Origin of the sequence: Desulfotomaculum sp. OF05-3 (assembly GCF_003435535.1) — a bacterium.
Lineage (GTDB): Bacteria > Bacillota > Clostridia > Lachnospirales > Lachnospiraceae > Pilosibacter > Pilosibacter fragilis.
In genome coordinates, this window is record NZ_QWGO01000005.1 from 1 (window position 1) to 55,647 (window position 55,647).

At 46.4% G+C, this 55,647-nt stretch carries 48 protein-coding genes; 33 read left to right on the forward strand and 15 right to left on the reverse strand.

Going from position 1 to position 55,647, the window contains the following annotated elements; genetic code table 11:
• Nucleotides 1–478: 478 nt before the first annotated feature.
• From DXA87_RS04035 to DXA87_RS04085, 11 genes are all read left to right on the forward strand, one after another.
• Entirely contained in the window at nucleotides 479–1,810 is a 1,332-nt protein-coding gene (locus DXA87_RS04035; protein WP_117503367.1) for a sodium-dependent transporter, read from the forward strand.
• A 77-nt stretch (nucleotides 1,811–1,887) separates the two neighbouring features.
• Nucleotides 1,888–3,081 carry a Zn-dependent hydrolase gene (locus DXA87_RS04040; RefSeq protein ID WP_117503368.1) on the forward strand — a complete coding sequence of 398 codons (1,194 nt, stop codon included), beginning with the start codon at nucleotides 1,888–1,890 and terminating at the stop codon, nucleotides 3,079–3,081.
• Nucleotides 3,082–3,683: 602 nt separating this feature from the next.
• Nucleotides 3,684–5,159, forward strand: coding sequence for an amino acid carrier protein (locus tag DXA87_RS04045; RefSeq protein ID WP_117503369.1), 1,476 nt, complete (start codon nucleotides 3,684–3,686; stop codon nucleotides 5,157–5,159).
• A 203-nt stretch (nucleotides 5,160–5,362) separates the two neighbouring features.
• Complete coding sequence (locus DXA87_RS04050) at nucleotides 5,363–5,773, forward strand: VOC family protein (protein WP_158553016.1); 411 nt, start codon at nucleotides 5,363–5,365, stop codon at nucleotides 5,771–5,773.
• A gap of 269 nt (nucleotides 5,774–6,042) precedes the next feature.
• Nucleotides 6,043–7,326 (forward strand): aminotransferase class I/II-fold pyridoxal phosphate-dependent enzyme, encoded by a 1,284-nt coding sequence (locus tag DXA87_RS04055; RefSeq protein ID WP_117503371.1) that lies wholly within the window; start codon nucleotides 6,043–6,045, stop codon nucleotides 7,324–7,326.
• Nucleotides 7,326–8,003 carry an aspartate/glutamate racemase family protein gene (locus DXA87_RS04060; protein ID WP_117503372.1) on the forward strand — a complete coding sequence of 226 codons (678 nt, stop codon included), beginning with the start codon at nucleotides 7,326–7,328 and terminating at the stop codon, nucleotides 8,001–8,003. Before DXA87_RS04055 ends, DXA87_RS04060 begins: the two co-directional genes overlap by 1 nt.
• Before the next feature lie 120 nt (nucleotides 8,004–8,123).
• Nucleotides 8,124–9,089 (forward strand): D-2-hydroxyacid dehydrogenase, encoded by a 966-nt coding sequence (locus DXA87_RS04065; RefSeq protein WP_117503373.1) that lies wholly within the window; start codon nucleotides 8,124–8,126, stop codon nucleotides 9,087–9,089.
• A 44-nt stretch (nucleotides 9,090–9,133) separates the two neighbouring features.
• Entirely contained in the window at nucleotides 9,134–10,573 is a 1,440-nt protein-coding gene (locus DXA87_RS04070; RefSeq protein ID WP_242998009.1) for an amidohydrolase family protein, read from the forward strand.
• An 18-nt stretch (nucleotides 10,574–10,591) separates the two neighbouring features.
• Nucleotides 10,592–11,779 (forward strand): M20 family metallo-hydrolase, encoded by a 1,188-nt coding sequence (locus DXA87_RS04075; RefSeq protein WP_117503432.1) that lies wholly within the window; start codon nucleotides 10,592–10,594, stop codon nucleotides 11,777–11,779.
• Nucleotides 11,780–11,859: 80 nt separating this feature from the next.
• Nucleotides 11,860–12,630 (forward strand): IclR family transcriptional regulator, encoded by a 771-nt coding sequence (locus DXA87_RS04080; RefSeq protein WP_117503374.1) that lies wholly within the window; start codon nucleotides 11,860–11,862, stop codon nucleotides 12,628–12,630.
• Nucleotides 12,631–12,663: 33 nt separating this feature from the next.
• Entirely contained in the window at nucleotides 12,664–13,092 is a 429-nt protein-coding gene (locus DXA87_RS04085) for a RidA family protein (protein ID WP_117503375.1), read from the forward strand.
• A gap of 72 nt (nucleotides 13,093–13,164) precedes the next feature.
• On the opposite strand, the gene DXA87_RS04090 is transcribed toward DXA87_RS04085, so the two are convergent.
• On the reverse strand, nucleotides 13,165–14,052 hold the full coding sequence (locus DXA87_RS04090; RefSeq protein WP_117503376.1) for a LysR family transcriptional regulator: 888 nt from the start codon (nucleotides 14,050–14,052) through the stop codon (nucleotides 13,165–13,167).
• A gap of 178 nt (nucleotides 14,053–14,230) precedes the next feature.
• On the opposite strand from DXA87_RS04090, the gene DXA87_RS04095 reads away from it, so the two are divergent.
• The gene (locus DXA87_RS04095) at nucleotides 14,231–15,451 is read left to right on the forward strand and encodes a pyridoxal phosphate-dependent aminotransferase (RefSeq protein WP_117503377.1); all 1,221 of its coding nucleotides are present in this window, start codon (nucleotides 14,231–14,233) and stop codon (nucleotides 15,449–15,451) included.
• 131 nt (nucleotides 15,452–15,582) lie between these two features.
• Here DXA87_RS04095 and DXA87_RS04100 read toward each other — a convergent pair whose 3' ends face one another.
• Nucleotides 15,583–16,560 carry a LysR family transcriptional regulator gene (locus DXA87_RS04100; protein WP_117503378.1) on the reverse strand — a complete coding sequence of 326 codons (978 nt, stop codon included), beginning with the start codon at nucleotides 16,558–16,560 and terminating at the stop codon, nucleotides 15,583–15,585.
• Nucleotides 16,561–16,926: 366 nt separating this feature from the next.
• On the opposite strand from DXA87_RS04100, the gene DXA87_RS04105 reads away from it, so the two are divergent.
• The 13 genes from DXA87_RS04105 to DXA87_RS04165 all read left to right on the forward strand — a co-directional run bounded on the left by DXA87_RS04105 (nucleotide 16,927) and on the right by DXA87_RS04165 (nucleotide 32,062).
• Nucleotides 16,927–17,697 carry a sulfite exporter TauE/SafE family protein gene (locus DXA87_RS04105; RefSeq protein ID WP_117470116.1) on the forward strand — a complete coding sequence of 257 codons (771 nt, stop codon included), beginning with the start codon at nucleotides 16,927–16,929 and terminating at the stop codon, nucleotides 17,695–17,697.
• Nucleotides 17,698–17,992: 295 nt separating this feature from the next.
• On the forward strand, nucleotides 17,993–18,496 hold the full coding sequence (gene greA, locus DXA87_RS04110) for a transcription elongation factor GreA (RefSeq protein WP_117503379.1): 504 nt from the start codon (nucleotides 17,993–17,995) through the stop codon (nucleotides 18,494–18,496).
• Nucleotides 18,497–18,544: 48 nt separating this feature from the next.
• Complete coding sequence (locus DXA87_RS04115; protein WP_117503380.1) at nucleotides 18,545–19,807, forward strand: 2-hydroxycarboxylate transporter family protein; 1,263 nt, start codon at nucleotides 18,545–18,547, stop codon at nucleotides 19,805–19,807.
• A gap of 134 nt (nucleotides 19,808–19,941) precedes the next feature.
• The gene (locus tag DXA87_RS04120) at nucleotides 19,942–20,817 is read left to right on the forward strand and encodes a LysR family transcriptional regulator (protein ID WP_117503381.1); all 876 of its coding nucleotides are present in this window, start codon (nucleotides 19,942–19,944) and stop codon (nucleotides 20,815–20,817) included.
• A 232-nt stretch (nucleotides 20,818–21,049) separates the two neighbouring features.
• A complete protein-coding gene (locus DXA87_RS04125) occupies nucleotides 21,050–22,669 on the forward strand; it encodes an ABC transporter substrate-binding protein (protein WP_117503382.1) in 1,620 nt (539 codons plus the stop codon).
• An 83-nt stretch (nucleotides 22,670–22,752) separates the two neighbouring features.
• The gene (locus DXA87_RS04130) at nucleotides 22,753–23,706 is read left to right on the forward strand and encodes an ABC transporter permease (RefSeq protein ID WP_117470108.1); all 954 of its coding nucleotides are present in this window, start codon (nucleotides 22,753–22,755) and stop codon (nucleotides 23,704–23,706) included.
• Nucleotides 23,699–24,580 carry an ABC transporter permease gene (locus tag DXA87_RS04135; RefSeq protein WP_117470107.1) on the forward strand — a complete coding sequence of 294 codons (882 nt, stop codon included), beginning with the start codon at nucleotides 23,699–23,701 and terminating at the stop codon, nucleotides 24,578–24,580. The genes DXA87_RS04130 and DXA87_RS04135 overlap by 8 nt, the downstream gene beginning before the upstream one ends.
• 10 nt (nucleotides 24,581–24,590) lie before the next feature.
• The gene (locus tag DXA87_RS04140; protein ID WP_117470106.1) at nucleotides 24,591–25,592 is read left to right on the forward strand and encodes an ABC transporter ATP-binding protein; all 1,002 of its coding nucleotides are present in this window, start codon (nucleotides 24,591–24,593) and stop codon (nucleotides 25,590–25,592) included.
• Nucleotides 25,585–26,553: an ABC transporter ATP-binding protein gene (locus DXA87_RS04145; RefSeq protein WP_117470105.1), complete on the forward strand. Its 969-nt coding sequence runs from the start codon at nucleotides 25,585–25,587 to the stop codon at nucleotides 26,551–26,553. The genes DXA87_RS04140 and DXA87_RS04145 overlap by 8 nt, the downstream gene beginning before the upstream one ends.
• 18 nt (nucleotides 26,554–26,571) lie before the next feature.
• Entirely contained in the window at nucleotides 26,572–27,837 is a 1,266-nt protein-coding gene (locus tag DXA87_RS04150) for a M20/M25/M40 family metallo-hydrolase (RefSeq protein WP_117503383.1), read from the forward strand.
• A 3-nt stretch (nucleotides 27,838–27,840) separates the two neighbouring features.
• Nucleotides 27,841–29,136, forward strand: a complete 1,296-nt coding sequence (locus DXA87_RS04155; protein ID WP_117503384.1) for a CapA family protein — start codon at nucleotides 27,841–27,843, stop codon at nucleotides 29,134–29,136.
• A gap of 22 nt (nucleotides 29,137–29,158) precedes the next feature.
• Entirely contained in the window at nucleotides 29,159–30,361 is a 1,203-nt protein-coding gene (locus tag DXA87_RS04160; RefSeq protein ID WP_117503385.1) for a M20 family metallopeptidase, read from the forward strand.
• A gap of 285 nt (nucleotides 30,362–30,646) precedes the next feature.
• A complete protein-coding gene (locus tag DXA87_RS04165) occupies nucleotides 30,647–32,062 on the forward strand; it encodes a serine hydrolase domain-containing protein (RefSeq protein WP_117472211.1) in 1,416 nt (471 codons plus the stop codon).
• A 186-nt stretch (nucleotides 32,063–32,248) separates the two neighbouring features.
• Here the strand turns inward: DXA87_RS04165 and bilS are convergent, their stop codons facing one another.
• Both bilS and DXA87_RS04175 read right to left on the reverse strand, forming a co-directional pair.
• A complete protein-coding gene (gene bilS / locus DXA87_RS04170) occupies nucleotides 32,249–32,755 on the reverse strand; it encodes a flavodoxin family protein BilS (protein ID WP_158553017.1) in 507 nt (168 codons plus the stop codon).
• Between the two features lie 15 nt (nucleotides 32,756–32,770).
• The gene (locus DXA87_RS04175; RefSeq protein WP_117470099.1) at nucleotides 32,771–33,973 is read right to left on the reverse strand and encodes an FprA family A-type flavoprotein; all 1,203 of its coding nucleotides are present in this window, start codon (nucleotides 33,971–33,973) and stop codon (nucleotides 32,771–32,773) included.
• Nucleotides 33,974–34,355: 382 nt separating this feature from the next.
• Between DXA87_RS04175 and DXA87_RS04180 the strand changes: the two genes are divergently transcribed.
• The 5 genes from DXA87_RS04180 to DXA87_RS04200 all read left to right on the forward strand — a co-directional run bounded on the left by DXA87_RS04180 (nucleotide 34,356) and on the right by DXA87_RS04200 (nucleotide 38,514).
• Nucleotides 34,356–34,532 (forward strand): FeoB-associated Cys-rich membrane protein, encoded by a 177-nt coding sequence (locus DXA87_RS04180; RefSeq protein ID WP_015552721.1) that lies wholly within the window; start codon nucleotides 34,356–34,358, stop codon nucleotides 34,530–34,532.
• Nucleotides 34,533–34,560: 28 nt separating this feature from the next.
• The gene (locus tag DXA87_RS04185; RefSeq protein WP_117470097.1) at nucleotides 34,561–34,776 is read left to right on the forward strand and encodes a FeoA family protein; all 216 of its coding nucleotides are present in this window, start codon (nucleotides 34,561–34,563) and stop codon (nucleotides 34,774–34,776) included.
• Between the two features lie 248 nt (nucleotides 34,777–35,024).
• On the forward strand, nucleotides 35,025–35,249 hold the full coding sequence (locus DXA87_RS04190) for a ferrous iron transport protein A (RefSeq protein ID WP_015552719.1): 225 nt from the start codon (nucleotides 35,025–35,027) through the stop codon (nucleotides 35,247–35,249).
• Nucleotides 35,250–35,364: 115 nt separating this feature from the next.
• Entirely contained in the window at nucleotides 35,365–37,548 is a 2,184-nt protein-coding gene (gene feoB, locus DXA87_RS04195; protein WP_117503387.1) for a ferrous iron transport protein B, read from the forward strand.
• Nucleotides 37,549–37,725: 177 nt separating this feature from the next.
• On the forward strand, nucleotides 37,726–38,514 hold the full coding sequence (locus tag DXA87_RS04200) for a ZIP family metal transporter (RefSeq protein WP_117503388.1): 789 nt from the start codon (nucleotides 37,726–37,728) through the stop codon (nucleotides 38,512–38,514).
• Nucleotides 38,515–38,741: 227 nt separating this feature from the next.
• Here the strand turns inward: DXA87_RS04200 and DXA87_RS04205 are convergent, their stop codons facing one another.
• From DXA87_RS04205 to DXA87_RS04215, 3 genes are read right to left on the reverse strand one after another with little or no spacing between them, the layout of a single operon-like run.
• A complete protein-coding gene (locus DXA87_RS04205; protein WP_117485118.1) occupies nucleotides 38,742–40,184 on the reverse strand; it encodes a TrkH family potassium uptake protein in 1,443 nt (480 codons plus the stop codon).
• Nucleotides 40,185–40,196: 12 nt separating this feature from the next.
• Nucleotides 40,197–41,555 (reverse strand): Trk system potassium transporter TrkA, encoded by a 1,359-nt coding sequence (trkA, locus tag DXA87_RS04210; RefSeq protein WP_117472217.1) that lies wholly within the window; start codon nucleotides 41,553–41,555, stop codon nucleotides 40,197–40,199.
• Nucleotides 41,556–41,579: 24 nt separating this feature from the next.
• On the reverse strand, nucleotides 41,580–42,440 hold the full coding sequence (locus DXA87_RS04215) for a class I SAM-dependent methyltransferase (RefSeq protein WP_015552713.1): 861 nt from the start codon (nucleotides 42,438–42,440) through the stop codon (nucleotides 41,580–41,582).
• Nucleotides 42,441–42,829: 389 nt separating this feature from the next.
• Here DXA87_RS04215 and DXA87_RS04220 point away from each other — a divergent pair, with 389 nt between their 5' ends.
• Nucleotides 42,830–44,242: a cell wall-binding protein gene (locus DXA87_RS04220; RefSeq protein WP_117484726.1), complete on the forward strand. Its 1,413-nt coding sequence runs from the start codon at nucleotides 42,830–42,832 to the stop codon at nucleotides 44,240–44,242.
• Nucleotides 44,243–44,444: 202 nt separating this feature from the next.
• Here DXA87_RS04220 and DXA87_RS04225 read toward each other — a convergent pair whose 3' ends face one another.
• Together DXA87_RS04225 and DXA87_RS04230 are read right to left on the reverse strand one after the other, a co-directional pair.
• Nucleotides 44,445–45,584 (reverse strand): amidohydrolase, encoded by a 1,140-nt coding sequence (locus DXA87_RS04225; RefSeq protein WP_199537902.1) that lies wholly within the window; start codon nucleotides 45,582–45,584, stop codon nucleotides 44,445–44,447.
• Nucleotides 45,585–45,758: 174 nt separating this feature from the next.
• Entirely contained in the window at nucleotides 45,759–46,709 is a 951-nt protein-coding gene (locus tag DXA87_RS04230) for an NAD(P)-dependent oxidoreductase (RefSeq protein ID WP_015552710.1), read from the reverse strand.
• 577 nt (nucleotides 46,710–47,286) lie between these two features.
• On the opposite strand from DXA87_RS04230, the gene DXA87_RS04235 reads away from it, so the two are divergent.
• Both DXA87_RS04235 and DXA87_RS04240 read left to right on the forward strand, forming a co-directional pair.
• Nucleotides 47,287–48,156 (forward strand): isocitrate lyase/phosphoenolpyruvate mutase family protein, encoded by an 870-nt coding sequence (locus tag DXA87_RS04235; protein WP_117503389.1) that lies wholly within the window; start codon nucleotides 47,287–47,289, stop codon nucleotides 48,154–48,156.
• Between the two features lie 398 nt (nucleotides 48,157–48,554).
• Complete coding sequence (locus tag DXA87_RS04240) at nucleotides 48,555–49,184, forward strand: transposase (protein WP_015552708.1); 630 nt, start codon at nucleotides 48,555–48,557, stop codon at nucleotides 49,182–49,184.
• A 977-nt stretch (nucleotides 49,185–50,161) separates the two neighbouring features.
• On the opposite strand, the gene DXA87_RS04250 is transcribed toward DXA87_RS04240, so the two are convergent.
• The 6 genes from DXA87_RS04250 to DXA87_RS04275 all read right to left on the reverse strand — a co-directional run bounded on the left by DXA87_RS04250 (nucleotide 50,162) and on the right by DXA87_RS04275 (nucleotide 55,317).
• Nucleotides 50,162–50,836 carry a hypothetical protein gene (locus DXA87_RS04250; protein ID WP_117470088.1) on the reverse strand — a complete coding sequence of 225 codons (675 nt, stop codon included), beginning with the start codon at nucleotides 50,834–50,836 and terminating at the stop codon, nucleotides 50,162–50,164.
• Nucleotides 50,833–51,054 (reverse strand): hypothetical protein, encoded by a 222-nt coding sequence (locus tag DXA87_RS04255; RefSeq protein ID WP_117470087.1) that lies wholly within the window; start codon nucleotides 51,052–51,054, stop codon nucleotides 50,833–50,835. The genes DXA87_RS04250 and DXA87_RS04255 overlap by 4 nt, the downstream gene beginning before the upstream one ends.
• Nucleotides 51,055–51,696: 642 nt before the next feature.
• Complete coding sequence (gene tnpB / locus DXA87_RS04260; protein WP_147324196.1) at nucleotides 51,697–52,056, reverse strand: IS66 family insertion sequence element accessory protein TnpB; 360 nt, start codon at nucleotides 52,054–52,056, stop codon at nucleotides 51,697–51,699.
• The gene (locus DXA87_RS17790) at nucleotides 52,050–52,436 is read right to left on the reverse strand and encodes an IS66 family insertion sequence element accessory protein TnpB (protein WP_147324197.1); all 387 of its coding nucleotides are present in this window, start codon (nucleotides 52,434–52,436) and stop codon (nucleotides 52,050–52,052) included. Before DXA87_RS17790 ends, tnpB begins: the two co-directional genes overlap by 7 nt.
• Before the next feature lie 723 nt (nucleotides 52,437–53,159).
• On the reverse strand, nucleotides 53,160–53,966 hold the full coding sequence (locus tag DXA87_RS04270; RefSeq protein ID WP_021905215.1) for an enoyl-CoA hydratase-related protein: 807 nt from the start codon (nucleotides 53,964–53,966) through the stop codon (nucleotides 53,160–53,162).
• Between the two features lie 241 nt (nucleotides 53,967–54,207).
• Nucleotides 54,208–55,317 carry an SLC13 family permease gene (locus DXA87_RS04275; RefSeq protein WP_117503390.1) on the reverse strand — a complete coding sequence of 370 codons (1,110 nt, stop codon included), beginning with the start codon at nucleotides 55,315–55,317 and terminating at the stop codon, nucleotides 54,208–54,210.
• Nucleotides 55,318–55,647 lie beyond the last annotated feature (330 nt).

The window sequence follows — 55,647 nt, forward strand, 5'->3', positions numbered from 1 at the left end:
GGGTCGCGGGTTCGAATCCCGTCTCGTGCTCTCAATGATACAAAAAAGGAGATATCCGTTGGATACCTCCTTTTTTGTATGTTCGAGCCCTGCCGGGTTCGAACGGTTCGAATGTCTATGTTCCACTCCGGTCGTCGCAGGCGAACGTCCCCCGGACGTTCTGCGACGTCTCGTGCTCTCAATGATACAAAAAAGAGACATCCGATGGATGGCTCTTTTTTTGTATGTTCAAGCCCTGCCGGGTTCGAACGGTTCGAATGTCTACGCTCCGCTGCGGTCGTCGCAACAATTTCAAATGCTTGTAAAACGTAGGATTGCATGGTATGATAAAATATGTTCGGAAATGCTGGCTGAATGTATCAGCAGAAATTGCCGACAGCACACGATAGAGTTCATGCATGAGGGTCACACGCTCAAGAAAGTTTAAACATGAATTATGAGAAAGGGGACATAGCTGTTCTAAGGCAGTTATAAGTGTATGGGAAAACATAGAGATGGCTTTAAGAGCCGGACAGGATTTGTGCTGGCCTGCATTGGGTCGGCTGTTGGTATGGGGAATATCTGGAGATTCCCATATATGGTTTCAGAATGGGGTGGAATGACGTTCCTGCTTCCATATGTTCTGTTTGTCATTTTGATCGCTTCTACCGGAGTGATCGAGGAAATGGCGCTTGGTCGCGCGGCAAAGAGCGGACCGATCAAAGCATTCGGTAAATGTACGGAGATCCGCACCGGAAATAAGCGGACAGGAGAGGTGATCGGTGTGATTCCGGTTATCGGATCCCTGGCATTGGCGATCGGATATAGCGTGGTCGTAGGATGGATCTTTAAATATACATTTTTTGCACTTTCCGGTGGTCTCTTCCACTTAGGGCAGGATGTAGCCGCGATCGAAGGCTTGTTTGGAGGTACAGCCGCCGCATTTGGAAATAATGTGTGGCAGGTGATCGCAATGCTTGTAACCGCGGTGATCATGGCATATGGAATTTCCGGCGGAATTGAGAAAGCGAATAAGATCATGATGCCGATGCTTTTTATCCTGTTTGTTGGGCTCGGCATATATATTTTTACACTTCCAGGTTCGGAACATGGATATCGTTATATTTTTACACTGGATCCCAAAGGGCTTTTTGATCCAAGACTCTGGATCTACGCGTTCGGCCAGGCATTCTTTTCGCTTTCCATCGCAGGAAATGGAACAGTCATTTACGGTTCTTATTTGAGCGAGGAAGAGGATGTGGTCAGATCAGCAAGAAATGTAGCATTTTTTGATACATTAGCGGCGCTTCTTGCGGCACTCGTCATTATACCGGGCATGGCAGTGGGAGGCGCAGAATTATCGTCAGGCGGACCGGGGCTGATGTTTATTTATCTGCTGAATGTGTTTAATGGCATGCCGGGCGGATGGTGTGTAGAGATAGTCTTTTATGTCTGTGTTTTGTTTGCAGGCTTAAGCTCTCTGGTAAATCTTTATGAGGCACCGGTAGAGATGATGCAGGAGCGGTTTGGGTTCAGGCGGAAAATTGCGGTTGCAGTGATCGCGCTGCTTGGCGGTATCATTTCCCTGATGATCCAGGGAATCGTTTCCGGATGGATGGATGCGGTCTCCATTTATATCTGTCCGCTTGGCGCGATGCTTGCCGCTATCATGTTTTTCTGGGTAGCCGGAAAGGATTTTGCGCTTACAGCAGTTAACAAAGGAACGAAAAAAACGATCGGCAGCTGGTTTATGCCGCTTGGAAAATATGTATTGGTTCCGGCTGCGCTTCTCGCACTTGTGGCGGGGGCGCTGCTTGGGGGAATTGGCTGATAAGAGATACTTTCATGTTTCGTTAGGAGAAATCTGAGGACGGCATGTGGAAAACTTAATGGAGGAGATGACTAAAAATGAGCAGATTAAACGAATTGCTCCAACAGGCGGGCAATATTGGACGGAACGAAGATGGTTCGATCACAAGACTGGGATTTTCAGAAAAATATTTTCAGGCGCTTGAGTTTTTAAAAGGACGCATGCAGGAGCTGGGAATGCAGGTGGAGACTGACCCGGTCGGAAATCTTCATGGCGTATTGCAGGGGAGTGACCCGGCAGCAAAATCCATCGTGCTCGGTTCTCACATGGATACAGTTATGCAGGGCGGTGTTTATGATGGAATGCTGGGTGTGACCGGTGCCCTGGAAGTTGCAGCCCGCTTAAAGGATGAAGGACGTACCCTGCGCCATCCATTGGAGATCTGGGGCTTTAATATGGAAGAGTCCAGTATTCTTGGCGGTACATTTGGAAGCAGATGCGTGACAGGGATGCTCGATCCGGATATTCCCGGATATGCGGAAAAATTAGCAAAGTTTGGCTGCAGTCCGGAAAAAGCAAAAGCAGCCAAGAGAGATATCAGCAAGTATGAGTGCTACCTGGAATATCATATCGAACAGGGCGATAAACTCGATCATACGGGAATAGATGTGGGAGTTGTCAGCGGAATCGTCAGCATCATCGACTATAAGGTAACGGCAAAAGGCATGAGCAACCATGCGGGCACAACGATGATGGCTAACAGAAAAGATGCGCTTGTCGGAATGGCAAAGCTGATCGTGGCAGCAGAAGAGCGGGTAAAAGAACTGAATGACACACTTGTATTCACGGTCGGAAAGATCTCTGTATCACCCGGACAGGAAAATGTAATTCCTGGACAGGCTGTGGCGAACTTTGAGATGCGCCATATGGACAAAGCTGTAACAGATCAGTTCTATGCAGATATTCAGGCACTTGCAAAAGAGATTCCGAACTGTGAGTTTGAATTTGTGAATACCGGTGCCAAATATTCCACACCGTGTGATCCGAGATTGATCAAACTGATCGACGATGTCTGCACGGAAAAGGGAATCAGCCATATCATCATGCCAAGTGGTGCAGGTCATGACGCGAATTCGATGGCCCACGAAGGTGTCCCGATCGGTATGATCTTTGTTCCGAGTGTCAAGGGCATCAGCCATCAGGGAGACGAATATACGAAACCGGAACATATCGATTTGGGGGCGGATGTTCTGTATCAGACGGTGTTAAAACTGGATGAAAATGGGGTTTAAGTTTTACAGATGAAAGAAAAATGAAAGGTGGCTATTCAGTAAAAAAGGAGACAGGAATTATAAAAGAACAGATGCGGCTACAATAACCAGAAAATAGAAGCAATAAAAACAAGTTTTTCCAATATGGATTGATAGACAGTGATTCATAGAAGGAAGAACTTGTTTTTTTTGCAATAGAAAATTCTGATGGGTTTTCGATTCTATAAAAGGCATTAACGTGCCGACAATATGCATTTGTGCGAATCTGTAGATTTCTGCAAACGACCGCGTGGAACATCCGGGCATGCCAGGACACGATCATTTTCGTAATCGTAAGAGACATCAGGTCAGGGAAGTGAAACGTGTGATTTGTGAAAAAAAGAGAATATTTATGTCAGATTACACATAGACGGAGAGGATTAATATTATTAATTGTGAAAAATAGCCATAAATACACCTCTTAAATCTACATATTAAAGTCAAACTTCTTATTGACAATAAATCCCTCTCTCGTTATACTGAAGACATAAGTTCATAATAAATGAAGACGTTCATATATTATGAATACGAGCTGCAGCGAGCAAAAAGGAAAAGGATGTTACAAGAGTTGAAAGGAGATTGGTATGGCTTTTTTAGAAGGGATCGTATCGTCAATCATTGAACTGTCAAATGTGATCGGAGGTTTGTTGTGGGGATGGTATACGCAGGCATTTCTGATTCTTGTGGGAGTTTATATGCTTGTGGGTACGAAGTTCTATGTATTCCGTAAATTTGGGTATATTATGAAAAATACTCTGGGAAAGATGTTCGAAAAGACAGAAAATAATACGGCCGGACTTACTTCTGTACAAGCAGTATTAGGTGCTTTGGCAGGAACAATCGGCATGGGAAATATCGCAGGAACCGCCTCTGCAATCTCGATTGGCGGACCTGGCGCTGTTTTCTGGATGTGGTTGTTTGCGTTTCTCGGAATGAGTGTTAAGACAGCGGAAGTAACACTTGCGGTGCATTATCGTGAGGTTGCGCCAGATGGTTCTTCTATTTATGGTGGACCGATGTACTATATGCGGAAGGCAATGAATGCAAAGGCATTATCTGTGGTTTTCACAATCGGTCTTATCTTAAACTGTGTATTTATGGCATCTACTATGCAGACACATACGATCATTGAGTCCGTAAACCGTGCGTACAATATCAACCCATATCTGATTGCAGCAGTATGTGTTGTTTTAGCTGCTTTAGCGGTTCTCGGCGGATTAAAATCAATCGGTAAAGTCTGTGAGATCATGGTTCCTGTCATGACAGTTGTTTGGTTTGCTATTGCAATCATTGTAATCGGTGGAAATATTGCAGATGTTCCACATGCTCTGGCATCCATCTTTATCAATGCGTTTACACCTACAAGCGCAGTCGGCGGTTTTGTTGGTGCTTCCATCGCGACAGCGATCCAGCAGGGAGCAGCACGAGGAACCGGTTCCAACGACGCAGGTGTCGGTGTGGCTCCGTGTATCCATGCAACAGCAGATGTAGAGCATCCGTTTAAGCAGGGCTTATGGGGAACTGCAGAGGTATTCATCGATACGATCGTTGTTTGTACAATGACAGCACTGATCATTTTAACACCTGAAGATGTATGGTGCAGCGGAGAATCCGGAGTGGCATTAACAATGGCTGCGGTAGAAACTGTAATTCCTGCATCGATCAGCAATGTTCTTGTAACGCTTTGTATTTTTGGTTTCTGTTTCTCAACAGTACTTTCTTTCTACATTTATTATGAGACAGCATGCGTGAGTCTATTTGGTGAAAAGGCTTTTAAAGTCCTCAAATGGTTATATTTCATATTCCCGCTTGTATTTGCAGGATATGCAAACGTAAATGCTTTATATGGCGGATTCGCAAATATCGGTTCCGGACTGTGTCTGCTTCCGAACCTGATCGCTCTTGTTGTTCTCGCAAAACCATTCTTTGGACTTGTAAAAGACTGGGAGAGTGGGGAACGTAAATATGATACGGCGATCACAGATAAAAATCATCATTATATTAAAATGTGCAAGAGCTATGAAGAAGAACTTGCAAGACAGGAACAGAGTGGAAAATAGTAGCTACTGTAAAAGAGACAGGAAAAAGTACAGAAGCTTGTCTGCCTGTCGGAAATAAATGGCAGAATAGCTAAGATGTAATTTCAAGCGGCGATTTTAGTGGCCAGAAGATTCCGGCTACCCGGAATTGCCGCTTTTTGTTTACAGTACCGTAATCGGGAAAATGAAAAAAGTATGTTCAGACGAGAAATATGGAGGTACATATGGCAATAGAGAATTGTGTAACATTTTTACCATGCAGCGATATAAAAAAAACAACTCATTTTTACCGTGATATTGTTGGGCTTCCGGTAGTTCAGGAACAGGCGGGGGGAATGTTGAAGATATTCGATACAGGGTACGGTTACTGGGGATTTTGTCAGTATGGTGACGGGCGATCGATTCCGTCCGGTGATGTGGGGGTATGTCTCTCTCTGAATTGCCATGATGAGGCAGATGTGGATCGTCAGTATGCACGGATGACAGAAAAGGGCTGTGTGATCAAGGAACCACCGAAACGGCAGGAAAAGTTTCCGGTCTATGCTTTTTTTACGAGAGACCCGGATGACTATAAAGTGGAATTCCAGAGAATCCAGCTGGAAGATCAGCAGCTTATGGGCGGGCGAAAAGAATAGAAAACAACAGTGCTTTTTTACATATCAGATAGAGAGAACATGTCTGAACAATTTGCATAAAGCTGAATAGAAAAAATGATTCTTTTTGTTGACATGCACTAATAAGTGTGCTATTGTATGAATATAAAATCATAATAATTGAATACATTCATATATAATGAATCAAAAAAGACAATAATGAATATATACAAAAAAGAATCCGCCAGTCGCGAATGGCGGTGTGGGTGAGACACAAAGAAACCGTGGGATAGAAAGAGGAGGAAAATCACATGAAAGCGAAAGACCTTACCATTAAACAGATCGAAGAAAAACTTGCAGAATTGAATAAGACCTATGATTCCTATAAGAGCCTGGGGCTGGATCTCAATATCAGCCGTGGACTTCCGGCCGATGAACAGCTGGATCTGAATCGTGAGATGTTCCATATTCTCGACAATTCCGACCATATCTCTGAAGAAGGAGCGGATATCAGAAACTATGGTGTCATGTACGGACTTGTGGAGTGCAGGAGATTATTTGCAAATCTTCTGGATCTTCCAATCGATAATGTGGTGATTGGTGGAAATTCCAGTTTTAACTTGATTTATGACGCATTTGCAAGAATTTATTGTTTCGGACTTCTCGGTGAGAAACCGTGGTCTCAGCAGACTGGCTTAAAGTGGTTATGTCCGGTTCCCGGATATGACTGCCACTTTAAGATTACAGAGGCCTTTGGATTTGAAATGATCCCGATCCCGATGGATGAAAATGGTCTGGATATGGATTTAGTGGAGAAACTTGCAGGTGAAGATCCTTCGATTAAAGGTATCTGGTGCGTTCCGCTTTACTCTAACCCGACCGGAGCAATCTATAGCGATGAGTGTGTAACCCGCCTTGCAAAGATGAAGACTGCAGCAAAGGATTTCCAGATCTTCTGGGATAACGCTTACTGTGTACACCATTTATATAAGAAACATACGCTCTTAAATATCTACAGAGAAGCCGAGAAGTATGGAACAACAGACCGTATCCTTTATTTCGCTTCCACAGCCAAAATTACATATCCGGGTTCTGCGGTATCCATCATTGCTTCCGGTGATAAAAATATCGCTGAGATCAAGGAGCGCCTGAAACTCCAGATCTTCAGCCATGATAAGATCAATCAGATGCGTCATGTGAAATACTTAAAATCTCCGCAGCATATTGCAGAGCACATGGAAGATGTTGCTGCGCTGATTCGTCCGAAATTTGACTATGTGGACGATACATTGAGAAATGATATTCCGTATGAGGATCTTCTTACCTGGTTCAAACCGGACGGTGGTTACTTTATTACCGTTGATACATATAAAGGATGCGCGGCGAGAGTCTTAAAACTCATGAACGATGTTGGCGTTATGGTAGCGCTTCCAGGTGCAACGTACCCGTATCATAAGGATCCGAATGATACAAATATCCGTCTTGCTCCGACACGTCCGTCTATGGAAGACTTAAAACAGACCATCCCGATGTTCTGTGTATGTGTACAGATCGCAGGACTCGAAAAAATCCTTGAAGAAAAGAGGAACGCTTAGTGAAAATCGTAGTGATCAATCCTAACAGCAGCGCGGCGATGACAGCAGACATCGCCGCTGCCGCGAAGAAATATGCGGGAGATCGGTTTGAGACAGTGACTGTACTGACACCGGGGGCACCGGAGTTCATCGATACATTTGAAGATGCTGCCAGAGCTCAGTCAGGAATGATGGAACTTGTAAGACAATACGAGGATGCCGATGCATTTATTGTGGCATGTGCCTGTGATCCGAATCTGAAGTTACTTCGTGAACTTACAGAAAAACCGGTGATCGGTGTCGGGGAGGCATCGATGATAACAGCAGCTATGCTCGGAAATTCTTTCTCGATTCTCCAGACAGACGCTTACTCTGTCCCGAACAAAAAGCACCTCGTAGAAGAATACCATATGGAACATGCGCTCGCCTCCATCCGTGTGGCAGAGGAGGACAGTGACCGTTACAGTCAGTATCTGAAAGCAGCCCAAAAGGCAATTAAAGAGGATCAGGCGGAAGTGATCATTCTTGGATGCGCAGGTCTTTGCGACCTGGCAGAAAAACTTTCCGGGGAACTCGGAGTGCCGGTATTAGACGGTGTTGTCTGCGGTCTGGCGATGGCGGAAGGAATCGTGAGAAACCATTACAAAACGAGCAAAGTGCGGTATTATAGTGGTGGAAAAGTTCCGGTACAGGGTTAGAAATTTTTTGAACTGTAACGAGAAACGTGCAGATTCAGAACGCGAATAAAAAATATATAAATAGGGAAAGGAAGTAACACCCCGTAGATAAGAGGGGACGGTTACCAGGGAATATAGATTATGGGTTACAAGTATGTCTGCAACGAATTATACGAATATCTGATCTCAGATGATATCAAAAAAGACATTCTGTTTTTAACGGATGATCAGTTCCGCGATGAGTCCATTGATCTCTCCGATGTGGAAGCAATGGTAGGACAGCCGTTTTTGATGCAGAAGAGTTTGTTAGACCGCATGCCAAAGTTAAAATGGCTTCAGGGAACCGGTGCAGGATATGATGCAGCTGACTGTGAAGAGATCAAGCGCAGAGGAATCACATTGACAAACAGCCGTGGCGTTATGAGCATGTCTATTGCTGAAGATGTGATCTTTAAGATGCTTTTTTATGCAAGAAAAGGCCGTGAGATCGAGATGGATAAAAAGAATCATCATTGGAATATGTTCGGACAGGATCAGTGGATGTGCATCTGCTATCAGGATCTCTACGGAAAGACGCTCGGTATTCTGGGCTTCGGTTCCATCGGACAGGAAATTGCGAAGAGAGCAAAGGCATTCGGTATGCGAATCGTAGCTTACGATGTAGCGGATCTTCCGGAGAGTGCCCTTTCTCTTCTTGATCATTATTATAAAGGCGGAGATGGTATTAATTCCGTACTTGAAGAGAGTGATTTTGTTTCCATCAACCTTCCGCTTCTCCCGGAAACCCGCCATATCATTAATGATGACGCATTTGCTCATATGAAACCGACTGCAATGCTTATGAATCTCGCGAGAGGCCCGATCGTGGATGAAGAGGCCCTTTACCGCGCATTAAAAGAAAAGAAGATCGCATGGGCAGCTTGCGATGTGTTTGAAAAAGAACCGCTTCCGAAAGAAAGCCCGCTCTGGGATCTTGATAATATGTTCATCACGGCGCATAAATCCGGAATGGGTGAGAGTTGGACGCTTCTGATCGGAAAACTGATCGTGCGTAACTTAAAGCACTTTATGGCAGGCGAGCAGCTCGAAAATGTGATCCGCCTTTAACATTGGGGAACAGTGAACCAAAATAGCGGAAAAGGAGACAGAATATGATGTTAGATCTTGCGGTTGTAAATGGACTTGTATTTCTGGAAGGCGGTTTCCGTCTTTCAGATGTTGGAATTAAAGATGGAAAATTTGCGATGATCACGGAGCCTGGATTTCTCCCGGAGGCAGCACGGACGATCGACGCGTCCGGAAAACATGTGATTCCAGGCGGCATTGATACTCATGTACATTATCGTGATCCGGGGCACTGGGAGAGAGAGACATTTGAAGTTGGAACCCGTGCAGCGGCAGCAGGCGGATGTACCACATTCTTTGAGCATCCGATTTCCATTCCGCCGCAGTGGAACGGAAAGATCTTAAAAGACAGGATCAGCATCTGCAAGGGTGAGGACAGCTCGGCAAACGACCGACACGAAAAAGGAAGCTGTGTGGACTTCTGTTTCTTCGGAGCAGCAGGCGGACAACATCCGGAGGCGATCGAGCCGTTGGCAGATGAGGGGATCGTTGCATATAAGACATTTTTGCATGACGCACCGGAGGGGCGAGACGCTGAGTTTGAAGGCTTGACAAGTGCCAATAATGACCAGTTATATCGCGTGCTCGAGGAAGTAAAGAAAACAGGACTTACGATTGCGGCACATGCGGAAGATAATGAACTTGTAACCGGTTTTATCAAACGTCTCCGTGAGCAGGGACGCCAGAACGAGAACATCGCACACTGCGAATCCAGACCTCCGATCGTTGAGATCGAGGCGATTTCCAAGATGTTAAAGTTTGGTAAAGATGTAGGATGCCCGATCGAGCTCGTTCATGTATCAACCTGGCAGGCCATGGAACTTGCAAAGCAGGCAAAGGCAGAGGGGCAGCCGGTTTATGTAGAAACCTGTCCGCACTATCTTCTTCTCGACGAGAGCTATGTAGAGAAATACGGTGCTTACGCGAAGTGTAATCCGGCTCTCAGAAAGAAAGAAGATGTAGAGAGACTCTGGGATTATGTTAAGGATGGCACCGTGGATTTCATCGGAAGTGACCACAGCCCGTTCCTGGTATCTGAGAAAGAAAAACTCGATAAAAATGGAAATAAGGATATTTTCCTGTCTCCGTCCGGATTTCCGGGAATCGACCTTCGTCTTCCGTTAATGGTGACAGAGGGCATGAAGCGTGGTGTCAGCCTTGAAAAGATCATCGAGCTCTTAAGTGTAAATCCGGCGAAGTGTTTCAATATCTTCCCACAGAAGGGAACGATCACTTCCGGTGCGGACGGCGATCTTGTTATCATTGATTTAAATAAAGAAGTTACATGCAGGGCAGAGGACAGCTATTCTCAGGCGAAGGGCATCATGAAAGTCTATGAGGACTGGAAGCTTGGCTGCAGCGTGGACTGCACGGTTGTCCGCGGACGTGTTGTTATGGAAAATGGTGTTGTTGATGAGAGTGCGTCCGGATGGGGAGAATTTGTACGTCCTGTCAGAAATCACTAAGAGACCGAGGTGGCAGATATGAATCAGGTAAATGAAATTCTCAGAGATATCGCAAGTTTTGGAAAAAATGAGGATGGATCCTACACAAGAACATGTTACAGTCCGGAATATTTTGAAGCTGCAACGGCGGTGGAAAAACAGATGAAGTCTCTCGGAATGAAAACAGAGTGGGATGCCGCCGGAAATATTCATGGAATTTTACCGGGAACACGGTCAGGTGCAAAAAGCATCCTGATCGGTTCCCACATGGATACCGTGCCACACGGAGGACTCTTTGACGGAGCTTACGGTGTTGCGTCTGGTCTTGCAGTAGTAAAACGCCTTGTGGATGAGGGAAAAAAGCTGGAACATCCGATTGAAATCTATGGCTTTAACGCAGAGGAATCCAATCCGATTGGAGGTACGTTTGGAAGCAGAGCAGTTACAGGTCTGGTGGATCCAAAACAGCTGGGACTTGGAGACGCACTGGCTGTTTACGGGCATACGGTGGACGAAATTATGGGATGCCAGAGGGAATTTTCTGATGTGAAGTGCTATCTGGAGGCCCATATTGAACAGGGAGACTATCTGGACAATGAGGGACTCGATATCGGTGTTGTAAGTGGTATCGTGAGTGTGATCCGTTATGTTGTGACAGCGAGTGGTCAGAGCAACCATGCTGGAACGACCATGATGAAAAAGAGAAGAGATGCCATGGTTGCCATGGCAAAACTCATTGTGGAGTCAGACAAGGCGTGCCGGGAGATTGATGATAAACTTGTACTTACCGTTGGAACGATTACCTGTGATCCGGGATCTGAAAATGTGATTCCGGGACGTGTACAGTGCATATTTGAGATGCGCCACATGGAAACGGAAAAGACCGATGAGCTGATCAAAAGGATACGTGAGATTGCGGCGGGAATCGATACGGTCGAATTTACGATCACCAATAAGATCAATAAAGGTTCCGTCCAGTGTGATTCACACCTGATGGATGTGATCGGACAGGCAGCGGAAACGTGTATGACAAAGCATGTAGTCATGCCGAGTGGCGCTGGTCACGACGCAAATCCAATGGCTCATAAAGTTCCGTCTGCAATGATTTTTGTACCAAGCAAAGGTGGATTAAGCCACTGCAAAGAAGAGTGGACAGATCCGGAATACCTGGAAAAAGGTGCAGACGTTCTTTATGAAACCGTTCTCAGACTTGACACTGAGGGTTAAAAGAATTGCTTTTTTAAAACAGGGCTGATATACTGGGAATATGTATATTATCCGGACAGACCCGGCATCAGGAGGAAATTATGGAAGAAAAGCATCCCCAGTATATCAACTCAATTATCAGGGCAGTCAAGATTTTGGAACTGTATGGAAAATTGAATACCCAGTATCTGGGAATTGCGGAGATCAGCAATGAGCTGAAGTTGCAGCGGACAACGACCTTTAATATCGTAAAAACACTTCTTCATGAAGGATGGCTGGTGCAGGATTCTCCGAATGGAAAATACCGTCTGGGAACGAGAATCCTACAGGTTTCCGCTATGGTGACCAGAAATATTTCCACGGAAGATATGATTCTGGAAGAAATGCATCGGTTGAGAGACATGTACAACGAGGATGTGGTTCTCACGAAGATGATAGACGGGATTCCGGTCTGTGTGGAAAAAGTTCAGTCTTCCAATGTGCTTCGGATCGAATCGAAGGTGGGAAGAGCCGGAAATCTCTTAAAGGGATCTACCGGAAAGACGCTATTTGCATGGCAGCCGGAGAAATTTATCAATTCTGTTCTGGATGTTGGGTTCGCTGACTCACCGAAAGGAACAGAAGAGAAGGAATCACTTCGAGCAGAGCTGCAGAAAATTCGGGAACAGGGGTTTTGTGTCTCCATTTCCGAGCAAAACGAGGGAGTAGCATCTGTTTCTGTTCCCATTCGGGATAAAAGTGGATATGCGGTCTATTCACTCGCTGTAATCGGGGAAGAAAAACGTGTAAAACAGAAGAATATGGAAGAGATTGCAAAAGTGCTTATGGATTCTGCAAGAGGCCTTGAGGGCGCCAGAAGCCAGACAGAGTAAGTGAAAATTTAGAGAATACGGGGGTATTTTATTATGGCAAAAGAAGCAAATCCGATTCCGCAGGGAAAGTATGTACCGGCAACGAGATTTGGTAATCTGATCTTTACAGCAGGTATGACACCAAGAAATAATGGTGTTCTGATCAGGACAGGAAAAGTAAAAGCATCTGATGATATTGCTGATTATAAGGAAGCTGTTGTACAGGCTGCGAAGAATGCGCTTACAGCTGTAAAAAATAAGCTGGAAGAGGGCGAGAAAATCGTACAGATCATGCAGATTACAGTTTATGTAAACTCTGAGCCGGATTTTACAAAGCAGCCGAAGATCGCGGATTTCGCGTCTGAGTATTTCTGCGAGGAGCTTGGGGAATCCGGTGTTGGAAGCCGCGCAGCTGTCGGTGTTGCGGTTCTTCCGGGAGAAGCTCCGGTGGAGATCGCGATCATTGCGGGGGTAGGCAAGTAAAATAAAATAAATCAAAAGACCACTGAAGGGTAAAATTCTGTTCAGTGGTCTTTTTTTATGGTGCATACATGTTTATAGCGATACGTCCTCCAGCTTTCGGACATATTCCTTAAATTCCTGCTCAAACTGTCTGACAAGCTCCTGCTTTTGTGAGTGCGGTTCTTTCAGCTTGAGAAGATAGCAGATTCGTGGAGGCGGTTCCGGAGTGATCCTTGAGAGCTTCAGGTCCGGATCATGGAAGTTCTTGAAAATACATGCCGGAATGATACAAAAAGAATCCGGGATACGAAGTAATTCCGGGAGTAATTCTGTTGTGTCCGTGACCATCAGTGGGAGTTCCAGAGGATTCATCTGGTTTTCGTGCCATTCGACGAAATTTGTTCCCCAGTCGAAATAGATTTCATGGGCTCGTTTTAAGGTCTTCGCATCGATGAAATCAGGATAGCTGGAGACACTCCGGCTGCTTACGAGATACAGGGATTCCTGAAAGATCGGGACGGCCTCTACCGCTTTCGAGTAGAATACCCGCGGCGTGATCCCGATATCTGTCTCCCGATTTTCCAGCATGGAAATAATCCGGTCAGTCCAGTGAGTCGCAAGAGTGATGGAGAGCTTTCCTTTTCCGAGAAGTTCCCGGTAAAAGCCCTTCACATAGTCGGTGAGACTGATGACGGAGGCGACCCGCAGAACTTCTGTCACATCGCCGCGGCTCCAGTCCTGGATCTGGCGGTTTAATTCCTGATGGCGTTTGGCGAATTCAACAAATTCTTCCCCTTTTTGCGTCAACAGGATTCCTTTTTGTCCGGGACTTCTCTCAATCAATTTGACGTTCAGCTCTTTTTCCAGGCTGATCAGACGGTTGCTCACCGCGGACTGGGAGATAAACATATTTTCCGCTGTCTTTGTCAGACTATGGGTCTTTACTATATTTAAGTAGGTCTCCAAAACTTCGTCATTCATAGGTGATCCATCCTTTTAAACATCTGTTTTGCATATATTATACATCTGATTTATCCATTTTACAATATAAGTGTTCTGTGTTATTGTATAGATACAAAGAGAAAGGTAATTCTTACAGAATACAATTGAAGCACACACGCATGATCCTGACAGAAATTCATAAAAGGAGAGGTAGATTATGGACTATTTAGCAGAAAAATTCGCCAGACTTGGCACAGACAACGCACCGGGTCAGGAGGGACTTCAGAAAGCGGAAGAGCTCCCGATGATCGGTGGGAAAATTGAGGGACCGGCAGTAGATTTCTCCCACGGTGATGTAAATGCGCATCAGCCGATCCCGGGAAGCCTTGAGACCTTCGTAAAACACTACTGTGTCGATGGTACATTTCAGGCATACACGGAATACAGAGGTAAAGGTGCGATCCGTGAATATCTTGCGGAGAAACTTGCAGAATATAGTGGAGCTCCGGTTGATCCGAAAACAGAGATCATTCTTACACCGGGTACACAGGGAGCACTTTTTCTGGCAATGGGTTCTTTAGTCGGCAGAGGCGACAAGGTTGCCATCGTAGAGCCGGATTATTTCGACAACCGCAAACTTGTTGAATTCTTTGAGGGTGAGATGGTTCCGATCCACATGAACTGGAAGGACGCAGCACCGCACACATCCGGTATCGACTTAAAGGAACTGGAAGAGGCTTTCAAGAACGGTGTAAAACTGTTCCTCTACTCCAATCCGAACAACCCGACCGGCGCGGTTTTCTCAAAAGAAGAGGTTTCTGAGATCGCCAGACTTGCAAAGAAATACGATGTTGCGATCTTGGCAGACGAACTTTACAGCCGCCAGATCCTTGAAAAAGATTTCACTTACACACATATGCGTTCACTTCCGGAGAAGCCGGATAAGCTGATCACCATCATGGGACCGTCAAAAACAGAGTCCTTAAGCGGTTTCCGTCTCGGAGTCGGCTACGGTACCCCAGAGATCATCACACGCATGGAGAAATTACAGGCAGTTGTTTCCTTGCGATGCGCAGGTTATAATCAGGCGGCCTTCTACAGATGGTTTTCTGAGCCGGAAGGATGGATGGAGAAACGTATCGCTGACCATAGACAGATCCGTGATGATATCCTGAAAGTGATCAACAGCTGTCCGGGATGTTGGGCACGTCCGACAGAGGGTGGAAGCTATATCTTCATGCAGCTTCCGAAATTAAAAGTGGATATCTTCCAGTTTACAAAACTCTGCCGCGCACAGGCAAGTGTTACCGTGACTCCGGGTACCGAGTTCGGTAAGCAGTACAGCGACTTCATCCGCATGAATTTCTCTCAGGATCATGATAGGGCTGTTGACGCTGTTAAGAGAATCTGCGAGATGGTAGACCGTTACCGCGTATAAAACTTTTAGCCACAAAAGTTTTCTTTTCGGTTGAACTTGTTTTTACCATAAAAATCCTTCTTGAAAACGAAAAACATCTTTCCATACAGTGGTTACCCCCTAAATGTATGGAAAGGTGTTTTTGCTGCGTGTCAGGAAAATGAATCTTTTGCGAACATCTCCACCGCCAGCTTCGTAAATTCCTCCATAGCCTTTGATACATATCTCTTTTTCTTCCACATAACAGCGATGTCACGGCTTACATCATCGGAGTCTAGTTTGTAAAAAACGACAGGTTCATCGTGGTTGGACATGCGGACAACGGTGTCAGACAGGAGCGTGACGCCGAGACCGGCACCGCAGGAGCGGTAGGCGGTGGCGAGCTGATCTAACTGCAGGCGGATATTTGGGGCAAAGCCATTTTGGGAACAGAGCTTCACGGCGCGTTCGTAGGCAATGGTCTCCGGGCGAAGCAGCAGGAATGGGGCCTTTGCGAAGGAAGAGAGGGAGACGGAAGGCGCAGCCGGATCTAAATGAACACCGCGGCGGATCTCATCGGCGGTGAATGCCGCAGGAAGAAGGTCTTTTTTTATTCCCATAGAGGCAAAGAAATTTGGAGCATCTGGGACAGCGAGGAGAAAGTGGTCTTCGAAGAGGATAACAGAGTTGAAGGTGTCACCCTGCTGGTCCACCGGATCCACGAGGATATCGAGCGCCTCATTCGCGAGACGCTTTTGTAATTCAAGAGATGGCGCTTCCTGAACGTCCAGAGAGATTCCGGGATAGCGGCGGCTGTATTCGGCAACGACCGGGAGAACGATGCTGGAGAGGAAAAAGCTGGAGGCACCGATCCTCAGAGCACCTGTTTTGAGGTTGGAAAGGTCGTTGCAGTAGATCTTCAGATCATCTTCGATGCGGTGGAGTTTCTCCACGGCATCGATGTAGGCGCGGCCTGCGTCAGTTAAAAGAAGATGGGAGGAAGAACGCTCAAAGATGGGCTGGCCTAACTCCTGTTCTTCTTTTTTTACTGCGATGCTGATAGCGGGCTGGGTGATATAGAGATTCCTTGCCGCGGCGGAGAAGCTGCCGCAGCGGTAAATTTCGTAGATGTAGTCTTTTGACTGGAACATTTTTTCTCCTTCATATAAATATCATTAATGAAAAATATCAATATTATAAATTTGATTATATATGAGATCCATGGTATATTCAAGATGATCATGGGAGGAAATAAAAATTACTGTACACGTGTAGGAATTTTCTGAACTGAAAATTCCGTACAATACAGTGGTGGTAGTGGATTTTGCTGATTCGGAATGCGAAGCATCGGCAAAATCAGTTACTGTTTGCGCAAGGTGTGAACAGTAAAAGGATTTATGTGCCGGGAAGATAGCTTTTGACGGATCAAAATAACAGCAAATACGAACAGCAGCACAGTGGAAACAGTTTCCCGGAGATGATGAAAGAACGCGGGCTGTGCAAAAAGGGAGAAGGAAATGAGTTACTTAAAAACATTGCTTATCATCTGCCCGATCTTCTTTATTTCGGGTATCATTGATTCTATAGGCGGAGGCGGAGGATTGATCGCGTTGCCGACATACTTAATGATCGGATTGCCGGTCCGCTCGGCTTACGGCTGCAACAAGCTGCAGGCAGGTCTTGGAAACCTGGTCTCGGCGATCAAGTATTTTAAAAACAACATGGTCGATCTGAGGATCGCACTGGTCTCAGCTATCACGGCGATGACGGGGGCATGGATCGGAACAAAGATCATCTTTCTCCTTCCGGAGGAGAGCATCCAGAAGGCCATCACGGTGGCACTTCCGGTGATCGCTCTCATTATGGTTCTCAGAAAGACAGACGCGAGAAACGTGATCATGAGAAGCGAGATCTCGAAAAAAACAGTTGTTCAGGCCCTGATCGTCGGCGTGATCATGGGATTTTACAACAGTCTTTTCGGACCGGGGATCGGTACCGTAGCGATCATCGCATTTACGATGATCATGCACTATGATGCGAGATGTGCGTCCGGTAACGGTAAGGTCCTCATTGTACTTACGAATGCCATTGCCCTTGTAAGCTATGTGAAAACGGGAAATGTCGCTTACGAGATCGCTTGTCCGGCAGCAATCTGTGCCATTGCAGGAAACCTCGTCGGCGTCAATCTGGCGATCAGGAAGGGCGAGAAGATCATCAAACCGGTGATGTTAGTCGTAGTAATCCTCACTGTGATCAAATTTGCCTGGCAGAATCATCTGTGGGGTTAAATGCAAAAAATTCAATAAGGTTTACCTGTTTTGTTTACCCATATAAAAGGGCTGGTCTTGCTGTGGACTGGCTCTTTTTATGTAACAGGAAATTCCGTGGAATTCCCTGTTACACAAAAGGCACGAACGTGCCAAGGATGCGCATAGGGGAAGACTGCCGGTTACTGTTTGCGCAAGGCGTGAGCAGTAACTGCTGATGGTATATTTGCAGAGGCCGGATTCCTCAGGGCTTGTTTTTAAGGCAGGAATGAGATAAGATAGTGTTAAAAGAATTCAGGAAAGAAGTGGAAAAACTATGTATGATGAGTTAACAAAAAATGATATAAAGAAGATGGAAGAGGAGATCGAATACCGGAAACTTGTGGTCCGGAAAGAGGCGATCGAGGCGGTAAAAGAGGCGAGAGCCCAGGGCGACTTAAGTGAAAATTTTGAATATTATGCAGCGAAGAAGGACAAGAACAAGAATGAAAGCCGGATCCGATATCTGGAGAGAATGATCCGGACGGCGAAGGTGGTATCGGATGAGTCGAAGGATGACGAAGTAGGTCTTTACAATACGGTGGATGTATATTTTGAGGATGACGATGAGACGGAGACTTACAAGATCGTGACGACGATCCGCGGAAATTCTTTAAAAGGGCTGATCAGCTCCGAATCACCGCTTGGCAGAGCACTCTTAGGCCATAAAGTCGGCGATCGGGTGCATGTGCAGGTGAATGATAAGGCCGGATATGATGTGATCATCAAACGGCTGGAAAAGACGGTAGATGATGGAAGCGACGCGATCCGGAGTTTTTAAAAAAGACATTTTAAAGAAGACATTTTAAAGAAGACAGAGAGGTTGAGCATGAAGGATTTTAAAGTGGCGGGGGTTCCGCTGCCATTGTATGTCCTCATTCTGGCACTGACGGCGGCATGCATGTTTACGGGCTGTGTCCCGAAGAGTCTGGTTCCGGCGTTTTTGGTGTTGATGGTATTCGGTGAGGGCTTAAATGCGATTGGAAATAACGTACCGGTGGTGAAGACATATCTCGGAGGATCTGTGATCTGTATTCTTGGTTCTGCGATCCTCACGGCAGGCGGACTGATTCCTGAGCAGACGCTTGAGACGCTCGATTATTTTGTCAATGACAGTGGCTTCCTGATCTTTTATATTGCGGCGCTGATCTGCGGCAGTCTCTTTAATATTGACCGGAATCTTCTGCTCAGGGCTACCGTGAAGCTTCTGCCGGTGGCGGTGATCTCTCTTTCTATGGGAATTCTGCTTTCAGGAATTATGGGGATCATCCTTGGGGAAGGTTTCTGGGGCGGGATCCTCTATATCGGAGTGCCTATGACCAGCGGCGGAATGACAGCGGGTACAGTTCCTCTTTCGGCCATGTACTCTCAGGCGCTCGGTGTGGAAGCAGCGGATGTGCTGACAAAGATGGCACCGGCCACGGTACTTGGAAACTGTGTGGCGATCATTTTTGGCGGTCTTTTGAACAACTTCGGGAAAAAACACCCGGAGACCACCGGAAACGGTGTATTGGTGAATGATGGAAAAACGGTGAAAAAGACACCGCCATTGAAGCCAACATTTGCGTCTTTGTGTACCGGGATGATCATTGCATTTGCCTTTTATCAGCTTGGCGCGATTTTACACAGATTTGTTCCTGTGATCCCGACGTATGCGTGGATGATCATTGCAGTCGTGCTTGTGAAGGGAACCGGCATTATGTCTGAAGAGCTGGAGGATGCGGCAAGAGAGTGGGGGCAGTTTGCCATTAAGAGCTGGACGGCGGCGGCACTTGCGGGGATCGGTTTTACCCTGATCGATCTGAATACAATTTTAAAGACTCTGACACCGTTATATCTGATCACGGTGGTACTCATCGTGGGGATCATCACGCTTACAGCGTCAGTTCTTGGAAAGCTTGTCGGCTTTTTTCCACTGGAATCTGCCATCGCAGCGGGGATGTGTACAACAAATATGGGCGGTTCCGGCAATGTAGCTGTTTTGAGCAGTGCGCATAGAATGGAGCTTTTGCCATTTGCGCAGATCGTTACAAGATCCTGCGGAGCGCTGATGCTGACGATTGGAGGAATATTAGTGCAGATGGTGGGGTAGGACCTGGATTCTGTATTGTGAGCAGCAGGCTTTTGCACCTGCTGCGCTTGTTTTAGTAAAGTATGGGATTTTTGCCCGTAACTGTGAGGCACTGAACAGTTACATTATGCATTACAAACGGAGGAGTGGCAAAGATGGAACTATATCAGCTTCGATATTTTGCATATGCTGCGAAATATGAAAATATCACGATGGCGGCGAAGGAATTGAATGTATCCCAGCCTTCCATCAGTAAGGCGATCCAATCGCTGGAGCGCGAATTAAAAACAGAGTTGCTTCGGAAAAACGGAAGATCCTGTGTGCTTACCCGTGATGGGTATTTATTGCAGGAAAGGGTAGTTCCTTTGCTTGAGGAAATAGAACATCTTCCGTTGGAATTCCGCAATAGACAGAAGAAAAAACTGATCCGTTTGAACGTTCTGACCGCAGGACTGCTTGTTCCGGAATTGATTCGCGAATTTCGGGAGGAAAATCCGGACGTTTTTTTTCAGGTATTAGATCGCAGAGAGGCAACCAAATGGGATGTCTGCATTCGAAGTACACTGCCGCAGTATGTGTTCAGAAATGCGGTAAAATTGATGGAAGAACCATTGTATCTCGCGTTTCATAAAGATTCGTGGTTGAGAAATATGGAAAAAGTCAGGTTGTCGGATATCAGGAATGAACAATTTGTTATGCTGAGAAGCGGAGGAAGTATCCGGACGATTTCAGAAGCAATCTTCGAAAAAGAAGGGATTATTCCGGATATTGCATTTGAATGTGATAACGTTCATGTTTTGAGACGCATGGTACAGGAAGGGGTGGGGATCACCATCTGGCCAAAGTATTCCTGGAGAGATCACCTGAGAAGCGAGACAGATTTTGCAAATGTCTGTTATCGGCCGATCGATAACAACGAATTCAAACGATCCCTGTATCTGATCCTGCAGGAAGATCTGAAAATGACAGAAGAATTGGAGAAATTCTGCAAATACACGGAAAAATATTTCAACAGTATCAAAGAAGAATAAATAAAATTGTGCCAAAGTCATTCGAAATAAGAATGTAAGTCATTCGTGAATAATATTTGTATAATATATATAATTATTATATAATTGACCTATAAAAGAAAGCGCATCTTTTTAAGAATCAGCCATATGAATCTATGGTGAAGGCCGGAGAGACCTTCTTAAAAAGGAGCGCTTTTGTCGTGTTTATATCATTTTTGTTACCAGTAGTTGTTGATTACAAAAGGAGGAAATCATGAAAAAAAGCTTTTATCGTATTACGGCAGCGGCGCTTATGACAACGATGCTTGCAGCAAGCGTAGTCGGATGTTCAAAATCGTCATCCGGTGGTTCGGCTGCGACAGCGGGAACCGAGACAGCTGATCCGGGAAAGCAGACAACAGGAACGGCAGATGCGTCAGGTGATCTGAATCCCCTGACTCCGCCGGAAGGTGTTCAATTAAAAGAAGATCTCGCGATGGGATTGAAATCAAAACATACAACGATCGATACTATGGAAGCAAGTAACACGCAGCATAACTATATGTTTCGAATGGTGCATGATACACTGGTTCACTTTAACAATACGACAAATGAGCTGGAACCGCAGCTTGCGACAGAGTGGAGCACCGACGATGGCGGAAAGACATATATCTTTAAATTGAGAGATGGCGTAAAATTCCACAACGGTGAAACGTTAAAAGCATCTGATGTTGTATTTACATTTAACAGAATGCAGGGAACAACATCCAGCAACAACTTATATACAAAACTGGAATCGGTTGAGGCAGTCGATGATATGACAGTAAAGATCGTTCTTCTCAAACCGAACCTTGACTGGCCATATATGATGACGATACCGACTACATCGATCCTCAGTGAAAAAGCAGTTACCGATGATCCGACAGAAGGAACAGGAATCGGAACAGGTCCATGGCAGATCGATTCCTATGAATTTGGAAACTATACGAAGCTCGTTGCATTTGAGGACAGCTGGAGAGGTGCTCCGAACGCGAAGACTTTCACATTCCGCTATATTCCGGAAGATTCTGCCCGTCTGATCGCATTACAGAACGGGGAAGTTGATATCTGTATGGAGCCGGCAACGATCGAGCTTGGAACGATTGAGGATGATCCGAATCTGGATCTGATCAGTTATGACGGCGGATCTCTTTCCTACTTTGCGTTTAATACACAGAAGTCCCCGGCAGACAATGAAGATCTTCGAAAAGCAGTTGCATACGGAATTGACGTTGACAGCATTATCGCTGTAGCAGCAGAGGGACGTGGAAAGAAAGCAACCTCTTTCTGGGGCTGGAATGAATATGGATTTTATGACTGTGGCGGTTATGAGTACAATCCGGATAAAGCAAAAGAGTATCTGGCAAAGGCATATCCGAACGGCGGCGCAACACTTGATGTTACTGTAAGCGGAGCAGAGAGAAAGACAATTGCGGAGATGGTACAGAGCCAGCTTAAGGAGATCGGAATCGCGATCAATATTGTAGAGCTCGACTCCGCAGGCCTCAGCACAAGTACAACAAAGGGTGAACATCAGTCCTGTATCTACGGTATGGGATTCAATATCTTCGGTGATGATGCAAGAAGAATCCTTCAGCCGGGTTCTGCAGTAAACAAAGCACACTACGATGATCCGGAAGTCATGGAGCTTCTTGACAAGGCTGTTGCAGAAACAGATGAGGCAAAGAGAAAAGAGTATTATAAAGAGATTCAGGAAAATGTTCATGAGCATGTTCCGTATATTCCACTTTACTATGCAGATGGTTTTATCGGTGTGAAAAAGGGAACCGGAGGAATCGATATTTATCCGACTTTCCATCACGATTACTCTAAAGTTTTTGTACCGGCAAACTAAATGTAGGAATCTTATCAGCGGACCGCTATTGCGGTCCGCAACTAATATGAGTCAGAATACGAAAGAAAGCAAAGGAGGATCCTATGCATCGTTATATTATAAAGCGATTACTCATGATGATTCCGGTTATCATCGGCGTCTCATTTCTTGTGTTTTTTATCATGGATCTGGCACCCGGAGATGCGGTAGATCTTATGGCACCGGAGGGTGCGACCACTGAGGAGCTCGCGGAGATCCGTCATGATCTTGGACTTGATAAGCCAGTGGTTCTGCGCTATGCAGATTATATGATCGGAATGCTCCATGGTGATATGGGCGTTTCTTATGTATCAAAGACCGATGTGTTTTCCACATATGTAGAAAAACTTCCGGCAACGATTAAACTTTCTTTTGCATCTATTCTTGTTTCAATCCTTTTATCAGTTCCTCTGGGTATTTATTCTGCGACAAAGCAGGGAAGTATTCAGGATAATATTAGTATGATTCTGGCGATGCTTGGACTATCGATGCCAAACTTCTGGCTTGGCCTTCTGCTGATCATCGCATTTTCCCTCAATCTTCATTGGTTCCCATCGGGCGGTGATCAGACGCTGTCGTCGATCGTACTTCCGGCTGTCACGATCGGTACAGGTCTGATGGCAACACTGACCAGAACGACAAGATCGTCAATGTTGGATGTCCTGAAGCAGGAGTATTTAAGAACTGCCAGGGCAAAGGGAATCTCGGAAAAAACAGTCATTATGTCTCATGCGCTCCGAAATGCTTTGATCCCGATCATTACGATCATGGGAACACAGTTAGCGGGAGTACTTGGAGGAAGTGTCCTGACAGAAACTGTATTTGCATGGCCGGGAGTCGGTCGTCTGATCGTCGATTCACTAAACATGAGAGATACTCCGTTGGTAACCGGCAGCATTATTATGACGACAATTCTTGTAAGTATTGTTTTACTTATCGTTGACCTTTTATATGCAGCGGTGGATCCACGGATCAAGGCACAGTATGCAACCGTAAAAAGGAGGAAAAAGAATGGCTAAAACGGTAAAAAACGCTCCGAGAAAAGCAAGAAGCCAGATGGCTGAGGTACTGCATCAGTTCCGGAAAAATAAAGGTGCGATGCTTGGCGGTATGCTCGTCCTTGTTATTATATTTATTGCTGTTTTTGCAGATTTCCTTCTTGATTACGATACACAGGTAATTGGCCAGAATCTTGCGGAACGTCTTCAGAGCCCAAATGCGAATCACTGGTTTGGAACAGATGAACTTGGGCGTGATATTTTCTGCAGAATCCTGTACGGAACAAGATTTTCATGTTCAGTAGGACTGGTTGCCGTGACGATCGGTCTTGTTATCGGCGTAACGCTGGGAGCTATCGCAGGTTTCTTCGGAGGCTGGCTGGAAGAATTGATCATGCGCTGTACCGATATTCTCGGAGCAGTTCCGAATATGCTTATGGCGATCGTTATCGTTTCCGTACTTGGACAGAGTATCTGGAACCTGATGCTTGCGGTTGGAATTACGAGTGTTCCCCAGTTTGTACGAATTACAAGAGCGGCTGTCCTTACTGTCCGGAACCAGGAATACGTGGAAGCATCGAAGGCAATTGGACTTAACAACCGAAAGATCATATTTAAACATATTCTTCCGAACTGCCTGTCTCCGATTATTGTTCAGGCAACGCTCCGGGTAGCATCCGCGATCATTTCTGCATCAAGCCTTAGTTTCCTGGGTCTTGGTGTTCCGGCTCCGTCTCCGGAGTGGGGAGCTCTTTTATCAGGAGGAAGAAAATATATCCGTGACTATTCTTATATGACATTGTTCCCGGGACTTGCGATCATGATTACGGTACTTGCACTGAATCTGATGGGTGATGGCCTTCGCGATGCCCTTGATCCAAAATTAAAGAAATAGGAGGGCGAATATGGCAGAGAATGTTCTTGAACTCAAAAATCTTCGTGTAAAATATGAACTGGAGGAAGATACCGTTGAGGCTGTAAACGGTGTCAATATCCAGCTGAAACAGGGAGAAACGCTTGGTCTTGTCGGAGAGACGGGTGCCGGTAAAACAACTACGGCATTATCTCTTTTAAGATTGATCGATTCTCCTCCGGGAGTTATGGAATGCGATAAAATGGAGATCTGCGGGGAAGATGTTCTTGGGATGAATGAATCCGAACTGGAGCATATCCGGGGAACGCTCGTATCTATGATCTTCCAGGATCCGATGACTTCGCTGAACCCGGTATTTACCGTGGGACAGCAGATCGCAGAGAGTCTGCTCCGTCATGAAAAGGTGAATCATGAAGAAGCCTGGAAGAAGGCGGAAGATATGCTGGAGCTTGTTGGAATTCCGAGAGAACGTGCGATTGAATATCCGCATCAGTTTTCCGGCGGAATGAAGCAGCGAGTTATTATTGCAATCGCTCTTGCCTGCAGTCCGAAATTGCTGATTGCGGATGAACCGACAACCGCATTGGATGTAACGATTCAGGCACAGATCCTTCATCTGATGAGAGAACTGAAAGAGAAAAAGAATACATCCGTGATCATGATCACCCATGATCTGGGTATCGTAGCAGAGACGTGTGACAGGGTGGCTGTTATGTATGCCGGAAAGATCATCGAGGAAGGAACCTTGGATGAAGTTTTCAATCATACACTCCATCCATATACAGAAGGTTTATTCAACTCATTACCAAATATTAAAAATAGAACGGCAAGACTTCGACCGATCCATGGTTTGATGCCGGATCCGACGGATCTTCCGGAAGGATGCGCGTTTGCTCCGAGATGTAACTATGCAACAGAGGCATGTAAAAAGAGAAGACCGGATCTTGTAACATTCACAGGAACACATAAGGCTGCCTGCCTTGCATATGAAGACAAAGATTTCCATATCGAGAGGGGGAAAAAGAATGGCTGATACGATTCTTGAAGTCAAAAATTTGAAAAAGTATTTTAAAACAGCCAGGGGAACCCTGCATGCGGTCGATGACGTGAGTTTTACGATCGAGAGGGGAAGGACGCTTGGAATTGTAGGAGAATCCGGCTGTGGTAAATCGACAACCGGTCGTGCGATTCTGAGATTATTAGAGCCGACATCCGGAAAGGTGGTCTTTGACGGAAAAGACATCACTTCTCTGAGTGCAGCTGAAATGAGAAAGATGAGAAGTGATATGCAGATCATCTTCCAGGATCCTTTTTCTTCATTGGACCCGAGAAAAACGGTCAGCCAGACGATCGCAGAGCCGATCATAGAGAACAAGATCCTGAAGGACAAAAAAGCAATTGAGGCACGCGTGAAGGAACTGATGGAAACGGTAGGTCTTGCGCAGCGTCTCGTCAATACATATCCGCATGAGCTTGATGGTGGAAGAAGACAGAGAATCGGAATTGCCAGAGCACTGGCGATGAACCCGAAATTTATTGTCTGCGATGAGCCGGTATCCGCACTGGATGTGTCCATTCAGGCACAGATCCTGAACCTTCTTCAGGATCTGAAAGAGCAGATGGGACTGACCTTTATTTTTATCACGCATGACCTCTCAGTTGTTAATCACTTTGCAGATGAGATTGCAGTTATGTATCTTGGTCAGTTGATCGAGAAGGCACCGACAGAGGAGCTTTTCGATCATCCGATCCATCCGTATACGCGGGCACTTCTCTCCGCGATTCCGATCCCGGAAGTTGGAATCAGCCGTCCGGAAAGAATCCTCTTAAAAGGCGAGATTAGTTCTCCGATCGATCCGCCGGATGAGTGCAGATTTGCAAAGAGATGTATTTATACCTGTGACCAGTGTCATCAGTCATGTCCGAAGCTTATGGAAGTCAGACCGGGTCATTTTGTTTCCTGTCATTTGTGGAAGGATTTTTTGAGTGAGTGAATATAGGGAGGATAAAGCATGTATCAGGTATCAGAGCGGGTAAAAAAACAGTTTGAATATACAATGAGTATTCCGTGTGTAAAGGAAGCTATGAAATTTATACAGGAAGATGAGAGGAATACGATTGAAGAGCAGAAAGAACTGGTTCTCATAGAGGCTCCAACGAGAGAGGAAGAAAAACGAGCTGCGGTCATGATGGAAAAATTTAAAGCTCTTGGCCTTGAAAATGTTCACATTGACTGCGGTGGAAATGTCGTTGGCCTTCGAAGAGGAAGCGGCAAAGGGCCGAAGGTATTGATCGAGGGACATCTGGATACAGTCTTTCCATTTGGAACGGTACATGGTGTAGAGGAGAGAGACGGATTCCTCTACGCACCGGGAATCGGTGATGATACAAGAGCACTGGCAATGCTGTTGGGACTTTTAAGAGCATTGAATCAGAACGAAATCAAGACATTCGGAGACATTGTATTTGTGGCAACTACCCGCGAGGAAGGTATGGGCGGCCTCGGCGGAATGAAAGATTTCCTGAATGATAATGACGACATTGATATTTCACTTACAATTGATAACAATGACATGAGCGCACTGATCTTCGAGGCGACAAGCGGAGAAACCTACGAGGTCAACTTTTATGGTATCGGCGGTCATGCGTTTGGATCGTTTGGCGAGATGGCACAGCCGATCCATGCAGCAGCCAGAGCAGTTGCGAAGATCGCTGATTTTACAGTTCCATCAGATCCGAAGACAAGCTTCTGTGTCTCAAATTTCCACGGTGGAACTGCGGCCGGAGTGCATGCGATCGCATCGCAGGCAACCATCAAATTTAATTTCAGATCAAATTCACCGGAGGAGCTTGCAAAGCTTCGCACAAAAATCTTTGATGCGATCGAAGAAGCATGCCGGGAAGAAACAGAAAAATGGGGAAAAGATGAGATCACCTGGGATAAAAACCTGATCAGTCAGGTTCCGGGCGGAACTCAGGATTCCCATACACCACTGGTAGAATCCGCGTGGCTTGGTTTGAAGTCTCTGGATATTGAACCGGTATTCCATAAAGGCGGCTGCACAAATGCGAACGTAGCGGTTTCGAAAGGAATTCCATCGATCTGCCTTGGACGCGCGTTTGCACCGGATGAAAATAGAAAGAATATAATGAATCATAGTGTTCATGAAAAGTTTCCGATCACCGACTCATATAAGGCAGTTCAGCAGGCATTTATGGTATTGATGATGGCAGCAGGAATCGACGGAGAGACTAATTCTGTTGTGGAGGAAAAATAGATTATGAAGAAAATGACACTGATCGCTACAGGAGATGCGTTTATCACAAGAAGATTTCCGGAAGGCGGTTATGAAGGATTTGAGCAGGTCAGAGACGTGATCAGTCAGTATGATGTAAAATTTTCAAATCTGGAGATGACATTCCACAATGAGGAAGGATATCCGGCAGCATTTTCCGGAGGAACCTGGGCAATGGCAGATCCAAGAACCCTTGATGATATGAGATCGTTTGGTTTTAATCTGTTTAATACGGCAAATAATCATTCCTGCGACTACAGTCATGGAGGAGTTCTTGCAACGATCCGGAATCTCAAAGAGAGAGACATGATCTTTGCCGGAACAGGAAAAAATCTTTCCGAGGCATCAAAACCATGCTATCTGGAGACGAAAAACGGACGTGTCGCAATGATCGCAGTCTCTTCAAGCTTCCATGAGTCAGGAATGGCTGGTGGACAGAGCGCGGAATTGATCGGAAGACCTGGATTAAATCCTCTTCGTTATGAAACGATTTACCATGTCACAAAAGAGAATTATAAGAAAGCAGAAGAACTGGCGGCGCTTACAAAGATCAACGCAACGATGGAGCGGTCTGTAAAAAACGGATATCAGAATCCGCCGGCTTCCGGAACACTGCCCTTTGGAACATACAAATTTGTTCTGGATGAAAAAGACTGGATCGAGAGCGTTCCGTTCCCGGCTGATATGGAACGTGTCGAGAAGGAGATCATTGAGGCAAAAAAACAGGCAGATATCGTTCTTGTAAGCTTTCATGGGCATGAGACGGATGGGGAGGACACAACGGTTCCATCCATGTTCCTTGAGACATTTTCAAGAAGATGTGTGGATGCGGGAGCAGATGCGGTAATCGGACACGGGCCGCATGAACTTCGTGGAATTGAGATCTATCACGGAGCGCCTATCTTCTACAGTCTGGGAAATTTCCTTTTTGAGACAGAAACTGTGGAAAAGCAGCCTTACGATGCATACATAAATAAAAAAATGCCGCTGGATACCAAGGTTGGTGCTTATATGGATGCCCGCAGTAAAAACGGCACGGCCGGATACGGAGTGCTCCCGGAGATCTGGTTATCTGTGATGGCAGGCTGGACCATGGAAGATGGACATTTAACAGAAATCAAACTGTATCCGATTTCTCTTGGAATGACGGAAAAAAGACCGCAAAAAGGAGTTCCGGTGTTGACCGGTGATGAGAAGGTACTGGCATACCTGGCAGAGCTTTCAAAACCTTACGGAACTGAGATGGAAATTAAAGATGGCGTAGGCACGATCAGACTTTAAAGAAGATAGAAGGTGAGCGGATATGGAAGAGAGAAAGAGTAAAATCCTGAGCGAAATTGATCGGGACAGGGAAGAACTTGAAGAATTATCCAGAAAGATCCACGATGATCCGGAATTGGGATTTGAGGAATTTCATGCGCTTAGTTATATCAGTGATGTATTGAAAAAGCACGGATACCGTGTGGAACAGGGATACGGAGGTCTGGAAACGTCGTTCCGGGCTGAAAAAGAAGGATCAAAACCGGGTCCGACCGTAGCCTTTCTGGCAGAGTATGATGCGTTGAAAGGAGTTGGACACGGATGCGGCCATAATTTAATCGCAACGTGTTCGACGGGGGCTTTTCTGGGACTCGCTTCCGTGATGGAAGATCTCCCGGGAAAAGTATGTATCATAGGAACACCTGCGGAAGAAGGCGGTGCCGGAAAGGTAAAGCTTCTGAAAAATGGGGCGTTTGATGATGTTGACTTTGCCCTGATGATGCATCCGTCATCCGGTGGTTCAAATCTTGTAGGACGCGGAGGACGGGCTGCCTGCTCTGTAAAAGTGCATTTTACTGGAAAAGGCGCACATTCTTCCGTACCTAAAAATGGAATCAATGCACTGAGTGCTGTCATTCATGTTTTCCAGCAGATCGATCTGATGCGTCCGACTTTTGACCCGCAGGATAACATCAATGGAATCATTTCGAATGGCGGAAGTGCGGCCAATGTGATTCCGGCATCAGCAGATTGTGAATTCTGTATCCGCGCGGATACCATGAAGAGAATCGAAGAGCTGATCGATGTAATAAAACTCTGTGTCAGAAACGCTGAACAATTGACCGGAGCAAAAGCGGATATCAGCTGGGGTGAGATATCAGCAGAGCGTTATCCGAACCGGCCGATGTGTCAGGCATTTAAAGATAACATGGAGACATTGGGAATTGAGATGAAGTGGCCGGATCCGAAGGCACAGTACGGATCATCGGATATCGGCAATGTTTCTATAAAAATTCCGGCGATCCATGATTATCTGTCGATCACGGATGATAAAACGATTCAGGCTCATACGAAAGAGTATGCGGATGCTGCAAAAAGTGAAGAAGCTCAGGAAATCTGCCTGAAAGGTGCGAAGGGTCTTGCGATGACAGGATATGATATTTTGTCAAGCGATGAGTTCCAGGCGGAGATCCGTAGATTCCATGAACAGCAGATCCCGGATTTTTATAAAGAGAAGAAATCATAATTGTAACTGTTCAGTAGGTCTGCGCACTTGCTGTACTGACCGTAAGAAAACATAGGCTGGAAGGCAAAAATCCCATCAGCGAAGCTGATCTGGAATGGATTTTTGCACGTAACTATGAAGGGACTGAATAGTTACTCATAATTAAGAAATGCAGTGATCTGTATAGGAAACTCAAAAAGAATATTTGAATAAATCGATCAGAATCGATATAATCAATATGAAGACTGCGCACCTGTGTGAGAATCAGATCACCAGGTGCGCGCAGCGTAAAGGAGAGGAGTACCCATGAACAAAATCACAAATGCGTCAAGATTTCTTTTTGAGGAACTTGTATCCAGAATACAGGAACGTTCCAACGCAGTGGGAATCGCGGTTGCGATCGTTGACCGAAATGGAAAGACTCAGTATGAAAAGTTTTTTGGATACCGGGATCAGGAGAGAAAACTGCCGATCGATGAGGATACGATCTTCGGATTAGCGTCCGTCACGAAATCCTTTGTGGCTTTATCGATCATGCAGCTGGTCGAAGCCGGAAAAGTAGATCTGGATGATCCGGTGAGCAAATATATTCCGGAATTTACAAACCGTAATCAGAAACCGATAAAGGTATGGCACTTTTTATGTCACACAGCGGGCTTTTATCCGATGCACCGCACGATCATCAATGAGATCGCGCAGAAGGCAGGACTGGATGAAAATGAGACAGGGGATTTTGCGTTCTGTGAGAAGATCGCATTGGAAGGAACAAAGGCAGTCGCTGAGCTGCTGGATGCCCAGACAAAGGAAAACGGCGGTCTGATCGGAGATCCGGGAAACTACATGAGCTATTGCAATGATGGCTTTGGACTTTTGTCAGAGATCGTGCGTCGTGTCGGCGGGGAGAACAGCTTTGCGGAATATGTGAAAAAACATATTCTTGAGCCTCTTCATATGGAGCGGAGCAGCGGAGAGTATGTAAGACCGGCAGCGGATACGAATGCGGCAGTTCTCTACAAAATGCAAAAAGGTGTCATGACCTCCGGCAGAGATTACCATGACAATGCATTTTCCCTCGGAGGAGCCGGTTCCCTGAAATCTACACTTGCCGACATGAAAAAATACATCTGCATGTATCTGAATTACGGAAAGGGGATCGATGGAACAAGGATCCTCTCCCAGGAGGGGGTACGGACGATGTGCCGCCCAAGAATCGATTATCGCCCGGATAGCCATTATTGCTTTGGCCTTGCGCAGAAGAAGCTGGATGACCTGACGGTTATGGAGCATGGCGGAAGCCTGCCGGGAGTTTCGTCGAATTTATCCTGGTCGTATGATGCCGGAGTGGGTGTTATAGTACTGTGCAACACGTCGGGCGTGCCGGTTAGCACGATCGCGGATGCAGCAATGCGGATGTATCATGGAAGAAATCCGATCGAGGACCGATTTGTTTATCAGGAGACGGAGTGGAATGCGGAAAAGAGAAAGGCAATGTGCGGCACCTTCCGGTCTGATGAAGATAACAATATCACGATCTTTGAGAAAGATGGAAATCTGGCAGTCAAAGAGGGAGAGACGCTTCTTCGATTTGTGCCGGTGCAGGAATTTTTAGGGATTGTGCGCAACCCGGATAAGGATGGCTACGTGAGATTCTTCGAAAATGAGAATGGTGAGATCTTTGCAATCGGATACGGTGGAAGAATGCTGCCGAGAGTGAAAGACTGATTGGAGCAAAGTTTGAGCATGAAAAAATGCCGGATGATCGGTTTTCCCGATCATCCGGCATTTCATGATTCTGGTAAGAATATGTCAGCTTCGCTGACCAGAATCATGCGTAAAGTCTCACGGACGTTTCGACTTGAATTTAACCGCCATACGGAATCCATGCAGTGCGTTTTATATGACGATCAATTAGTGGATAAAGCCTTCAGCCCACTTTTTAAAGTTTGCGAAGTCCTCTTCGTTCGGATGGGAGAGACCTTCCTGGTACGTATCGCGAAGAAGCTTTCCCTTTGCGTCCTCCGGGTCCTTTTCGAGCATTGCGGCAAATTTATCTGCGACTGCCGGCTGCATTTTCCCCTGGCAGACGAAGCCTGTAAGAACGGTGTTGTTTACGGGAATATTTGCCTCTGCCTGTTTTAAGATCGAGTGGATGTAATCAGGAGCTGCATATCCGGCTGTGCCGAAAAGAGCGATCTTTGTATTCTGAAGGTTCTTTAAGAAAACACGCGTCCTGTCATCGCAGCTTCCTTTATCGGTCCAGAAGCCGGCGAAGATAAGGTCCGCTCCAAGATCCGGGGAGTAATGGGACGTATCACCGAAATAAACACAGTGCTCATGCGGAAGGATATCATGGAGACGATCTGCAAGTGCTGCGGTATTTCCGGTCTTACTGGAATAAACGATTGCATATTTCATGGGCATTTCCTCCACTTACTGTAATGATGCGGCAATTGCGTCTGCAAGTGCGTCAAGCTCAGCCTCCTGATTGTCTTTCAGGGCAGATTTAATGGTCACATCTGACTCGAGCACATGGATATTTTTCATTGTACCGAGGATTTCCCCCATCTGCTTTGAGGTGGTTGCCGCCCAGGTTCCGTTCTGGATCAGGGCAGCGGTACGGTTTGTAAGACCGTGGGCTGCAAGCTGGTGGAGCAGTGTGTCCATATTGCAGAAGATACCGCCATTGTAGGTGATGGATGCAAAGACAATCGCGGAGGTACGGAACGCGTCTGCAATGATGTAGGACGGATGGGTCTTGGAAACGTCAAAGACGGAAATATGGCGGATGCCGCGGTCGGCAAGCTTTCCGGCAAGGATATCGGCAGCTTTTTCCGTATGACCGTAAACAGATCCGTAGGCGATCGTTACAGATTTCTCTTCCGGCGTATAGGAGCTCCATTTGAGGTATTTATCGATGAGCCATGGGAGATCTTCTCTCCAGATCACGCTGTGGAGCGGGCAGATCATCCGGATCTCGAGCCCGGCAGCCTTCTTTAAGAGACCCTGTACGGACATGCCGAATTTTCCAACGATATTTGTATAATAACGTCTCGCCTCAGAGAGCCAGGCAACCTTATCGTCGATCTCGTCAGCAAAGATATTTCCGTCGACAGCGCCGAAGGAACCGAAGGCATCAGCGGAGAACAGGATCTTTTCTGTCTTTTCATAGGTAACCATGACCTCCGGCCAGTGCACCATCGGGGCCATCACGAAGGTAAGCTCATGGGAGCCGAGAGAGATGGTATCTCCCTCTTTTACCAGAATCGCGCGGCTGTCCACATCAAAATCAAAGAACTGTTTCATCATTCCCACAGCCTTTGCGGTGCATACGATCTTTGCCTCCGGGTAAACGGCGATCACATCGGCGATGGACGCACAGTGGTCCGGCTCCATGTGGTTTACGATCAGATAGTCCAGAGTGCGGCCCTTTAAGGCAGCGGTCACATTTTCGAGAAAATCATGGGTGAAGGACGCGTCCACGGTATCGAAGAGTGCTGTCTTCTCGTCAAGAAGAACGTAAGAGTTATAGGACATTCCTGTAGGAACCGGATAAACATTTTCAAAGAGAGCGATGCGGCGGTCATTGATGCCGACCCAGAAAAGGGAATCTGTAAGCTTTCTTATGTTATTCATGTTAGAAACCTCCTGATATTAATATTGCTGTGGCGTTTTCCGAATCTGCCAGAACGAGAACGGTGAAATACCGGAAAGGTACTGGCTTCTGAAAGAGTCACAAAAGGTCAAAAAATAAAATCATCTGGACCTATATATTCCTATTGTCGGCAAATTTTAACAATATAAAAGTAAATCCAGACAAGACAGAAATAATGACGCAGATATACTATCATTTTAAATGGAAAGTCTTTGGAAAGCAAGTAAAACCATCCGGTAAAATCTTAAAAAATTATTAAATACCAGTTGACAAGTTGGGTATGAAGTCATATAATTCACTTGAAATTGATATTCGTTATCAATACGATTGTTCCCATAAATGGTTTGGTGAGAGGTGATGGAAATGCTTACAGATGTAATTGTTTTGTTGCTGGTTGCCATGGCCGTGATCGGTGTGATAAAGAGTATCCGGAAACAGAAGAAGAGCGGTTCCTGTGGGGGCTGCTGCGGTTCCTGTTCCGGTTGCAGCGGATGCGGCAGTGTCCATTACGATACAGCTCCGAAAGCTCACAAAGCCTGAGCGGATGGGAGTGTAAAGAGGAGGAAACATGATGCCAATGACATTTTTACGTGCCGGTGAGACCGGTATGATCCAGCGTGTCGGCGGAGCGGAGGACACAAAGAGATTCCTCGCGAATCTTGGCTTCGTGGACGGAGCGGCAGTGACAGTGATCTCTGAACTCAACGGAAACCTGATCGTAAACATCAAGGATTCCAGAGTCGCGATCAACAAGGAGATGGCAAAGCACGTTATGGTGCAGTAGCTGTGAAAAAAGACGGTGACTGTTCAGCAGTTTGCCTTATCCCGCAGGGAAGTGCAGACTGGGAAGAATGGGCAGTTATGGATGATGAAAGTTCAAGTGGGAGATTTCCCACTTTGCTTTTTCCCCAATGGTTAGTATGCGCTAATTAGCATCAACTAATCGAATACTTTTGGAAAAAATTCACAAAAGGCAGGGGGGGGATGGATCCGGACCGCAGGAGCGGTTCACAAGGATAGAAAGGAGAAGACATGACATTACGTGAAGTTCCGGTACATACAACGGTTAAAGTTGTAAAGATCAACGGAGAGGGCGCATTCCGCCGCAGAATCATGGACATGGGCATTACCAAAAACAGCGAGATCTACGTTCGTAAAGTAGCGCCGCTCGGTGATCCGGTCGAGATCACGGTCCGTGGATATGAACTGTCTTTGAGAAGAGACGATGCGGAAAGTGTCGAAGTCGTTACAGTTTAATGGCGGGATAAATGTTTTGCCTGATGTGTATGCAAAGCATTGGCAAAATCCGGTTGCTGTCCGCCCAGAATGTGGACAGTGACAACACAAGTGCAGGAAAATAGGAGGATGAAGAATGGCTATTAAAATCGCATTAGCCGGCAACCCGAACTGTGGTAAGACGACCATGTTCAATGCCCTCACAGGCGCGAATCAGTACGTCGGAAACTGGCCGGGTGTAACTGTAGAGAAAAAAGAAGGTAAATTAAAATCTGCCAAGAGCGGTGAAGAGATCATCATCACAGACCTTCCGGGTGTTTACTCCCTTTCCCCGTACACACTGGAGGAAGTCGTAAGCCGTGATTACCTCGTTCACGAGAAACCGCAGGCGATCATCAATCTGGTAGACGCAACAAACATTGAGAGAAACTTATATCTGACGACCCAGATCCTCGAGATCGGTATTCCTGTCGTTATCGCGTTAAACATGGCTGACCTGCTTGCAAAGAGCGGGGATAAGATCGATGTGAAGAAGCTTTCCGAGATCTTCGGCTGTGAAGTTGTTGAGACTTCTGCGTTAAAGGGCACAGGCCTTAAGGAAGTTGTCGAGAAGGCGATCGAGGCAGCGAAGAAGAACGAGTGGAAGAACCCGGCCGGCATCTTCTCCGGAAGCGTTGAGAATGCGATCGCAAAGGTTGAGGAAGCTGTCGGTGACGCTGTGGACGCAGACCAGAAGAGATGGTTCGCGATCAAGCTTCTTGAGAAGGACAGCAAGGTCATCGAGCAGTTACATCTTCCGGCATCCGCTATGGCAGCGGTCAACACGGAGGTTACCCGTCTTGAGAAAGAGACTGATGACGATACAGAGAGCATCATCACAGACGAGCGTTATACATACATCGGAAGCGTGATCGACAAGGCCGTTAAGAAATCCGGCAAGAAGCTCTCCACCTCCGATAAGATCGATAAGATCGTTACAAACCGTATTTTAGGTATCCCGATCTTCGCGGCAGTGATGTGGTTCGTTTACTACATCTGTGTAAGCACACTCGGAACCATGGGGACAGACTGGGCGAATGACACATTCGGCGGCGGCATTCAGGAATGGGCAGGCGCGGCACTCGCGGCAGCAGGCGCAAGCGACTTCATCCAGAGCCTTGTTGTGGATGGTATCCTCGGCGGACTCTTCGCTGTATTCGGATTCCTCCCGCAGATGGCACTCTTATTCTTAATGCTTTCCATCCTTGAGGACTGCGGATACATGGTACGTATCGCATTCGTCATGGACCGTGTATTCCGTCACTTCGGACTTTCCGGTAAGAGCTTCATTCCGCTCCTGATCGCATCTGGCTGCGGTATCCCGGGTATCATGGCTTCCAAGACCATCGAAAATGATAACGACAGACGTCTTACCATTATGACAGCCACATTTATTCCGTGCGGCGCGAAGCTTCCTGTTATCGCTCTGTTAGGCGGCATCATGGTCGGCTGGACATCCGGAGATTATTCCGATGCAGGAAATACAGCATTCTTAATGTACGCGTTAGGTATCGTTTGCGTCCTTGTCGCAGCGATCATGTTAAAGAAGACAAAGCCGTTCTCCGGCGAGGCAGCTCCGTTCGTTATGGAGTTACCGGCATACCACATCCCGTCTGCCAAGACCGTTCTCATGCACACCTGGGAGCGTCTGTGGGGCTTCATTAAGAAAGCCGGAACAATCCTGTTCCTTGCCTGCGTGATCATGTGGATCCTCTCCACCTTCGGTTTCGAGAATGGCGCGTTCGGTATGGTAGAAGATACAGAAAACTGCTTCATGGCGATCCTCGGAAGTGCTCTTGCATGGATCTTCGCTCCTCTCGGATGGGGCAAATGGCAGTGCGTTGCAGCGGCGATCTCCGGATTCTCCGCAAAAGAGGGTATCGTTTCCACAATGGGTGTCCTTGCAAATGTCAGCGAGGATCTCTCTGAGGAGACAGATGTTGTTGCAGCTGCGATCAGAGACTGGTTCCCGACAATGGCAGCAGCCTTCTCCTTCCTTGTATTCAACCTGTTAAACTCCCCGTGTCTGGCGGCTATTTCCACAATGGCCCAGCAGATGCAGTCCAGAAAGTGGTTCTGGTTCGCGATCATTTTCCAGAACGTATTCGCTTACTGCGTAGCACTGATGTTCTATCAGTTCGGTCTTCTTATGGAAGGCGGTTCCTTCGGAATCGGCACAGCAGCAGCTGTTGTTGTTCTTCTCGGATTCCTCTATATGCTGTTCCGTCCGGATCCATATAAGAACCAGAAGAAGGCATCCCGCCGCTCTGTAGCAGCTTAATTTTAGCAGTATTACTTCATTATTCCATAGAAACTCTATAAAAGATCCAGGTCAGAGGCGGACATCGCTTTGTGCCTGGATCTTTTCTGTTGGAGAACGCATAGCTTATAGAAGGAAGATTGCGAGAGCCGTGCCGGGATCCGGACGGTCTTCGCGGATCAAAGGAGATAAATAACGATGGAAAATATCGGAAATATTATTCTTGGGATCATGATCCCGTTTGCGGGGACGACGCTTGGGGCTGCGTGCGTATATTTTATGAGGAATGGGATCCGGCAGAATGTGGAAAAAGGCCTTCTGGGCTTTGCGTCCGGTGTCATGGTGGCGGCATCCGTGTGGTCGCTTCTGATCCCGTCCATGAATCTTTCCGCGGATCTGGGACGCCTGGCGTTTCTGCCTGCGGTGACCGGATTCTTTTGCGGCATCCTGTTCCTGCTGTTCCTTGATGGACATGTGCCTCATCTTCACATCGGGTGCGACGAACCGGAAGGTCCGTCCTGTACGTTAAAAAAAAATACGATGCTTGTCCTTGCGGTGACCCTTCATAATATTCCGGAAGGAATGGCGGTCGGTGTCATGTTCGCGGGACTTCTTACGGCAAACAGCGGGATCACGTTAGCCGGTGCGTTTGCCCTGTCCGTCGGGATCGCGATCCAGAACTTCCCGGAGGGGGCGATCATTTCCCTGCCGCTCAAGGGTGAGGGGATGAGCAGCAACCGTGCATTTCTATATGGAACACTTTCAGGCGTTGTAGAGCCAGTGGCAGCAATTCTCACCGTTTTGATGTACAGGATCCTCGCTCCGGTCCTGCCGTATCTTCTCGCCTTCGCTGCAGGTGCCATGATGTATGTGGTCGTGGAGGAGCTGATCCCGGAGACCGCGGAGGGAGAGCACTCGAATATAGGAACCATCGGGTTCGCGGTCGGGTTTGCATTGATGATGATGCTTGATGTGGCACTTGGGTGATACAATATGGACGATTGAGCGTCATAGATAAATATGATAGGGAAGCGGTGATGCCCGCCTGCCCGCTGTCCGGTGGAAAAAAGACAGAAAAACAAAAAGGAAAGTGGATATCCAGAGTCCATGATGTGACTCTGGGATATCCACTTTTTATTTCCGACAATCAGATTTTTCAACACGGATCAGTCAAATTGTCAAAATTACATCTATTATCGGGAATGTTTGCTTAATTAGAATCTCTTCCAGGTACCCCGATAGAAAAGCAGCAGCAGCGGAAAGAGCTCCAGACGTCCGGCAAGCATATCAAAGGTCAGAACCAGCTTGGAGAAGTTGGAGAAGAGCCCGAAGTTCTGGGCCGGGCCTACAAGTTCCAATCCCGGTCCGATGTTGTTTAAGGTCGCCGCGACGGCGGTAAAGTTTGTCACAAGATCGAAGTTGTCGATGCCGATGAGCAGCACGGAGATCGCGAAGATCAGGATGTATGCCGCCATGAAGACATTTACGGAGCGGAGGACCACATGATCCACCGCGCGTCCCTCAAAATGGATCTTGCGGATCTGATTCGGATGGAGACTCTGGGAGAGCTCCTTTGTCAGGGACCGGAATAACAGCACGACACGGGACACCTTAATGCCGCCGCCGGTACTTCCCGCGCAGGCACCGATAAACATTAAGAGCACCAGGATCGTTTTCGGGATCGTTGGCCAGAGGTTAAAATCCACGGTGGCGAAGCCGGTGGTCGTGATGATGGAAGCAACCTGAAACGCGACATGGTGGAACGCGAGGAACAGGCTGTCGAAGAAATCCCGGACAAAAAACGTGATGACGAGGATCGACGTGGCAATGATCCCGAGGTACCATCGCGCCTCCTCGCAGCGCAGTGCTTCCTTCGGCTTTTTCATATAGAAGAGGAAGTACACGTTAAAGTTGATGCCAAAGAGGATCATAAACACGGTAACTACGCCCTGAAGGTAGGTGGAATAGCTTCCGAAGCTGTCGTTCTTGATGCCGAAGCCTCCGGTTCCCGCGGTACCGAAAACGGTACACAGGGAATCAAACACCGGCATCCGTCCCACAAGCAGGAGAATAAACTCCAGAACCGTGAGGAAGAGATAGAGCCCATAGAGGATCTTTGCGGTGGACTGCACCTTCGGGACCAGCTTTGTGACAGAGGGGCCCGGGCTCTCTGCCTTCATGAGGTTCATATGATAGCCGCTTCCGGTAAGCGGAAGCAGGCAGAGAAGGAACACGAGAACTCCCATACCACCGATCCAGTGTGTAAAGCTCCTCCAGAACAGGATGCCGTGCTGAAGCGGTTCCACGGCGGGAAGAATACTGGCACCGGTCGTCGTAAATCCAGACACAGTCTCAAACAGGGCATCCACCGGATTTGTGATGGATCCGCTTAAGAGGAACGGGATGGAACCCATGATACTCATGACGATCCAGCTTAAGGCAACCGTCACGGAACCTTCCCTTGCGTAGAATACCTTGTTTTTCGGCTGCTTGCGGACAAGGATCACACCTGGGATCAGGCAGAGGACGATCGTGATGAAGAATGCCAGTGCGCAGCTTTCATGGTAAATCAGGGAGACTGCCAGGGATGGCACAAGAAGCGCCGCCTCCACGTCCAGAATCCAGCCGATAATATAAAAGATCATCGAATAATTCATGGAATCGCTCCTTTATGATTTTAAGATATCCCGGATATCACCGAGACCGCGGTTTGTGGTCACGAGAATCACGGTATCCCCGACCTTGATTATATTCTGACCACGGGGGGTGAGGATCTGACCGTTGCGGTTGATGCAGCAGATCAGAAGGTTGTCCTTTAAGTTTAAGTCCATAAGCGGCACATTCGTGACAGCGGAATCCTCCTTGATGGAGAATTCCAGTGCTTCGGCACGGCCATCCAGGATCTTATACAGCGTTTCCACGTTGCAGCCGATGGTGTTCTGGCGGGCACGGACGTACTGTAGGATATAATCTGCCGTCAGGTACTTCGGGTAGATGATGCTGTCGATACCGAAGCTGTCGATCACGTCATCGAAGGCGATCTTGTTGACCTTTGCGATGAGCTTTGCATTGGAGTGGAGCTTTCCGTAGAGGGCGAGGAAGATATTCTCCTCGTCAAGTCCGGTGAGGGCCACAAGGGAATCAGCGTAGGTCAGGCCTTCTTCCAGAAGAAGATCCCGATCACTTCCGTCCCCGTTTATGATATCAGCACCGGGAATCACCTCGCTTAAGTAATCGCAGCGCTCTTTCCGCTGCTCGATGATCCGGACGCGGAACCCGATCTTTAAGAGGTCCTGGGCCAGATAGTGGGCGATGGTGCCGCCGCCGATGATCAGGGAATTTTTTACGGATTTTGAGCGGAGACCGATCTTTTCAAAAAACTGAGCCGTATTTTCCAGAGATCCCACGATAGAGAGGATATCCGTATCCTGAAGGACAAAGCTTCCGTTCGGGATCACGACCTCGGATCCGCGCTCAACGGCACAGATCAGGACATCGCATTTTAACTGCCGCATGATATCCATGACAGTTTTTCCGCCGAACCCGATCTCCGGCTTTAAGCGGAAGCGGAGAAGCTCGACACGTCCCTTTGCGAAGGTGTCGATCTTGATGGCGGACGGGAATTTTAAGAGCTTTAAGATCTCTCTGGCCGCCGTCAGCTCCGGGTTGATGATCATGGAGAGTCCGAGCTTTTCCTGAATGAAGCGGATCTCCTTATTATAGAGCGGGTTTCTTACGCGGGCGATGGTGTCACAGTGTCCGGTCTTCTTCGCCATCAGGCAGCAGAGGAGGTTTAATTCGTCCTCGCCGGTGACAGCGATAAAGAGGTCCGCATTTTCCACTCCGGCTTCCTGTTGGATATTAAAGCTGGCGCCGTTTCCAACGATTCCCAGGGCGTCAAACTGGTTGGAAAGATGTTCCACTTTCTGCGGATTCATATCGACCATAACGAGATCGTGGCCCTCGGCGCTTAAGCGCTCTGCAAGGCTCACGCCGACCTTTCCGCAGCCGACAATGATGATCTTCATATGTTTACCGGTCCTTTCAATTAATTACGCTTCCCAGCGTCCGGAAGCGCCGCACGGGAGTACAAGTTTGGAACTTGTAACCGGAAGTCCGATCTCCTCGGAGCTTACAGTTCCGCCGAACTGCGGAACAACGGCTGTTCCGAGCATATAAGTCAGTACGGCCGGAGCAAGTCCGGTTGTGTAGGAGTTGATCAGGTAGAATAACGGCTTGTCGGAGAGGAGCTTCGCGCAGAGTTTTACGAGCGGGTAGATCGCGTCCTCGATCTTCCAGATCTCGCCCTTCGGGCCCCTTCCGTAGGAGGGCGGGTCCATGATGATTGCGTCATAGTGGTTTCCACGGCGGATCTCACGCTCTACGAATTTTACGCAGTCATCCACGATCCAGCGGATCGGCGCGTCCTCAAGGCCGCTGGACTTCGCGTTTTCCTTTGCCCAGGCGACCATGCCCTTGGAGGCGTCAACGTGGGTCACGGAAGCTCCGGCTTTCGCGGCTGCCAGTGTCGCTCCGCCGGTGTAGGCGAAGAGGTTTAAGACTTTGACCGGGCGTCCCGCGTTTTTGATCTTTTCGCCAAACCAGTCCCAGTTTGCCGCCTGTTCCGGGAAAAGACCGGTGTGCTTAAAGCTGAAGGGCTTTAACTGGAAGGTCAGGCCTTTGTAGTTGATGCTCCACTGCTCCGGGAGACTGAAGAATTCCCACTCGCCGCCGCCTTTGGAGCTTCTGTGGTAGTGGCCGTTCATCTTTCTCCACTGTGGTGCCTTTTTATCGGTATCCCAGATGACCTGGGGATCCGGACGGACCAGAATATATTTTCCCCAACGTTCCAGCTTTTCACCGCCGGAACAGTCGATGACTTCATAGTCCTTCCATCCATCTGCTATCCACATAATTGTATTCCATCTCTTTCTTTAGACTTTTTTTGCGTAAAAACGGATCAGGGGCATAAAATGCCTATGATATACCAGTATAATAGATTCGGGGGATACTGTCAAATAGGAGTGGGGATGGAATGCGGGATGTTGGCGGAAATATGGGGAACATGAACGGAAAATGTGTCTTTCTGTGGCGGGAATGCGGCAGAACTGTGGTGGGGACTTAAGAGAATTGACAGGTATTTTCTGTTGAATAATCAGGGAGTTACTGGTAAAATAAAATCAGATGTATTGCGAAATGAAAAATACGGCCGGAAGGCAGAAATCCCATCGGCGAAGCTGATCCGGAATGGATGTTGGCTATAGTTATGCGCCTTTTGGGGTACAGGAAGGAGACGGAGCGAGTGAAGAAAAAAGGGTTAAGAATACTGGCAGCAGCGGCGGTCCTGACTTTCGGATGTCTGACGATGAACGCCTACGCAGCGGAAGGCTGGGCGCTTTCCAATAATATATGGACGTATCTTGATAAAAACGGAAACCGCGTGACGAATGAGTGGAAAAAGGGCGCGGACAACCTCTGGAGATATTTGAACAGCAGCGGCGAGATGGCGGTCAACAGCTGGGCAGACAATGATTACTATGTGGATTCCAATGGAATCATGGTGTCAAATAAATGGATGCAGCTGGCTTCCCCGTACAGCAGGGATAATGGGACGACATACTGGTTCTATTTCAGTTCCAGCGGAAAAGTCACGAAGGACGGCTGGAAGAAGATCGACGGAAAGAGTTATCTCTTTGATTCCGACGGAATTATGCAGACCGGATGGTCCGAGGATGGGGATTACTATTTAAGCTCCAGCGGCGCTATGGTCACCGGCTGGAAGTATCTGGAGCCGAAGGATGCGGATAAGGATCTCTACGGACCGGAGAGCGACGACGGAAAATACTGGTTCTACTTCTCTGCGAGCGGAAAGAAGAACAGCCCGTCGACGAGCAGTAACGGCGGCGATTATAAGGTGATGAAGATCGATGGCAAATATTATTGCTTCGACGAGGACGGACGGATGCAGACCGGATGGGTGTATTTAGAAGGTGACCCGGAGAATGCAAGTAAGGACACGATCGAGAACTGGAGATATTTTGCGGAGAGTGGGATCCAGAACGCGACTCTCGGTGCGTCGATCACCGGATGGCTCTCCTTAAATCCGCCGGAACAGCTTCAGGACAATGTGGATGAGCCGGTTGTCTGGTACTATTTCGAGAAAGATGGAACACCGAAGACAGGTCCGGAGGACGGAAAAGCGTCCACAAGTGACTTTGTCAAGATCAACGGAAAGACATATCTCTTTGACCAGAAGGGAAATCCGGTGAAGGGATTAAAGAAGATACAGATCGGATCGACAGGAGAGTACACCTCCTATTACTTTGATGCATCCTCCAGAATTTCCGTAAAGGGAAAGATGACAGTGGAGGAAGGCGATGGAAATAAGACGACCTTCTACTTTAATGAGGGAACCTACGCGGGACGCGGTGTCAGCGGTGTGAAGAATGGCTATCTCTATTATATGGGTAAGCTTCAGGAAGCGGACAGCTCCAGCCGTTACGCATTGATCAGTATCCCGAATGGAAGCAACGGATACCAGACTTACGTTGTAAACTCCTCCGGACGTATCTCAAAGAATACGACGGTGAAGGACCGCGACGGAAACAAGTTTAAGGTAAATTCCAGCGGAATTTTGACTCAGATCAACGATGAGACGGCGAGCACGAAAGAAGAATACGGTGAGCCGACAGAACCGGTATTTGAGAATGATTGATGTGGATTCAGGATAAAAGATAAAGGATTTTTTGAAGGACCAGGGGCAGAGATGTTCCTGGTCTTTTCCGTTAGCTGCCATGTATCCAGGAAACTTCCGGCAGCAGGATCTGCAGCAGAGAACTTTTACATATGATGGTTAAATAAAAAGAGGATTCCGACTGCAAATACAGGCAGTCAGAAATCCTCAGTTTTTTAGTGCTTTAAACTTCCTCGCCGTTGATCAGCACATGCTTGATCACACCTGTCACATCAAACGGGCAGCCGTCAACAATGACAACATCGGCGTCTTTTCCTTCTTCCAGAGAACCGACACGGTCAGCGATGCCAATGTGCTCAGCCGGGTTGATGGTTACGGCGCGGAGTGCCTCATACTCGTCCATACCGGCTTTGATAGCGAGCCCTGCGCAGAGCGGCAGGTAGTGGAGCGGAGTTACCGGCGCATCTGTGATGATGGAAACATGACATCCGGCTTTCGCGAGAATGCCAGGTGTCTCCCAGGTCTTATTCTGGAGCTCAAATTTGGAGGCATGTCCGAAGGTCGGACCTACTGCGAGCGGGAGATTTTCCTTCGCGAGTTCATCCACGATCATATGCCCCTCTGTCACATGCTCCAGAGTCAGGCCGACACCGAATTCTTTCGCGATGCGGATCGCGGTGAAGATATCGTTTGCCTGATGGGCATGAGCTTTTAACGGGATCTCATGGTTTAATACCGGGATCAGAGCTTCGGACTTCTGGTCGTAAGCCGGAAGCTTGGAGGCGTCATCACCGGCAGCCTCGATCTTTGCCTTGTAAACCTTCGCTTTATTTAAAGCCTCGCGGATTTTTGCGGCATTTGTCATACGGCTGGAGATTCCCTGTTTCTGGTAGCAGCGTTTCGGGTTTTCACCGAAAGCGCATTTCATAGCGATCGGGAATTTTACGATCATATTGTCAACACGGGTTCCAACCGGTTTGATAGCAGCGAAGGTTCCGCCAATGGAGTTGGAGCTGCCTGGACCGGTTGCGAAGCAGGTAACACCGGCTTTCGCGGCCATCTTCATACACGGGTCAAACGGGTTGATTCCGTCGATCGCCTGTACCTGTGGAGTTACCGGGTCATTCAGTTCGTTGTAGTCATGCCCCTCGTAGCCGATCCCGTAGCCGTCAAGACCGATATGGCAGTGGGCCTCAACAAATCCCGGATAAACATGGAGTCCGGTAGCGTCAATAACCTCAGCGCCGTCAGCAGAGAGACCTTTTCCGATCTTTACGATCTTTCCGCCGTCGATCAGGATGTCAGCGATAAAAGTTTCCTTTGATACCGCTGTGTGAAGTGTTCCGTTCTTGATACAAATCATTGGAATTCCTCCTCTTTTCAAATCATAACTCTATCATACATGAATTGCGAGAATATTTCAAGGATTCTTTCTGTACAGTAGTTAAAAATAAGTTGCGATTCACGCTTTGCGCAAACAGTAATAAAAAAAAGGAACTATTTCATCTTAAAAGATGAAAAGTTCCTTATAGTTGAGTTATGAAACTACATTCACCGGTGTTCCCTCAAGGAATCCCTTTACATTTCCGGCAAGGATGGAAACGAGGCGCTGTCTTGTCTCAAGTCCTTTCCAGCCCATATGCGGGGTGAGGATCACGTTGTCGAGGGTGTAGAGCGGGTTGTCGGCTTTCGGCGGCTCAGTTTCCTGGACGTCGAGGCCTGCGCCTGCGATCTGGTGCTTTTCAAGCGCTTCGATCAGAGCCGGTTCATCGATGAGAGCACCGCGGGAGGTGTTGATCAGGAAGGCGGTCGGCTTCATGAGCGCAAGAGTCTCTTTATTGATCATATGCTTTGTCTGCGGAGTTAACGGGCAGTGCAGGGAAACATAGTCACTGTTCTTTAAGACTGTCTCAAGATCCACATAGCGGATGCCGTCTTCGTCGGCTCTCGGTGTTCTTGTATACACGAGAATGTTCATATCAAGAGCTTTTGCAATCTTCATTACAGTCTTTCCGATATGTCCGGCACCGATGATTCCTAAAGTCTTTCCGTTTACCTCAACGTGCGGAACCTGGAGATTTTTCGTAAAGTTATCATGGTTTCCGTTTGCCAGCATCTTCATCTGGACCTGCATGGTGGAGCTTAAATTTAAGATCATCATGACCGCCGTGTGGGCTACGCGCTCGGAGCTGTATGCCGGGATATTGCAGACGGTGATCCCCTTCTCCCTTGCGGCATCAAGATCCAGATTGTTGTATCCGGTACCGGCCTCACAGATCAGCTTTACGGAAGCCGGAAATTTGCGGATCAGGTCACCGTTTACCGGCATCTCCTTTGTGACGATAATATCAGCTCCCTCAATGCGCTCTAAGAGCTGTTCCGGTGTGGTATCATCGTAGACGGTCACGTCGGAAGAGAGAACAGAAAAGTCGAGATTTCCGTCAAAGTTCATTTTTTTTGCGTTTAATACAACGGTCTTGTCGCTCATGGGTAAATCCTCCTGCGAAATTGATAATAAGAAAATTGTACATACCTTGGTGCTGTATTGTAACTGTTCAGCAGGTCTGCGCATTTACTGCGCTGACCGTAAAAAAACTTATATTATAATAGAAAGCAAAAATCCTATCGGCACCGCCGCTTTGGAATGGATTTTGCGCGTAACTGTGAGGTGCTGAACAGTTACGCTGTATTCATTATATAACGGTTTTTGAAATGTGACAATGAAGAGTTTGTGGTTATAGGTTATGATACATAGATGTATAAATAAAAAATGGAAAGAAATTTTCTATGCGTTTCCGTGATAGAGCAAGTTGAAGAGGTAAATGTTCAGACGAAAGGAAAGATCAACAAGGAATCGTTTGTCCTGCTCTAAATGAGTTTCCTTGAGAGATGCTTATTTTAACATAATAGTATGTTTGAACAAGTATTGGAAAAATAATAGCATGTTATTGTATAATATGTACATCAAAAGACAACAAACGATATAAAAATAGTCATTTTCACGAAAACGCGTTTCGTAAGTGCTTATTAACAAAAAGACAATATGACAGATAGGAGAGTTGATTATGCAGAACGAACATGCAAAAGAATTAAGAAAAATTTTAAGTGAGACATCTTTTTTGACACTTCCGGGTGTATATGATTGCCTTTCTGCTAAGATTGCAGAGGAAGCAGGATTTCAGGCATTATTTCTTTCCGGTGGAGCACTTGCCTACAGCGTATTAGGACGCCCGGATTTTGGATTTTTGAGTCTGGCAGAATTTGGAACAGCGATCCAACATATTGTGTCATCTGTTTATGCTCCACTGATTGCAGATGCGGACAATGGATTTGGAAATGCAATTCAGGCGGCAAACACCGGAGCTATGTATGAGCAGTTTGGAGCGGCAGGACTTCAGATTGATGATAAAGTTCTTCCAGCCAATCATCCGGCTAAAAATGAGATCATCGATTGGGAGTTAATGGGACCAAAGATCAAAGCTGTGAGAACTGCAGTTTCTGATGACTTTGTGATTATCTACCGTACGTGCGCAGAGTTGTATGATTTTGGTGTCGATGAAGCAATCAGAAGAATCAATCTTGCGAAGGAGTGCGGCGCCGATTATGCATATGTGGATGGAATCAAGTCCGTGGAGAATCTGGAAAAGATTTCCAGAGAAGCCAAAATTCCGCTTATGGTAAATCTGAATGAGAAAGGATTTGTCGGCGGACTTCCTACAGAGCAGGTCAAGGCATTAAATTACTGTATTGGTTTATTTCCAATCTCCGCCATGCTGGCAGCAGCGCAGGGAATGATTGATGTTCTTGGGGCATTGGCAGAACAGGGAACAACGCTTGCAGTGAGAGACAAAATGACAAATCCGCCAACGAAGATTCATCGCATGATGGGACAGTTTTCACTGGTAGAAAAGTATACACCATATTATAACGAATGAGGAGATATACAGGAGAAAAGCTGATTGCTCAGAAAGGAGTGTCTGAATGACATACCGAAACATCCAATACGCCCAAATGACAATCCAAAAAGATTGATGTAGTATTTGTGCATTATAGAGAAAAAATTTCCACTGTTTCACCGATGAAAAAGCGTTCGTTTCGTTTTACTGCATTTATCCACAGCATCCGATCCTCAAAAATCGAACCACACGATTTTTCGAAAAAATATACACTGGATTTGTGGATAGCAGTACAGAGCATCTGGAATTTCATGGAAATATCCCAGATGTTCTGTATTGTTATCCACCGTCATAATGACGAAAGGGAAACAGCCGCCAGGTGGCAGAAACTGTAAAAATCTGGTACAATGAACTCATGAAGAAAAGGAGTTCCTGCCATGGCGATCAAGTACACAGAAGAACAACTAAATAGCGTTGACAAGTCTATGCTGATCCAGATGTTTTTGAACCAGCAGGAGCAATTGGAAAAAGTCAGTGCCGATTCGTTCCTGATCATAAAGCAGATCCAGGCGATCTACCGGGAGGAAGGAAAACTCAAAGAACTTTCATCAAAAGAAAGACTTGTTCAGCGTCAGGTGGTTGTAAAACCACTGGTAGATGCTTTATTTGTGTACCTGAAACAACACGAAAATGAAGTCGGTACGGAAAAACTGAGGGAAGCTTTCATTTATGTATTAAATCAGGAAAAATACCTCCGGGTTTTCCTGACCGATGGGGATGTTCCAATGGACAATAATGCATCCGAGCGTGCGATCCGCGGATTCTGTGTCGGTAAGAAAAACTGGCAGATGATCGATACCATCAATGGTGCAAAATCATCCGATATCATTTACAGCATTGCAGAAACAGCAAAAGCGAATAATTTAAAGCCATATGAGTACTTTGAATATCTTCTGACAGAGATTCCGAAACATATGGATGATACAGACCGATCTTTCTTAGATGATCTGATCCCGTGGTCAAAAAATTTGCCGGAGAGTATTCGAAAACCAAAGAAGATCAATTAAGCCAAGCCGCAAAAGCGGCTTTTGACTGGTTCAGTACTTGCTATGGAGCGTTTAATTTTCGATATCATTTTGACATAAAGCAGGGCTGCCGTATTAGCAAATATTGCTAGGCGACAGCCCTCTTTTGGATGAAACTTATTTTCTATATATAATATGGAACAGGAGCAGCTTTGGGGGTGTTATTACCAAAACCAATTACACACCATAGCAAAAAAGTAAAAAATAGTAAGCAAATGATAACATATGTATACATTAGATATCGAAAGAATGATGTCCCTTTTCTTGTCATTAATAAAACACAACAAATGAAAAAGAAGAGACTTACAAGTCCAATAAAAACTGAATTAAAAAGGAGTGGTACTATTATGCTAATTAACCCTGTAATCATTTTGACTATACTCCTGTTTATTCAAAATAAATTACACCCTTATAAAGACTTCCCCCGTTAACCCACGTTGGAAAATCGTAGATTTCTTTTCCAGCCCAGTTAGAAGTTACCATTTTAGTCCCACTACCAGCGTCGTAAATACGTGTTACAGTAACCCAATGTTGTTCCAAATCAGGTATAGGCGAGTTCCATGTAAGCAACAGAACTGGCGATTCTTTATTTAAGCCCGTAGCAATATATTTTCTCACATTAACTTCTGACCATGCTGAAGAACTTCTAGTTGCCTTTAAATCCACCTTATGATTGGAAGCAAATTCCTCAGCTCTACTAATGAGCGAATCTACTGTAGGAATCCCCCAGACTGCTGGTGAAATAGTGTCATAGACCTCTTTTTGAAAAGCATTAAATTCTGATTTCGTAATACCAGATTTCGTATATAACCCTTTTGCATGTTATAAAAATTTCAAAGTAACTTCTACTTACTTTGTTACTAATAAGATAACACTCATTTTTATATTTTGACGACGGATGTAAGAAATACGAGTCTACAAGATATTTTCACTGAATCATCATCTTGCCACTTCCATTGTCATGCGAAAGGCTTTTCCAGAACGAGCCTTATTACATCATCTTCTATCTGAAAGAAAAACGGCATCCCCGGAGTCGCATTCTCATATGTTTCAATATACTTTTTGAACTCCTGCACATCTGTTGTGGTATATTCCTCCGGATACTCAGAATCGGAAAAGTCCCCGTTCCAATCAATAAAAGTATATACTGTCTGTGCATCCAGTTTCCATACAATAGTTTCCGTATCGGGATTGTATATATAATAGCCATCCGGCATATCATCTTCCGTAAGGTTCAACTCTCTTATCTTTTCCTCATTGTCATCTGTAATAAACTCTATCACATCAACCATTAAATTGTTTTCTGTCATCTCTTTCAGAAAAGCAGCAACATAGACCTTGCCATCCTCATCAGTAAATGTTGGATTGGAAACTTCGCCACTTTGCGGAACCTTTTTCCCTGTTGCAATTACTGAAATTGCAATGATGATTACAAGCAAGATAATTCCTGCCAATATGTAGATGCCTATTTTCTTATTTACATTTTTACTCATAATGTGATTTCTCCCTATTTTTTCATCAATTTCTTCTTTAATCCTATCTGGTGCATTTATATTTTCTGCCTCCTCTTTCACCGCTTTCCTTATCAACGCATCTACTTTTTCATCTTCATAATCACTAATCAACTTTTTCATGGTATCTCCTTCATATCACAAAGTGTAATTTTTTCTTCAAGATCTACACTTCCATCAATAGAAAGGATATTGGTATCTGATTCAACAACATTTTTCATCAGTACTGATGAATCGCTATCGTTTTGTGACGTCGCCATAGCTACAAATGTTGACATTACAGACAAAGAAATAATACTTAGTGCGGCAATAGAAGATTTAAAACACTTGTTTTTTATCATAGAATCACCTCATTTAGAATTTTTATTTAATATGTTACAATGATTTATGTATTCAATGGCATCATCTCCTCTTGTTAAATATAATTATCTAAAAACAATGGCGTTATTTTTAAATTATTCGTTTTATGTCTTGATATTATCATGGGGCGAGTGAATACACAATGCATTTTATCGATATGTAAGAAATCGTAAGAAAATATAAAACATATAAGCTACAAGATTTATAATTGGACTGGGTTATTTTTGATAGTCTGTTTATTTTTTCCTTTAAAGTATAGTAATAAACGTAATCTCGATTTCTTTTGTCCAAACTGGGCTTAAATAATTTTCTAATCAATGCGGAACAGCTTCTAGCAGACTTAGAGAAAGATGTCATTTCTACCTGTTGAATCCTCCACTGATTTTGCTCTGGCAAATCGGACGGAAAATAGCACCGTCATTTTGACGATAAGTCACAATGCTGAAGTTGAAGCGAAAATAGAAAAATCAGAGCTATTTGCGATTACTTATCCACATCCACGTAAACATCAAACCAGAATTACACGAATAAGTTTTTGCATCCACGAAAGCTTGTGGATAATTGCAAAAAGCCTCATTTTTTCTAGTAAAAAAGTTTTTTAATTTCGGCTTTTTAGACAAAAATCAGAAATCCTTCTTTTCTTTAGAAGGACGGATGACTTTTGGCTGGTCGATTGCAAGGCCTTCCATCAGCCAGCGGAATTCCTGCCTGGTTAAAAGCCTTGCTTCCGAAGCATTGCGTGGCCATTGGAAACGACCATTCTCATCCAGACGTTTCTGGTAGAGAACAAATCCATCTTTGTCATAATGGAGTGCTTTTAACTTCCGACTGTCCCTGCCGCAAAACAGATAGAGCGCGTTGGCATAAGGATCCAGCTTATAAGTATCGCGAATAATGGCCATCAATCCATCAAAGCTTTTTCGCATATCTGTCCGGCCGGTAATGATAAAAATCTTTGCTACGCCGGACAGTTCGCCTAACACAGTTGCTGCAGCGCTGCGATTGTGTTTCGAATCGTTTCGCAGGCTGCCGAATTCTGGATTTCCACAGAAAAACCAGAAAAGACCAAACGAATGGCCGGGGCGGAAACAGTGGTACGATCAGGAAGTTGCTCACCTACTGCAACCGTATCAGCACCAGAAAAATCAATTGCCACAACTTCATGCTGTTCCGGGCAGGAAGACATCGGATTATCTGGTATTTCACAAGCCATGCTTCGAAATCTCCGGATATGATAGTAAAAGTTGCTGCGTTGTATGTGATGTTGCTCACACCATGCTTTATCTGTAAGACCACTGGTGCGGCATTCCTGAATCAGCGCCATCCATTCCTGATCCGTACGTCTTGGGTGTCTTTGAACCATTCTTGCCCAACTCCATTCCTGTGTATTATGAGTGTGTTAGACAGGATGTGTCCAGATTTGAACCAAACTTGTCCACTGTCCAAACTCATTAGAATGATTGTTACACAGATCTTGGCTGATGAAAAGACGGCAGGTTATTCATCGCTTACAATCCAGGTAAAGATTTTATCCGCAAACGCAAACTTGATTTTAAGAAAATGATGCGTCTGATTATTTCCATGGAAAGCGGAAGTCTAAATCATGAACTTCTTAAATTTTTTGAGTATGATTCCTCGGTTCCTACCGGATCTGCTTTTTATCAACAACGTTCCAAACTTTCCGTTTCTGCATTCCGTCATCTTCTCAAGGAATTTAACCTTAAATTCCCCTTAGAAAAATTTCGCGATAATTACTATGATATTTGGGCTGCTGTCCAGTCATGATCCTCCGACCAGATTCTGTAAACAGATCGCACGGACACGGCTGTGAGGACGATAACGGCACCGACGATAGCCATTTTTTCCGGAATTTCCAAGCACGAAGCGGATCCCAATAAGCGCGGACAGGAGAGCTGAGGCAGAAGGATCTCCGAAAGGCCGTAAGCAGGTCGGCGAAGCGGTGAATCGGAAAACTACGAAAAAATATCCTGGCGGGGAATTGAGACCACAAGAAAAAGCTGCCCGCGAGGGACAGCTTTTTCTTGTGTGATGGGTTTTCTATTTTCAGGTTTGTTGATGGGCTGTTTTACTGCGCTTTCCGCTGCATTTTCGCAACGAGGGCGCTGGTCCTCTGACGGTAGTCGTCGAGTTCGGTGACGATTCCCATGAAAGAGGAGATAAGATCTAAGGAGGCGCGCAGAGAACTCTGCTCACCCTGTACGACTGCGCGTTTTGTGAGGCGCATAGCCTGCTGCGGCGCTGCCAGAAGCTTCTCCATATACTGCTCCACAAATGCGTCAAGCTCTGCATCCGGGACGCAGTGGGTAACGAGACCCATATCTGCGGCTTCTTTTCCCTTTAAGGTCCGGGCTGTCCAGAACAGGTCTAAAGCTTTGTCCCGGCCGACGAGACGGGGCAGGAAATATGCTCCGCCGTCACCAGGTACAATTCCGGCATTAAAATAGCTTTCCGACATGGAAGCACTCTCCCCGGCGATCCGCACATCGCACATGAGAGCCATGTCAAGACCGGCACCGACTGCGGCACCATGGATCTTGGCAACCACCGGTTTATCGATTTCTTCTAAAAGAAGCGGAATTCTTTGGATTCCCTTCCAGAGTGAATTCTTTCTTGCGAGGGCTGTGGAGGAGATATCTTCATGACTTTCGAAGAATCCGTCACCGGCTGCCATTGCCTTGACGTCACCGCCTGCGCAGAACGCTTTTCCGTTTCCGGAAAGCAGAAGTGCATATACATCATCGTTGTCACGGACATCTTCCAACGCTTCTGTCCAGAGACGGATCATCTCCTCGCTGAAACAGTTGAGCTGCTTCGGACGATTCAGTGTGATGCGTGCAAGGTGGTTGTGTACTTCGTAGATCAAGTCTGCCATAGAATATCTCCTCCTCTATTTACTCTCTCAATATACCATATTGTGGAACTGATTTCATTATATGGAATTTCACACAGAATGTCAAGCCCTTGAAACTGGTTTTAACGTAAAATTTGCAAAAAAATATTGTCCAGAATCGAAAAATCCTGGACAATATCACAAAGCGAAAAAGTATTGCATTCTATATCACAATATGAAATTCTGTTACAGACGTAATGATTGAACCATCCGCACACTTGATTTACAGAGAGAGCAGCATCCACCCCGCCGCGCACATAATTATGAGAAATATGAGATTGTAAAGGGTGAATACCATCATGTACGTTCCGGACTTTGCTTCCGGAATCTCAGCGTAGGCCCGGTAGGAGATCACGCTTGCCATGGATGCGATCAGGGTCCCAAGACCGCCGACATTCACACCAAAAAGCAGAGGACGCACTGCACCGGTAAAGCCGGAGAGCAGGATCGCTGCGGGGACATTGCTGATGCACTGGCTTAAGAGAACACCTGCCGGAAATTCATGACCGGAGATCAGCTTCGTGAGGAGTCCGGAGATCGCAGGGATCCGTTCCATATTGCCGATAAAGATAAAGAAGCAGACGAATGTCAGGAGCAGAAAGTAGTCGACCCGGATAAACAACGAGCGGTCCTTTATGAGAACAGCGGCCAGGATGATGAAAAACATGACCGGCCAGGAATAGATCCGAACGACGCAGCCCAGACAGACGAGAAAAAGCGCCAGATAGAAGATCAGAGAAGTCTTCGTGGGACAGCCGTCCTGGTGAAGGGAGGTCCGGCTGAGGGTGATGGCTTTATTTTTCAGCAGGAAAACGGCAGCTACAAGCAGCAGGGCTGAGAGTACCGTTAACGGCAGCATGTATCCCACAAGCTCACCGGCAGAGAGGCCAAAGGAAGAGTAGAGATACAGGTTCTGTGGATTCCCGATGGGTGTTGCCATACTGCCGAGGTTCGCGGCGATAGTCTGCAGGACGATCACAGGGATCATGAGTTCCGGAAGTCCAGCCATATTGAGGATCAGGATGGAAAACGGGACAAATGTGATCAGGGACACGTCGTTCGTGATCAGCATGCTGGAGAAAAAGCAGAGTGCTGTCAGGGTGAAGGCAAGCTGGCGAGTGGAATGCATTCCGGCGAGCAGGGATGATCCGAGATAACGGAACAGACCGATCTCCTTCAGCCCGGCGACCACCGTCATCAGGGAGAAGAGGAGTGCCAGAGTGCGGAAGTCAATGTAAGACAGATACTCCGGTGACGGAGCGACAAAAAACATGGAAAGGACCGCCAGAACCGCTGCCGCGGAAAGGACTGGTTCTTTTTTTATGAATGACATGGATCGATTTCCTTCCTTATATAAATATTGTGCATACGGCAGAAGACAGAAAAACTGTATACAAAGTGCCGCCCTGCAATTCAAGTCGAACATCCGAGAGACTTGGCGCGTGATTCTGGTCAGCGAAGCTGACAAATCCTATCAGAGTCACTGCCTATCCTCGCGGGATAGGAACAACCGTGTTACTGTACACGGGTAGGAATTTTCTGAACTGAAAATTCCGTACAATACAGTGGTGGTAGTGGATTTTGCCGATTTGGAATGCGAAGCATCGGCAAAATCAGTTACTGTTTGCGCAAGGCGTGAACAGTAACCAACTGCAAAACTTCT

Bases quoted from the DNA above. Each gene is read 5' to 3' on its own strand.
- DXA87_RS04035 (WP_117503367.1), top strand. From the start codon at position 479: ATGGGAAAACATAGAGATGGCTTTAAGAGCCGGACAGGATTTGTGCTG.
- DXA87_RS04040 (WP_117503368.1), top strand. From the start codon at position 1,888: ATGAGCAGATTAAACGAATTGCTCCAACAGGCGGGCAATATTGGACGG.
- DXA87_RS04045 (WP_117503369.1), top strand. From the start codon at position 3,684: ATGGCTTTTTTAGAAGGGATCGTATCGTCAATCATTGAACTGTCAAAT.
- DXA87_RS04050 (WP_158553016.1), top strand. From the start codon at position 5,363: ATGGCAATAGAGAATTGTGTAACATTTTTACCATGCAGCGATATAAAA.
- DXA87_RS04055 (WP_117503371.1), top strand. From the start codon at position 6,043: ATGAAAGCGAAAGACCTTACCATTAAACAGATCGAAGAAAAACTTGCA.
- DXA87_RS04065 (WP_117503373.1), top strand. From the start codon at position 8,124: ATGGGTTACAAGTATGTCTGCAACGAATTATACGAATATCTGATCTCA.
- DXA87_RS04070 (WP_242998009.1), top strand. From the start codon at position 9,134: ATGATGTTAGATCTTGCGGTTGTAAATGGACTTGTATTTCTGGAAGGC.
- DXA87_RS04075 (WP_117503432.1), top strand. From the start codon at position 10,592: ATGAATCAGGTAAATGAAATTCTCAGAGATATCGCAAGTTTTGGAAAA.
- DXA87_RS04080 (WP_117503374.1), top strand. From the start codon at position 11,860: ATGGAAGAAAAGCATCCCCAGTATATCAACTCAATTATCAGGGCAGTC.
- DXA87_RS04085 (WP_117503375.1), top strand. From the start codon at position 12,664: ATGGCAAAAGAAGCAAATCCGATTCCGCAGGGAAAGTATGTACCGGCA.
- DXA87_RS04090 (WP_117503376.1), bottom strand. From the start codon at position 14,052: ATGAATGACGAAGTTTTGGAGACCTACTTAAATATAGTAAAGACCCAT.
- DXA87_RS04095 (WP_117503377.1), top strand. From the start codon at position 14,231: ATGGACTATTTAGCAGAAAAATTCGCCAGACTTGGCACAGACAACGCA.
- DXA87_RS04100 (WP_117503378.1), bottom strand. From the start codon at position 16,560: ATGTTCCAGTCAAAAGACTACATCTACGAAATTTACCGCTGCGGCAGC.
- DXA87_RS04105 (WP_117470116.1), top strand. From the start codon at position 16,927: ATGAGTTACTTAAAAACATTGCTTATCATCTGCCCGATCTTCTTTATT.
- greA (WP_117503379.1), top strand. From the start codon at position 17,993: ATGTATGATGAGTTAACAAAAAATGATATAAAGAAGATGGAAGAGGAG.
- DXA87_RS04115 (WP_117503380.1), top strand. From the start codon at position 18,545: ATGAAGGATTTTAAAGTGGCGGGGGTTCCGCTGCCATTGTATGTCCTC.
- DXA87_RS04120 (WP_117503381.1), top strand. From the start codon at position 19,942: ATGGAACTATATCAGCTTCGATATTTTGCATATGCTGCGAAATATGAA.
- DXA87_RS04125 (WP_117503382.1), top strand. From the start codon at position 21,050: ATGAAAAAAAGCTTTTATCGTATTACGGCAGCGGCGCTTATGACAACG.
- DXA87_RS04130 (WP_117470108.1), top strand. From the start codon at position 22,753: ATGCATCGTTATATTATAAAGCGATTACTCATGATGATTCCGGTTATC.
- DXA87_RS04135 (WP_117470107.1), top strand. From the start codon at position 23,699: ATGGCTAAAACGGTAAAAAACGCTCCGAGAAAAGCAAGAAGCCAGATG.
- DXA87_RS04140 (WP_117470106.1), top strand. From the start codon at position 24,591: ATGGCAGAGAATGTTCTTGAACTCAAAAATCTTCGTGTAAAATATGAA.
- DXA87_RS04145 (WP_117470105.1), top strand. From the start codon at position 25,585: ATGGCTGATACGATTCTTGAAGTCAAAAATTTGAAAAAGTATTTTAAA.
- DXA87_RS04150 (WP_117503383.1), top strand. From the start codon at position 26,572: ATGTATCAGGTATCAGAGCGGGTAAAAAAACAGTTTGAATATACAATG.
- DXA87_RS04155 (WP_117503384.1), top strand. From the start codon at position 27,841: ATGAAGAAAATGACACTGATCGCTACAGGAGATGCGTTTATCACAAGA.
- DXA87_RS04160 (WP_117503385.1), top strand. From the start codon at position 29,159: ATGGAAGAGAGAAAGAGTAAAATCCTGAGCGAAATTGATCGGGACAGG.
- DXA87_RS04165 (WP_117472211.1), top strand. From the start codon at position 30,647: ATGAACAAAATCACAAATGCGTCAAGATTTCTTTTTGAGGAACTTGTA.
- bilS (WP_158553017.1), bottom strand. From the start codon at position 32,755: ATGAAATATGCAATCGTTTATTCCAGTAAGACCGGAAATACCGCAGCA.
- DXA87_RS04175 (WP_117470099.1), bottom strand. From the start codon at position 33,973: ATGAATAACATAAGAAAGCTTACAGATTCCCTTTTCTGGGTCGGCATC.
- DXA87_RS04180 (WP_015552721.1), top strand. From the start codon at position 34,356: ATGCTTACAGATGTAATTGTTTTGTTGCTGGTTGCCATGGCCGTGATC.
- DXA87_RS04185 (WP_117470097.1), top strand. From the start codon at position 34,561: ATGATGCCAATGACATTTTTACGTGCCGGTGAGACCGGTATGATCCAG.
- DXA87_RS04190 (WP_015552719.1), top strand. From the start codon at position 35,025: ATGACATTACGTGAAGTTCCGGTACATACAACGGTTAAAGTTGTAAAG.
- feoB (WP_117503387.1), top strand. From the start codon at position 35,365: ATGGCTATTAAAATCGCATTAGCCGGCAACCCGAACTGTGGTAAGACG.
- DXA87_RS04200 (WP_117503388.1), top strand. From the start codon at position 37,726: ATGGAAAATATCGGAAATATTATTCTTGGGATCATGATCCCGTTTGCG.
- DXA87_RS04205 (WP_117485118.1), bottom strand. From the start codon at position 40,184: ATGAATTATTCGATGATCTTTTATATTATCGGCTGGATTCTGGACGTG.
- trkA (WP_117472217.1), bottom strand. From the start codon at position 41,555: ATGAAGATCATCATTGTCGGCTGCGGAAAGGTCGGCGTGAGCCTTGCA.
- DXA87_RS04215 (WP_015552713.1), bottom strand. From the start codon at position 42,440: ATGTGGATAGCAGATGGATGGAAGGACTATGAAGTCATCGACTGTTCC.
- DXA87_RS04225 (WP_199537902.1), bottom strand. From the start codon at position 45,584: ATGATTTGTATCAAGAACGGAACACTTCACACAGCGGTATCAAAGGAA.
- DXA87_RS04230 (WP_015552710.1), bottom strand. From the start codon at position 46,709: ATGAGCGACAAGACCGTTGTATTAAACGCAAAAAAAATGAACTTTGAC.
- DXA87_RS04235 (WP_117503389.1), top strand. From the start codon at position 47,287: ATGCAGAACGAACATGCAAAAGAATTAAGAAAAATTTTAAGTGAGACA.
- DXA87_RS04240 (WP_015552708.1), top strand. From the start codon at position 48,555: ATGGCGATCAAGTACACAGAAGAACAACTAAATAGCGTTGACAAGTCT.
- DXA87_RS04250 (WP_117470088.1), bottom strand. From the start codon at position 50,836: ATGAAAAAGTTGATTAGTGATTATGAAGATGAAAAAGTAGATGCGTTG.
- DXA87_RS04255 (WP_117470087.1), bottom strand. From the start codon at position 51,054: ATGATAAAAAACAAGTGTTTTAAATCTTCTATTGCCGCACTAAGTATT.
- DXA87_RS17790 (WP_147324197.1), bottom strand. From the start codon at position 52,436: ATGGTTCAAAGACACCCAAGACGTACGGATCAGGAATGGATGGCGCTG.
- DXA87_RS04270 (WP_021905215.1), bottom strand. From the start codon at position 53,966: ATGGCAGACTTGATCTACGAAGTACACAACCACCTTGCACGCATCACA.
- DXA87_RS04275 (WP_117503390.1), bottom strand. From the start codon at position 55,317: ATGTCATTCATAAAAAAAGAACCAGTCCTTTCCGCGGCAGCGGTTCTG.